This window comes from Actinophytocola sp. (assembly GCF_009379765.1).
Taxonomy (GTDB): domain Bacteria; phylum Actinomycetota; class Actinomycetes; order Mycobacteriales; family Pseudonocardiaceae; genus Actinophytocola.
Genome location: NZ_WHTD01000057.1, coordinates 1 through 43,736, shown reverse-complemented (window position 1 = coordinate 43,736; position 43,736 = coordinate 1). Strand labels below are relative to the sequence as shown.

Annotated in this window: 45 protein-coding genes and 2 pseudogenes; 36 read left to right on the top strand and 11 right to left on the bottom strand. The window is 71.3% G+C overall.

Annotated features, from left to right (window positions below):
• Nucleotides 1-350: 350 nt before the first annotated feature.
• Complete coding sequence (locus tag GEV28_RS18835; RefSeq protein WP_291413398.1) at nucleotides 351-1,748, bottom strand: hypothetical protein; 1,398 nt, start codon at nucleotides 1,746-1,748, stop codon at nucleotides 351-353.
• Between the two features lie 178 nt (nucleotides 1,749-1,926).
• Here GEV28_RS18835 and GEV28_RS18830 point away from each other — a divergent pair, with 178 nt between their 5' ends.
• Complete coding sequence (locus GEV28_RS18830) at nucleotides 1,927-2,781, top strand: radical SAM protein (protein WP_291413397.1); 855 nt, start codon at nucleotides 1,927-1,929, stop codon at nucleotides 2,779-2,781.
• Nucleotides 2,782-3,523: 742 nt separating this feature from the next.
• Here the strand turns inward: GEV28_RS18830 and GEV28_RS18825 are convergent.
• The gene (locus GEV28_RS18825) at nucleotides 3,524-4,456 is read right to left on the bottom strand and encodes a hypothetical protein (RefSeq protein WP_291413396.1); all 933 of its coding nucleotides are present in this window, start codon (nucleotides 4,454-4,456) and stop codon (nucleotides 3,524-3,526) included.
• A 289-nt stretch (nucleotides 4,457-4,745) separates the two neighbouring features.
• Between GEV28_RS18825 and aspS the strand changes: the two genes are divergently transcribed.
• The 3 genes from aspS (at nucleotide 4,746) to GEV28_RS18810 (ending at nucleotide 8,810) form a co-directional block, all read left to right on the top strand.
• Nucleotides 4,746-6,527 (top strand): aspartate--tRNA ligase, encoded by a 1,782-nt coding sequence (gene aspS / locus GEV28_RS18820; protein ID WP_291413395.1) that lies wholly within the window; start codon nucleotides 4,746-4,748, stop codon nucleotides 6,525-6,527.
• A 4-nt stretch (nucleotides 6,528-6,531) separates the two neighbouring features.
• On the top strand, nucleotides 6,532-7,473 hold the full coding sequence (locus GEV28_RS18815; protein ID WP_291413394.1) for a DUF389 domain-containing protein: 942 nt from the start codon (nucleotides 6,532-6,534) through the stop codon (nucleotides 7,471-7,473).
• Nucleotides 7,474-7,610: 137 nt separating this feature from the next.
• Nucleotides 7,611-8,810 (top strand): hypothetical protein, encoded by a 1,200-nt coding sequence (locus tag GEV28_RS18810; protein WP_291413393.1) that lies wholly within the window; start codon nucleotides 7,611-7,613, stop codon nucleotides 8,808-8,810.
• Between the two features lie 26 nt (nucleotides 8,811-8,836).
• On the opposite strand, the gene GEV28_RS18805 is transcribed toward GEV28_RS18810, so the two are convergent.
• Nucleotides 8,837-9,595, bottom strand: a complete 759-nt coding sequence (locus GEV28_RS18805) for a metallophosphoesterase (protein ID WP_291413392.1) — start codon at nucleotides 9,593-9,595, stop codon at nucleotides 8,837-8,839.
• A 108-nt stretch (nucleotides 9,596-9,703) separates the two neighbouring features.
• Here GEV28_RS18805 and GEV28_RS18800 point away from each other — a divergent pair, with 108 nt between their 5' ends.
• Nucleotides 9,704-10,693 carry a methyltransferase gene (locus GEV28_RS18800; protein ID WP_291413391.1) on the top strand — a complete coding sequence of 330 codons (990 nt, stop codon included), beginning with the start codon at nucleotides 9,704-9,706 and terminating at the stop codon, nucleotides 10,691-10,693.
• Nucleotides 10,694-10,701: 8 nt separating this feature from the next.
• On the opposite strand, the gene GEV28_RS18795 is transcribed toward GEV28_RS18800, so the two are convergent.
• Entirely contained in the window at nucleotides 10,702-11,283 is a 582-nt protein-coding gene (locus tag GEV28_RS18795; protein ID WP_291413390.1) for a hypothetical protein, read from the bottom strand.
• 73 nt (nucleotides 11,284-11,356) lie between these two features.
• Here GEV28_RS18795 and GEV28_RS18790 point away from each other — a divergent pair, with 73 nt between their 5' ends.
• Entirely contained in the window at nucleotides 11,357-12,133 is a 777-nt protein-coding gene (locus tag GEV28_RS18790) for an SGNH/GDSL hydrolase family protein (RefSeq protein WP_291413389.1), read from the top strand.
• On the opposite strand, the gene GEV28_RS18785 is transcribed toward GEV28_RS18790, so the two are convergent.
• A complete protein-coding gene (locus tag GEV28_RS18785) occupies nucleotides 12,130-13,461 on the bottom strand; it encodes an ankyrin repeat domain-containing protein (RefSeq protein WP_367115127.1) in 1,332 nt (443 codons plus the stop codon). The genes GEV28_RS18790 and GEV28_RS18785 overlap by 4 nt on opposite strands.
• Nucleotides 13,462-13,712: 251 nt before the next feature.
• Between GEV28_RS18785 and GEV28_RS18780 the strand changes: the two genes are divergently transcribed.
• The 12 genes from GEV28_RS18780 to GEV28_RS18725 all read left to right on the top strand — a co-directional run bounded on the left by GEV28_RS18780 (nucleotide 13,713) and on the right by GEV28_RS18725 (nucleotide 25,289).
• A complete protein-coding gene (locus tag GEV28_RS18780) occupies nucleotides 13,713-15,002 on the top strand; it encodes a replication-associated recombination protein A (protein ID WP_291413399.1) in 1,290 nt (429 codons plus the stop codon).
• Nucleotides 14,999-15,823, top strand: coding sequence for a TIGR03619 family F420-dependent LLM class oxidoreductase (locus tag GEV28_RS18775; protein WP_291413387.1), 825 nt, complete (start codon nucleotides 14,999-15,001; stop codon nucleotides 15,821-15,823). The genes GEV28_RS18780 and GEV28_RS18775 overlap by 4 nt, the downstream gene beginning before the upstream one ends.
• A gap of 74 nt (nucleotides 15,824-15,897) precedes the next feature.
• Nucleotides 15,898-16,308, top strand: a complete 411-nt coding sequence (locus tag GEV28_RS18770) for a DUF948 domain-containing protein (protein ID WP_291413386.1) — start codon at nucleotides 15,898-15,900, stop codon at nucleotides 16,306-16,308.
• The gene (locus GEV28_RS18765) at nucleotides 16,305-16,643 is read left to right on the top strand and encodes a hypothetical protein (RefSeq protein WP_291413385.1); all 339 of its coding nucleotides are present in this window, start codon (nucleotides 16,305-16,307) and stop codon (nucleotides 16,641-16,643) included. Before GEV28_RS18770 ends, GEV28_RS18765 begins: the two co-directional genes overlap by 4 nt.
• A 74-nt stretch (nucleotides 16,644-16,717) precedes the next feature.
• Entirely contained in the window at nucleotides 16,718-19,387 is a 2,670-nt protein-coding gene (gene alaS / locus GEV28_RS18760) for an alanine--tRNA ligase (RefSeq protein WP_291413384.1), read from the top strand.
• Entirely contained in the window at nucleotides 19,384-19,872 is a 489-nt protein-coding gene (gene ruvX, locus GEV28_RS18755) for a Holliday junction resolvase RuvX (RefSeq protein WP_291413383.1), read from the top strand. The genes alaS and ruvX overlap by 4 nt, the downstream gene beginning before the upstream one ends.
• Nucleotides 19,869-21,065 carry an endolytic transglycosylase MltG gene (mltG, locus tag GEV28_RS18750; protein WP_291413382.1) on the top strand — a complete coding sequence of 399 codons (1,197 nt, stop codon included), beginning with the start codon at nucleotides 19,869-19,871 and terminating at the stop codon, nucleotides 21,063-21,065. The genes ruvX and mltG overlap by 4 nt, the downstream gene beginning before the upstream one ends.
• Nucleotides 21,055-21,912, top strand: a complete 858-nt coding sequence (locus GEV28_RS18745) for a shikimate dehydrogenase (protein WP_291413381.1) — start codon at nucleotides 21,055-21,057, stop codon at nucleotides 21,910-21,912. The genes mltG and GEV28_RS18745 overlap by 11 nt, the downstream gene beginning before the upstream one ends.
• Before the next feature lie 10 nt (nucleotides 21,913-21,922).
• Nucleotides 21,923-22,492, top strand: a complete 570-nt coding sequence (locus tag GEV28_RS18740) for a GrpB family protein (RefSeq protein ID WP_291413380.1) — start codon at nucleotides 21,923-21,925, stop codon at nucleotides 22,490-22,492.
• 79 nt (nucleotides 22,493-22,571) lie between these two features.
• Nucleotides 22,572-23,207: an A24 family peptidase gene (locus GEV28_RS18735; protein ID WP_291413379.1), complete on the top strand. Its 636-nt coding sequence runs from the start codon at nucleotides 22,572-22,574 to the stop codon at nucleotides 23,205-23,207.
• Between the two features lie 355 nt (nucleotides 23,208-23,562).
• The gene (gene aroC / locus GEV28_RS18730) at nucleotides 23,563-24,750 is read left to right on the top strand and encodes a chorismate synthase (protein WP_291413378.1); all 1,188 of its coding nucleotides are present in this window, start codon (nucleotides 23,563-23,565) and stop codon (nucleotides 24,748-24,750) included.
• On the top strand, nucleotides 24,747-25,289 hold the full coding sequence (locus GEV28_RS18725; protein WP_291413377.1) for a shikimate kinase: 543 nt from the start codon (nucleotides 24,747-24,749) through the stop codon (nucleotides 25,287-25,289). The genes aroC and GEV28_RS18725 overlap by 4 nt, the downstream gene beginning before the upstream one ends.
• Here the strand turns inward: GEV28_RS18725 and GEV28_RS18720 are convergent.
• Together GEV28_RS18720 and GEV28_RS18715 are read right to left on the bottom strand one after the other, a co-directional pair.
• Entirely contained in the window at nucleotides 25,286-26,197 is a 912-nt protein-coding gene (locus tag GEV28_RS18720) for an SPFH domain-containing protein (protein ID WP_291413376.1), read from the bottom strand. The two genes, GEV28_RS18725 and GEV28_RS18720, sit on opposite strands and share 4 nt — an antisense overlap.
• Before the next feature lie 258 nt (nucleotides 26,198-26,455).
• Entirely contained in the window at nucleotides 26,456-26,584 is a 129-nt protein-coding gene (locus GEV28_RS18715; RefSeq protein ID WP_291413375.1) for a hypothetical protein, read from the bottom strand.
• A 211-nt stretch (nucleotides 26,585-26,795) separates the two neighbouring features.
• On the opposite strand from GEV28_RS18715, the gene GEV28_RS18710 reads away from it, so the two are divergent.
• Together GEV28_RS18710 and aroB are read left to right on the top strand one after the other, a co-directional pair.
• Nucleotides 26,796-27,449, top strand: a complete 654-nt coding sequence (locus GEV28_RS18710) for a crosslink repair DNA glycosylase YcaQ family protein (protein WP_291413374.1) — start codon at nucleotides 26,796-26,798, stop codon at nucleotides 27,447-27,449.
• Nucleotides 27,450-27,520: 71 nt separating this feature from the next.
• Nucleotides 27,521-28,597: a 3-dehydroquinate synthase gene (aroB, locus tag GEV28_RS18705; protein ID WP_291413373.1), complete on the top strand. Its 1,077-nt coding sequence runs from the start codon at nucleotides 27,521-27,523 to the stop codon at nucleotides 28,595-28,597.
• 2 nt (nucleotides 28,598-28,599) lie between these two features.
• Here the strand turns inward: aroB and GEV28_RS18700 are convergent, their stop codons facing one another.
• A complete protein-coding gene (locus GEV28_RS18700; protein WP_291413372.1) occupies nucleotides 28,600-28,941 on the bottom strand; it encodes a rhodanese-like domain-containing protein in 342 nt (113 codons plus the stop codon).
• 47 nt (nucleotides 28,942-28,988) lie between these two features.
• Here GEV28_RS18700 and GEV28_RS18695 point away from each other — a divergent pair, with 47 nt between their 5' ends.
• Genes GEV28_RS18695 through GEV28_RS18685 form a run of 3 tightly spaced genes read left to right on the top strand, consistent with a single transcriptional unit; the run spans nucleotide 28,989 to nucleotide 30,963 of the window.
• Nucleotides 28,989-29,633 (top strand): TetR/AcrR family transcriptional regulator, encoded by a 645-nt coding sequence (locus GEV28_RS18695; RefSeq protein ID WP_291413371.1) that lies wholly within the window; start codon nucleotides 28,989-28,991, stop codon nucleotides 29,631-29,633.
• Nucleotides 29,630-30,070, top strand: coding sequence for a type II 3-dehydroquinate dehydratase (gene aroQ, locus GEV28_RS18690; RefSeq protein ID WP_291413370.1), 441 nt, complete (start codon nucleotides 29,630-29,632; stop codon nucleotides 30,068-30,070). The genes GEV28_RS18695 and aroQ overlap by 4 nt, the downstream gene beginning before the upstream one ends.
• Nucleotides 30,067-30,963 (top strand): GNAT family N-acetyltransferase, encoded by an 897-nt coding sequence (locus GEV28_RS18685; protein ID WP_291413369.1) that lies wholly within the window; start codon nucleotides 30,067-30,069, stop codon nucleotides 30,961-30,963. The genes aroQ and GEV28_RS18685 overlap by 4 nt, the downstream gene beginning before the upstream one ends.
• A 337-nt stretch (nucleotides 30,964-31,300) precedes the next feature.
• On the opposite strand, the gene GEV28_RS42405 is transcribed toward GEV28_RS18685, so the two are convergent.
• On the bottom strand, nucleotides 31,301-31,507 hold the full coding sequence (locus tag GEV28_RS42405) for a hypothetical protein (protein ID WP_367115126.1): 207 nt from the start codon (nucleotides 31,505-31,507) through the stop codon (nucleotides 31,301-31,303).
• 72 nt (nucleotides 31,508-31,579) lie between these two features.
• Here GEV28_RS42405 and GEV28_RS42400 point away from each other — a divergent pair, with 72 nt between their 5' ends.
• Complete coding sequence (locus GEV28_RS42400) at nucleotides 31,580-32,248, top strand: hypothetical protein (RefSeq protein ID WP_367115125.1); 669 nt, start codon at nucleotides 31,580-31,582, stop codon at nucleotides 32,246-32,248.
• Nucleotides 32,215-32,544 (top strand): hypothetical protein, encoded by a 330-nt coding sequence (locus tag GEV28_RS42395; protein ID WP_367115124.1) that lies wholly within the window; start codon nucleotides 32,215-32,217, stop codon nucleotides 32,542-32,544. The genes GEV28_RS42400 and GEV28_RS42395 overlap by 34 nt, the downstream gene beginning before the upstream one ends.
• Here the strand turns inward: GEV28_RS42395 and GEV28_RS18675 are convergent.
• On the bottom strand, nucleotides 32,541-32,963 hold the full coding sequence (locus tag GEV28_RS18675) for a B-4DMT family transporter (RefSeq protein WP_291413368.1): 423 nt from the start codon (nucleotides 32,961-32,963) through the stop codon (nucleotides 32,541-32,543). The two genes, GEV28_RS42395 and GEV28_RS18675, sit on opposite strands and share 4 nt — an antisense overlap.
• A gap of 60 nt (nucleotides 32,964-33,023) precedes the next feature.
• On the opposite strand from GEV28_RS18675, the gene GEV28_RS18670 reads away from it, so the two are divergent.
• The 4 genes from GEV28_RS18670 (at nucleotide 33,024) to GEV28_RS18655 (ending at nucleotide 36,752) form a co-directional block, all read left to right on the top strand.
• Nucleotides 33,024-34,130 (top strand): Xaa-Pro peptidase family protein, encoded by a 1,107-nt coding sequence (locus GEV28_RS18670; RefSeq protein ID WP_291413367.1) that lies wholly within the window; start codon nucleotides 33,024-33,026, stop codon nucleotides 34,128-34,130.
• Nucleotides 34,131-34,183: 53 nt separating this feature from the next.
• Nucleotides 34,184-34,747: an elongation factor P gene (gene efp / locus GEV28_RS18665; RefSeq protein WP_291413366.1), complete on the top strand. Its 564-nt coding sequence runs from the start codon at nucleotides 34,184-34,186 to the stop codon at nucleotides 34,745-34,747.
• A gap of 328 nt (nucleotides 34,748-35,075) precedes the next feature.
• Entirely contained in the window at nucleotides 35,076-35,495 is a 420-nt protein-coding gene (gene nusB / locus GEV28_RS18660) for a transcription antitermination factor NusB (protein ID WP_291413365.1), read from the top strand.
• 336 nt (nucleotides 35,496-35,831) lie between these two features.
• Nucleotides 35,832-36,752 (top strand): DMT family transporter, encoded by a 921-nt coding sequence (locus tag GEV28_RS18655; protein WP_291413364.1) that lies wholly within the window; start codon nucleotides 35,832-35,834, stop codon nucleotides 36,750-36,752.
• Between the two features lie 148 nt (nucleotides 36,753-36,900).
• On the opposite strand, the gene GEV28_RS18650 is transcribed toward GEV28_RS18655, so the two are convergent.
• Nucleotides 36,901-37,389 (bottom strand): transcriptional regulator, encoded by a 489-nt coding sequence (locus GEV28_RS18650; RefSeq protein ID WP_075123575.1) that lies wholly within the window; start codon nucleotides 37,387-37,389, stop codon nucleotides 36,901-36,903.
• A 255-nt stretch (nucleotides 37,390-37,644) separates the two neighbouring features.
• On the opposite strand from GEV28_RS18650, the gene pyrR reads away from it, so the two are divergent.
• The 7 genes and pseudogenes from pyrR to carB form a co-directional block, all read left to right on the top strand.
• Entirely contained in the window at nucleotides 37,645-38,247 is a 603-nt protein-coding gene (pyrR, locus tag GEV28_RS18645) for a bifunctional pyr operon transcriptional regulator/uracil phosphoribosyltransferase PyrR (RefSeq protein ID WP_291413363.1), read from the top strand.
• Nucleotides 38,244-39,176, top strand: a complete 933-nt coding sequence (locus tag GEV28_RS18640) for an aspartate carbamoyltransferase catalytic subunit (protein ID WP_291413362.1) — start codon at nucleotides 38,244-38,246, stop codon at nucleotides 39,174-39,176. Before pyrR ends, GEV28_RS18640 begins: the two co-directional genes overlap by 4 nt.
• Entirely contained in the window at nucleotides 39,173-40,462 is a 1,290-nt protein-coding gene (locus tag GEV28_RS18635) for a dihydroorotase (protein ID WP_291413361.1), read from the top strand. The genes GEV28_RS18640 and GEV28_RS18635 overlap by 4 nt, the downstream gene beginning before the upstream one ends.
• Nucleotides 40,459-41,579 (top strand): annotated as a pseudogene (carA, locus tag GEV28_RS18630) (glutamine-hydrolyzing carbamoyl-phosphate synthase small subunit). The gene GEV28_RS18635 and the pseudogene carA overlap by 4 nt, the downstream one beginning before the upstream one ends.
• The gene (locus GEV28_RS18625) at nucleotides 41,579-42,781 is read left to right on the top strand and encodes an AAA family ATPase (protein WP_291413360.1); all 1,203 of its coding nucleotides are present in this window, start codon (nucleotides 41,579-41,581) and stop codon (nucleotides 42,779-42,781) included. The pseudogene carA and the gene GEV28_RS18625 overlap by 1 nt, the downstream one beginning before the upstream one ends.
• Nucleotides 42,778-43,413: a DUF4276 family protein gene (locus GEV28_RS18620; RefSeq protein WP_291413359.1), complete on the top strand. Its 636-nt coding sequence runs from the start codon at nucleotides 42,778-42,780 to the stop codon at nucleotides 43,411-43,413. Before GEV28_RS18625 ends, GEV28_RS18620 begins: the two co-directional genes overlap by 4 nt.
• Nucleotides 43,406-43,736: pseudogene (carB, locus tag GEV28_RS18615) on the top strand (carbamoyl phosphate synthase large subunit); the annotation flags it as partial. The gene GEV28_RS18620 and the pseudogene carB, both read left to right, overlap by 8 nt.

Sequence of the window (43,736 nt, the reverse complement as noted above, 5' to 3'; positions counted from 1 at the left end):
GGCTACCACCCGCCCGCGTGATGCACCCATTCCCCGACGCGCGCTTCGACGCCAGAACCCGAGGCAGGAGCCCAGTGCGTTAGCAGCGCACGCTGGGATCTGTGCGGGGGGCCGCCCGCAAGCGCGGTCCCTACCGCGATCGAGTTCCTCCGGATCTGTTGGGCACTGGAACTCGACCCGAAAGCGGTCGTCACCGAAGCACACGGGAGATAGATGCTCGACCACGTACACACGCAAGCACCTTCGCTCCTCAACGTCCACCACGAGCCCCTTCGGGCGACTGGCCGGCCTGATTGCATCGCACAGCCTTGCGTATCTCAAGCCACACCGAGCGCGCCAGAACGGGGGAGCTATGGGGCACGCTTGAGGTCGTTCAACAGCTCGCAGAAGTCTGCGCCCGTACCTGAGCCGTAGGTGTGCAACTCGTGCTCAAGTTCACCAGCGACCATCAAGAGTGACGGGCGGCTCTGTCGGCCGCCCTGCAACGCCCCCATGCCTAGCAAGGCTGCTTCGTCCACGTCACCCTGTCGAGCCGCGATGACCGCCAAGGTCAGCTGGGCTTCGGCCTTGCGCATAGGGGACACAACGACACCTTCCGGGTTAACGCTGCGTCGGATGACCTCTTCGGCGTTACGCTTCGCCAGTTGGTCATGACCGACAATTCGGTAGGCGTCCATCGCGTAGAAGTCCCATTTATCTGGATCAACCACAAAATGATTTTCAGGCCTTTCCGGGTAGGGTAGTTTATCCAGTAATGCGCGACCGTTTTCGAGCGCTTCGTGAACCTTCTCGGGCATCCCCATGCGTGAGTAGGCTTTCGCCTGCTGAGCGTAGAGTTGCACTGCGACCGAACGTGACGGTGCAGCTTGGATGCCTGCTTCTGCTGCCGGGATAACCGCGCGGTGGCTGCCTGCTGTCAGGTGGAACCACGCGAGCATTTCGTGAGCCCAGCCTACGATCCCAGGGTCGCCGGACTCTTTGCCCAGTTCCATTGCCATGCGCCGCGTTGCCTCAGCCGACCGCGCGTTACCGACATCATATTCGAGGCAACCCACGAGCAGCGCTAGCATTCCGGCGTTGTCGAGTATGTCCCGATGCTGGGCTAGCGTTAGGTGATTTCCGAGCAGTTCGGTAACCTTGCCCAACCAGCTCTTGCCAACAGCCATCAATTCTCGGGCATCCGTATATGAATAGTCGCAACACAGCTGCTCAACAGTAATATTGAGAGCGTCGACGGCCGACGAGTCAATTGCCGATGTTCGTACGCGCTGAAGCAATTCGAGAGTGTCCATGCCGGTGGCGGCAACCAAAATATCGTCGCGGGATGCGGGGACAATCAGGTTGTTGCCGTTTGCGCGTGAATACTGTGGTGGGCTCAGTCTGCTTTGCCCTGCGAGATCGAACCATAGCAGATGCTGTGGCAGGTGCAGAATTCTGGCGTAATTTCGGAGCGTTTTGAGGTTCTGCTCCGGCTGGCCGTGTTCGATCTTGCTTACCTGTGCCTGCGTGAGACCAAGCCATCGTCCCAGCAGTTCCTGATTGAGCGCCTTGCCGAACAGTTGAAGATGGCGGGGGTGGTTTCGGTATGCCCTGAAGATTTTGCCGATGTGCTGACTTTCGAAGGCTGCCCGAAATTCGCCCGTCTCGAAAAACTCATTCCTGAGCTGGGCTGGTGGCGTGCGAAGCTCGTCGCGTTTTTCCCGGTGGCACCTGCTGCACAGTCGTGCGGTGTTGTCAGCCGCAAGCATCGTCCCGCAGCCTGGACAGCGACGACCGCCACCGACCGCACCGCGCGAGGCACCGCGCTGCGGACCGCTAGGAGCGCTCATCGGATCCCCGCCAAGAGTTGGAGCCAAACTGCCTCTGACCAGCGTACATGGGGCGGACGTGCGCGCTGCGCAACCGCGCGCCCTGGTTTTGGTAAGTGTGTGCGCTTGTGCTCATGACAACTGTTTCGCGCGCAACTCGCACACCTACCTCGACCTCGACTCCGGGCACGACTTCGACACCCAGGTCGTGGTCAAGGTCAACGCGGTCGAGGTGCTCACCGCGCAGCTGCGATCGCCACGCTGGACCCACGAGCACGTCGCCATGGGCACCAACACCGACCCGTACCAGCGGGCCGAGGGCAGGTACGCGCTGATGCCCGGGATCATCCGGGCGCTGGCCGACAGTGGCACGCCGTTCAACATCCTCACCAAGGGCACGGTGCTGTCCAGGGATCTCCCGCTGCTGGCCGCCGTCGGCGCGGACGTGCCGGTGGGGCTCGGCGTGTCGGTCGCACTGGCGGACCGGACGCTGCAGCGCAGCCTCGAGCCGGGCACCGCGAGCCCGCAGGCGCGGCTGGAGCTGGTCCGCAAGATCACCGACGCGGGCCTGCCGTGCGGGGTGTTCGTCGCGCCGGTGCTGCCGGGCCTCACGGACTCGATCGAACGGCTGGACGAGCTGCTCGCGGCCATCGCAGAGGCCGGCGCCACCGGTGTCACGGTGCTGCCGCTGCACCTGCGCCCCGGTGCCCGCGAGTGGTTCGCCGCGTGGCTTTCCCGCGAGCACCCGGAGTTGGTGCCGAGCTACCGCCAGATCTACGCCCGCGGCTCCGACGCCGACATCCGCTACCGCCGCTGGCTGGGCCGCCGAGTGGGGCCGCTGTTACGCCGGCACGGCTTGGCTCCCAAGGACGCCAAGGAGCCCCGAACGGAGGCGACCTGGCCGGAAGGCAGCCTGGTGTCGATCCCCGAACAGGCGGCCCCGGTCCACCAGGAACAACTCGAGCTCCTCTGATCCCGACCGCCGCGGAGGGTCGGTCAGGTTCGGGGCGTGGCGCCAACTCGCGGGCCGAGGCCATTCGGCCCGGGTTGGCGGACCGGACCGGCTCCCCGACGCCGTTGCGGCGGCTCACCCTTGCCGACGTGGAGGTCCGTCTCGAGGACGAGCGTGCGGAGGCCGCGGTCGGGCCGACGATCGCCGACGAGGTCGTCGGCCGGCTCGGTGACGAGCCGGAGTGGGTCGTGGTCGGTGCCGAAACCGCCGCGGCGATCGGCCGGCACCTGCACCGGCACGGCAGGCGGACCCGGCTCGCGGTGGTGGATCCGGAGAGCTCCGCCTACTCCCGGCGTGGGCGCGTGGCGCGCCGACTACGGCTCCGCGACGGCATGCCGTCGCGGAGCCCGGGCATCGGCCGGCCGCGCGTCGAGCCCTGCTTCCGGCCCGGGTCGGTCGACCTGGTGATCCCGGTGCCGGACGCCGCGTCCGTCGCCGCGATGCGGTGGCTCCGCGACGAAGCGGGACCGAAGCAGGACCGGCCGCCGGCACCAACCTGTGGGGCGTCTGCCACCTGGCCGCCCGGATCCGGGAGGAGGGAGCGAAGGGCAGCATCGTCACGGTCGTCGGCGACAGCGCCGAGCCCTACCTGGCCACCCACCACGACCCGGGATGGGTCACGGCACGAGGGTTCGACTCGGCGCCGTACGAGGCCGTCATCGAGCGGTTCGTCCCGCATGGGGGAGTGGCGCAAGGGCCTGAGTCAGGTGCGGTCCCGGGGCCAGTCCCAGCGGACGCAGAACGTGCCGGGGCCGAAGTCGAGGGCCACCGCGTGTGCCTCGCCGGCGGCGTTGACCTCGACCTTGCGGCGCGTGGTGGTCTGCTCCTCCGGGTCCACGGTGTACAGCTCGCAGTACGCCGGCAGCGCGTGCGGGTCGAACCGCAGCTCCAGCACGAACTCACGAACAGGGGTGGTGAACTTGCGGCAGTAGCTGTCGTCGCCGCGGGAGAACGGCGGGCCGGGGTGGTTCAGCGCGTACTCGACGATCGACGTCTCGCCGCGGGCGAGCGGCGCCTCGAGCAGTATCTCGGCGGCGATGAGGCCGGCGGCCTCATCGCGGGCGATCCGGCCGATCCGGCACGACTGGTGCGCGGTGATCTCGGGGAACGGGCGGCCGATGCGTTCGAGGTCGTAGACCATCACGGTGCGATCGACGCCGTCGCGCTCGGCGCGGACCACCTGGCGCACGGCGATGCGCTGCTCGCCGCGGTCGACCGCCACATCCATCCGGTCGTGCTGGCTCAGCTTGGTCAGTGCGGTCTCGGTGGCGAAGTCGATGCGCTTGAGCAGCTTCGACACCGGCTCGCGCTCGTGCCACAGCGCCTCGATCGGCAGCCGGGACGACTCGCGCTGCACCCGGCCGCGCGGTCGCGGCGGACCGAGTAACGCGATCAGCGAACCCGGCGCCACACCGAGCACCGACTCGAGGTGCCCGAGCGCGGCGAGCGACTCGGCCCGCTCCGGGCGCCGCCGGCCGGACTGCCAGTAGCTCAGCGCGGTGACACTCACCGACACGCCGCGGGCCCGCAGCCGGTACTGGATCCGGTCGAGGGACAGCCCACTGGCCTGAATGGCCGTACGCAGCGCGGTGGGGAAGGCGTCCGCGGCAAGGTTGTCCGCAGGTTGGGGGGCCATCGCGCGCCGGACCTCGCCACCAGCTGCGCGGTGCAGTTCCCGAACTGGTTCGCGGGTCGCGCCGCCACCCATCGTGGTCTCCCTGCGTTCGCCCCCAGCGATTCCTACCACCTGGTAACCGCCACCCTACGGGTTGACGGGGTGGCGTGGTAGCCATCACGTCAAATCCGCGTGTGATCGACCTGCTGCGTACGGTGATGCCAGCCCCGGAAACCTGCTGGACGGAACCACGCCGCCGTTGGCTAGCCTCTTCCCGTTCGATTGATGTCTCGACAGGAGAGAGCACGCCGTGATCCGCACGCACGAGGCCGGGACGCTTCGCGCCGAACATGCCGGACAGACCGTCACGCTGAGCGGTTGGGTCGCTCGCCGGCGAGATCACGGTGGGGTCATCTTCGTCGATCTCCGTGACGCGTCCGGCGTCGCGCAGGTCGTGTTCCGCGAGGGTGAGATGGCCGAGCGCGCCCACCACCTGCGCGCGGAGTTCTGCGTTCGGGTCGTCGGTGAGGTGTCCGCGCGGCCCGAGGGCAACGAGAACCCGGAGATCGCCACCGGCGCGGTCGAGGTGCTGGTCACCGAGCTCGACGTGCTCAGCGAGGCCGCCCCGCTGCCGTTCCAGCTCGACGAGCACCTCACCGTCGGCGAGGACGTCCGCCTGCGCCACCGCTACCTCGACCTGCGCCGCGCCGGCCCGGCCCGCGCCATGCGGATGCGCAGCGAGGCCAACCGGATCGCCCGCACCGTCCTGCACGCGGAGAACTTCGTCGAGGTCGAGACCCCGACGCTCACCCGCTCCACCCCCGAAGGCGCGCGCGACTTCCTCGTCCCGGCCCGCCTGCAGCCCGGCTCCTGGTACGCGCTGCCGCAGTCCCCGCAGCTGTTCAAGCAACTGCTGATGGTCGGCGGCCTCGAGCGGTACTACCAGCTCGCCCGCTGCTACCGGGACGAGGACTTCCGGGCCGACCGGCAGCCCGAGTTCACCCAGCTCGACATCGAGATGAGCTTCGTCGGGCAGGACGACGTCATCGCGTTGGGCGAGCGGATCGTCGGCGCCCTGTGGCGCGACCTGGCCGGGCACGAGATCCAGGGCCCGATCCGGCGGATGACCTACGCGGAGGCCATGGCCCGCTACGGCACCGACAAGCCCGACCTGCGCTTCGACCTCGAACTAACCGAGCTCACCGAGTACTTCGCCGACACGCCGTTCCGGGTGTTCCAGGCACCCTACGTCGGCTCGGTGGTCATGCCGGGCGGCGCCGACCAACCGCGCCGCCAGCTCGACGCGTGGCAGGAATGGGCCAAGCAGCGCGGCGCCAAGGGGCTCGCGTACGTGCTCATCGGCGAGGACGGCACGCTCGGCGGCCCGGTGGCCAAGAACCTGTCCGAGGCCGAGCGCGACGGCCTCGCCAAGGCCACCGGCGCGCAGCCGGGCGACTGCGTGTTCTTCGCGGCCAACGTCGCGGCCGAGGCCCGTGCGCTGCTCGGCGCGGCCCGGCTGGAGATCGGCAGGCGGCTCGGCATGATCGACGAGTCGGCCTGGTCGTTCGTGTGGGTGGTCGACGCACCGCTGTTCGAGGAGGCCGACGCCGCCCGCAGCCACGGCGACGTCGCGGTGGGCGCCGGCCGCTGGACCGCCGTGCACCACGCGTTCACCTCGCCCAACCCCGACTGGATCGACCGCTTCGAGACCGATCCCGGCAACGCGTTGGCCTACGCCTACGACATCGTCTGCAACGGCAACGAGATCGGCGGCGGGTCCATTCGTATCCACCAGGCCGACGTGCAGAAGCGGGTGTTCGGGGTCATGGGTATCTCCGCCGAGGACGCCGAGGAGAAGTTCGGCTTCCTGCTGGACGCGTTCAAGTACGGCCCGCCGCCGCACGGCGGCATCGCCTTCGGCTGGGACCGGGTCGTGATGCTCCTCGCCGGCGAGCCGTCGATCCGCGACGTGATCGCGTTCCCGAAGAGCGGCGGCGGGTTCGACCCGCTCACCAGCGCGCCCGCGCCGATCACCGCGGCGCAGCGCAAGGAGGCCGGCGTGGACGCGAAACCGGCTTCCGCCAAGGCGTGAGCCCGTGCTGCACCTTCGGGTGATCTGCCCCGCGGAGGTCACCGGCGATGTCGTCGCGCTGCTCACCGAGCACCCGGGTGCCGCGCACCTCGTGCGGCTGCCGGGCGCGGCCGTGGCACCACCCGGCGACGTCATCGAGGCCGACATCGCCAGGGAGGCGGCCGACGGGCTGATCGCGGCGCTGTGCGAGCTCGGCGTCGACCACTCCGGCGGCATCACGCTGGAGCAGATCGACACGGCGCTGTCGGACGCGGCGGACAAGGCCGAGGAGGACGCGCCGGGCGACGCCGCGGACGCCGTGGTGTGGGAGGAGCTGCTCGCCCGCACGGGTGAGGAGTCCCGGCTCAACGGCACGTTTCTCGCGTTTCTCGCGATCGCGTGCTTGCTCGCCGCGGTCGGCGTGATCACCGACTCGCCGGTGACGATCGTGGGTGCGATGGTCGTCGGTCCGGAGTTCGGGCCGCTGGCCGCGCTCGCGGTCGGCCTGGTGCGCCGCAGGCGGGACCTGGTGCGCCGGGCCGCGATCGTGCTCGCGGTGGGCTTTCCGGTCGCGATGGCGGTCACCGCGCTCGGCACGTTCGTGGGCAACGCGGCCGGCCTGTTCGACGCGCGGGCGCTGGTCGGCGACCACGAGGTGGACTTCGTCTACACGGTCGGGCCGTGGTCGTTCATCGTCGCGCTGCTCGCCGGGGCGGCCGGGATGCTGTCGATGACCTCGGCCAAGTCGGCCGCGCTGGTCGGCGTGTTCATCTCGGTCACCACCGTGCCGGCCGCCGGCTACGCGAGCGTCGCGGCGATCCTCGGCGAGTGGGCGCGGTTCGGTGACTCGGTGTTGCAGCTGGCCGTCAACCTCGCCGGGATCGTGCTGGCCGCGGTGGTGGTGCTGGTGCTGCGTCGCGCGACGTGGACGACCGCCGACGCCGGGCGGCCACTGTCCGAGGGGTGACATTGCCGAGATTTCTCCGCGCGGCCGCAGCGTGCTCGACATGAACCTGTTTTCGTTATTTGTCCCCGAAATCCTGGCTACTTGATCGATGGACACGACTACGGTCAGTGCCAGGAGCGGGAGTAGGGTCTGAGGAGATGAGTGTGGAAACCGCCGCCGACCCGCCGACACTTGGCGGCGAAGCGGATCCCGAGGTGTTGGCGACCGTGGTCGCGGCGGAGTCTGTGCTCAGCCGCCGGTTCGGCGCCACGATCAAGCTGTCCGAGCCGCAGGATCTCGGTGGCAGCGAGCGATCCGTGGTGTTGCGGGTCAGGGTGGCGACGAGCCCGTTCTCCCTGCCGCGCACGCTCGTGCTGAAGCGCTATCTGGAGCCGCTCGACCGGCACTGCGACAGCTTCGTCCGCGAGGCGGCGAGTTACCAACTGTTCACCGCGCTCGCGTCCGAGGACCGGATGTGCCCCGAGCTCTTCGCGCACGGCGCGGACAGCCGGCTGGTGGTGCTCGAGGACCTCGGCGGCGCGCCCACGCTCGCCGACAAGCTGCTCGGCAACGACGCCAGGGCCGCCGAACGCGCGTTGCTGTCCTACTCGCGTTCGCTGGGCCGGCTGCACGCCACCACGGCGGGCCGCGAGGCCGACTTCGACGCGCTGGAGCGCCGCCTCACGGTGCCCGACTTCAAGGACCCGCTGGCCGTCGACGGCGCCACCGCGCTCGCCGCGCTGCCCGCGCTGCTCGACGCCGAGCTCGGCCTGTCGACCCCGGAGGAGGCCAACGAGCACGCGGGGAGCAGTCGTCAACTGCTGGAGACCGGCCGGCACCGCGCGTTCAGCCCCTCCGACTCGTGCCCGGACAACAACCTGATCACCAGCAGAGGAGTGCGGTTCCTCGACTTCGAGGGCGGCTGCGTGCGCAACGCGATCTTGGACGCGGCGTACCTGCGGGTGCCGTTCCCGTCGTGCTGGTGCCCGTTCGCGCTCCCGGCCGGGATGACCGACGCGATGTTCGCCGGCTGGCGTGCCGAGGTGAAGGTCGTCTGGCCGGACCTCGACGACGACGCGGTGCTGCTGCCGCGGCTGCTCGACGCGCAGCTGTTCTGGGTGTGGTTCACCACGTGGCAGTTCTTCACCCGGCCCGAGGCCGCGCAGTCCCATTCGACGAGCCTGGCCGACACGCCGCCCGACACGCTGGTGCTCACCGACCGGTGGCGCAGGCTGGCCGAGGCGGCGGAAGCGTCCGGGGTGGCCGCGGTCGCCGAGCACTCCGCGAAGGTGAGTGACGCCCTGCGGGTCCGGTTCGGCCACGACGATGCACTGCCGCTCTACCCCGCGTTCCGCTGACCGCCGAAACCGTCGGTGGCCCGTGATCAGCTCTTGGTCGCGAGCTGTTCCTTGAAGCTGGTCAACGCTTCGACGTCGGACGGGGGGTTGCGCACGTAGAAGTCGAGGAACTCGGCGAGCCCGGGAAAGTCGCAGTCGGACTCGATCGCGGCGGCCGCGGCCGCGCGGTCGAACTCCGTCCGGCGCAGCTGGACCGTGCCGCCGGCCAGCAAGGCCCACTGCGCACCCGTTGTGCCGTAAGGCATGCCGACGCTCCCGGCATTGACGATCGTGCGCCGGTCGGCGAGCCGGGCGAACGGCATGTGGGTGTGGCCGCACACGATGGTGCGCACCGTGTCGGGCACGTCGGCCAACACCTCGGCCCAGCGGGACAGCTCGCTGTCGACGAAAACGAACTCCTCGTCGTCGCGCGGGGTGGCGTGGCAGAAGAGCACCTCGCCCAGCCCACGCACGTCGAGGGTGAGCGTGCCAGGGAGCCGGTCGATCAGCTCGAGCTGGTCCGCGCGGAGCCGTCCCGCGGACCACGGTCCGATGGGAAACGACGTCTCCACCTCGGGTTGGTGGGCGAAGCCGACCATCTCGCGCTCGCAGTTCCCCTTGACCCAGTGGACCCGGTCGCCGAGCTCGCGCAGGCGGTCGAGGGTCCGCACGGGTTGCGGGCCGAGCGCGATGTCGCCGGTCAGCACGACGGCGTCCGCGTCGCGCACGTCGGGCTCGGCTAGCACCGCCTCCAGGGCCGGCAGGACGCCGTGGATGTCGGACAGGACCGCGACTGTGTCAACCATGCGGCCAGCCTGGTTGCCCTCGTCCCCGCGCACCAGAGGTTTCGCGGCGGGCGGACGGCGTCGCGGTCCGCGCGATCTGCGACCCCTGGCGGCGGGACGTAACGTGAGATGGTGGTCGACGACGAGGTCGGGAGGCTCTCCGCGCTGGCGGATCTGGTGACGCCGATGGCGATCCGGGTCGCGGCGACCCTACGCATCGCGGACCGGCTGGACGGTGGGCGGACGGCCGCGGAGGTCGCAGAGGAGGCCGGTGCGGATCCGGACGCGCTGGACCGGCTGCTGCGGCACCTGGTCGGGGTCGGCCTGCTGCGCCACGACGGAACCGGCCGCTACGGGCTGACCGCCCGGGCGGCGTCCTGCGCTACGACCATCCGGCCGGGCTGCGTGCCGAGTGGGACATCGAGGGACCGGCCGGTCGCGGCGACCTGTCGCTTGTGCGGCTGCTGCACAGCGTGCGTACCGGCGAGCCCGCGTTTCCGGCCCAGTACAGGCGGCTGTACTGGACGGACCTGGCCGCCGACCCGGCGCGCGCCGCGGCGTTCGACGACGCCCGCGGCGCGGCGGTGGGGGTGGAGGCACCGGACATCGTGGCCGCCTACGACTGGGGCTCGCTCGGCGACGTGGTCGACGTGGGCCGGCGGCAACGGTGCGCTGCTGATCGCGCTGCTGAACGAGTTCCCGGCGCTGTGCGGCAGGGTGCTCGACCTGCCCGGCACGGCGGAGACGGCCCGCAAGCTCATCGACGCGGCGGGCCTGTCCGACCGCGCCGACGCGGTGTCCGGCGACTTCTTCGAGCCACTGCCGGCAGGCGCCGAGGGCTACCTGCTCTCCGCGGTGATCCACAACTGGGGCGATGCGGACGCCCGGCGAATCCTGCGCCGCTGCGCGGACGCCGCGGGCGCGGACGGTGCGGTGTTCGTGATCGAGCGGGTCGCCATGGGCGCGTCGACGAGCTCGGACCTGCGCAACCTGGCGTGGCTGGGCGGCCGCATCCGCGACGTCATCGAGCTCACCGCGCTCGCCGAGAGCGTGGGGCTGGTGGTCGCGGCGGTCCACACGTCGGGCGAGATCGCGGTGCTGGAGCTGACGAGCCCGTAGCGGGAGCGTCAGGCGCTGGTGAAGCGGACCCCGTCCGGGGCCAGGGCGCCCAGGCCACGGACCGTGTCGTCCAGGGTCTCCGCCTTGTGCTTCGCCGAGATCGCCAGCGGGGAGCCGAACGTCGTCGCGAGGCGGCGCATGCGGCGGTCGAGCACCCCCGCCAGCTCGCCGTCGAGGGTCGCCTTGGCCTCGTCGGTCACCAGGATCGTCAGGTAGCGCGCGGTCGCGTTGCGCCTGCCCTGCCAGGTGCGCAGTCCGACGGTGGTGATCTCCGCCCAGTCCAGGCGCATCGACGCCGGCCGCAGGAACCCGCCGACCCGCACCCACACGTGCTCGGCGTCCGCGGCGAGCGCCGGGCCCAGCGCGATCTCCGAGCGCAGGACCAGCAGCTCCAGCACCACCCCGAACGCGCACAGCACCCCGATGACCAGCCACCCGCCGAACGCCCCGGTGGCGGCCACGCCGAAGCCGGCGGCCACCGTCGTCAGCGCGAACACCACGGTCGAGGGCAGCTGCTCCCGCACCGCCGAACCCCGGTTCGGGTGCACGACCAGCTTGGTGTCGTCGGGAAGGCGGGTTGCTCGCTGCACGTCCGCAGCGTATCTCCGCGGATACTCTGCGAGTGATCGTCGGATGAACCGCCGGAGCAGGGGAGGCACCAGGGTGTACTCGCGTTACGTCGCGCTCGGCGACAGTCAGACCGAAGGTATCGGCGACGGCGACGAGGTCGGCGGCTACCGCGGCTGGGCCGACCGGCTCGCGGCCGCGCTCGCCGGGACCAACCCGGAGCTGCTGTACGCCAACCTCGCGGTCCGCGGAAAGCTCGCCGGGGAGGTGCGTGCCGAGCAGCTCGGGTCCGCACTCGCCCTGGAGCCCGACCTCGCCACCGTCGTCGCCGGCCTCAACGACCTGCTCCGGCCGAAGTTCGACGTCCCCGAGGTGGTCGGCCACCTGGAGGCGATGTTCGCGGCGCTGACCGGGGCCGGCGCGACGGTCGCCACCGTCACCTTCCCGAACATCGGCAAGATCACCCCGCTGGCCCGGCCGCTCGTGCCGAGGGTGCTCGCCCTCAACGCCGCCGTCCGCGCCGCCGCCACCCGCCACCGCGTCCGCGTCGTGGAGGCCTTCTCGGTCGAGGTCACCACCGACTCGCGCATCTGGTCGGCGGACCGGTTGCACGCGAGCCCGGTCGGACACGCGCTGATCGCCGCGGCCATGGCGCACGTGCTGGAGCTGCCCGGCAGCGACGACTCGTGGACCCAGCCGCTGCCGGTCCTGCCCCGCCCGGGCCTCGTCCGCGCGACCGGCACCGAGCTGCGCTGGATCGCGAACTTCTTCGGCCCCTGGATCGGTCGCCGCATCCGGGGTGTCTCGTCGGGCACCGGCCGCACCGCCAAACGCCCCGACCTCGGCCCGGTCCTCCTCGACGAGGTGTCTTAGGTCCGCTCCGTCCCGCCGCGGCTCAGCAGCAGCTCGCGGGCGTCCTCGTGGCCGCCGTGGCCGGCCCAGTTCGCCGGGGTGCCGCCGTACAGGTCGTCGACGACGGTCGGGTCCGCGCCGGCGTCCAGCAGCACCTCGATCACCTCCAGGTGACCGCCCTCCGCGGCATGGTGCAGCGCGGTCGTGCCGACCCCGTGGTGCGGGCCGCCGAACGTGCCGACCGCGGACGGTGCCGCACCCAGCGCGAGCAACCGCCGCACCGCGGCCACCCGGCCCTGCGCCGCGGCCCAGGTCAGTGGCGTGCCCTGGTAGACGTTCGCGTCCGGTGACGCGCCGAGCCGGCGCAGCGCGGAGATCGCGTCCACCGCGTCGGCGCGCGCGGCCCAGCTCATGGCCTCGTCGCGGATCTCGGTCATCGCGTCGGACGGCCGCCATGCGGGGAAACCGCCGTGCGGCCGGTAGAAGCCACGGTGCGCCCCGGCATCCGGCGAGTCCCACAGCTCCTCGACCAGCGCGACGTCGTTCAGCCCGGCGGCCGTCCGCAGGTTCCGCGGCACCACCCCGTGTGCGGCCAGCACGGCGGCGACCTCGCGGTTGCCCCAGAACAACGCGGCCGCGAGCGGCGTGCCACCGTCGCCGCGGGCGGAGACGTCGACCGGCGCGCCGGCGGCGATCAGCACCCGCGCCATGTGCGGCAGGTTCGCGTAGCCGGCCTGGTGCAGTGCCGTCCACCCGTGCGCGTTCCCGTGCGCCACGTCCGCGCCACGCTCGAGCAAGGCCGACACCAGCCGCTCGTCGCACGTCGCCGACGCCAGGCCAAGCAGGTCGTTGCCGTTGGTGCCGACCGCGGTCACCAGCTCGGGGAAGGTGTCCAGCAGCTCGGTCAGCCCGTCGACGTCCTGGGCCCGCAAGGCCCGGAACGCCCGCGCGAACGGCTCGGCGTCCAGGTCACCGACGTGCCGGCGCAGCACGGGCCACGACGTGAACCCGTGGTTGCGCGCCACGACCAGCCGCGCGCCGGCCGCGGTCAGCGGCGCCGACCACCTGGCGAACGCGGCCACCGCGGCCGGGGTCCCGTCCTGGGCCGAGGACAGCAGCCCGCCGGCCCGGCCGGCGTAGTAGTCCGGGTCGGCCTCGAACGCGTGCTGCAGCGACCGGCCGGCGGTCGCCACCCGGTCGACATAGGCACGCAGCTTCGGCCAGCTCGGGAACCCGTATCGACGGGCGATCAGCAGCTGGGCCTCGGCAAGCTTGAGCGAGCGCGCCCGGCGCAGGTCCTTGGCCTGCTTGCGCAGCTGCTCGAGACTTACGGCAGCGGGTAGCGTCACGACAACCTCCATACCCGAAACGCCCGAGGTTCGCTGGCACCGGGCGGGGCAGAAGGCACGTGCACCCGACAAACGAGACCGGGGTGGGCTCGGCCCTGTCCGCGAACCAGGACGCGGCCCCGGGCCGCGCGAGCCGATGGTAATCGCTGTCGGTGGGCGCGGGTAGCGTCCAGCACGTGGACGATGGGCTCGACCTGCAACTGTTCGACGGCCCGCCGAAGGAGCAAGCGCATCCCGGCGGCAGCGCGCGGATCGCCGCGAACGCGCCGCTCGCCGTGCGCATGCGGCCCGCGCACCTCGGCGAGGTACTCGGCCAGGACCATCTGCTCGGCCCCGGTGCCCCGCTGCGCCGCCTCGTCGAGGGCGCCGCTCCCGCCTCGCTGCTGCTCCACGGCCCGCCCGGCACCGGCAAGACCACGCTCGCCATGTTGGTGTCGAACGCGATCGGCCGCAGGTTCGTCGCGCTGTCCGCGCTGTCCGCCGGGGTGAAGGAGGTCCGCGGGGTCATCGAGGAGGCCCGCCGCAGGCTCACCCACTCCGGCGAGTCCACGGTCCTGTTCATCGACGAGGTCCACCGCTTCTCCCGCACCCAGCAGGACGCCCTGCTCGGCGCCGTCGAGGACCGCATCGTGCTGCTCGTGGCCGCCACCACCGAGAACCCGTTCTTCTCGGTCGTCTCCCCGCTGCTGTCCCGCTCGCTCGTCCTGCAGCTCCGCTCGCTCACCGACGACGACGTCCGGGCGCTGGTCCGCCGCGCGCTCGACGACGAGCGCGGTCTGGGCGGCGCGGCCACCCTCGAGCAGGACGCCGAGGACCACGTCGTCCGGCTCGCCGGCGGCGACGCCCGGCGCGCGCTCACCGCGCTGGAGGCCGCCGCCGACTCCGCGCTCGCCACGAACGACGGCACCATCGACCTCGCCACCGTCGAGTCCACAGTGGACAAGGCCGCGGTCCGCTACGACCGCCAGGGCGACCAGCACTACGACGTCATCAGCGCGTTCATCAAGTCCATCCGCGGCTCCGACGTCGACGCCGCGCTGCACTACCTCGCGCGCATGATCGAAGCGGGGGAGGACCCGCGGTTCATCGCCCGCCGCCTGGTCATCCACGCCAGCGAGGACATCGGCATGGCCGACCCCACCGCGCTGCAGACCGCCGCCGCCGCGGCCCAGGCGGTCCAGTTGATCGGCCTGCCCGAGTGCGCGCTCAACCTCGCGCAGGCCACGGTCCATCTGGCCACCGCACCCAAGTCCAACGCCGTCACCACGGCCATCTCCAAGGCCATGCAGGATGTCCGGGAGGGCGCCGCCGGCACCGTCCCGGCCCACCTGCGCGACGGCCACTACGCCGGCGCCAAGAAGCTCGGCAACGCCACCGGCTACCGCTACCCGCACGACGTCCCGGAGGGCGTGCTCGACCAGCAGTACCCGCCGGACGAGCTCGTCGGCGTCGACTACTACCAACCGACCCAGCGCGGAGCCGAACGCGCGCTCGCCGAGCGCGTGCCCAAGCTCCGCCGGGCCATCAGGGGGGACTCATGAGGATCGGCTACTGGTACGTGCTCGTCGATGACGGCATCCCTCCCGCCCAGCTCGGCCGGGAGCTGGAGGAGCGCGGCGTGGAGGGGTTGTTCCTCGGCGAGCACACCAACCTGCCGGTCGCCTCGGCCAAGCCCGGCGACGAGCAGGACCGCATCCACCCCCGCATCGCCGACCCGCTCACCACGCTCGCCGTCATCGCCGGCGCCACCGAGCGGCTCACCCTCGGCACCGCGGTCCTGCTCGCGGCGCAGCACGAGCCGATCGCCACCGCCAAGGCCGTCGCCACCCTCGACGCGTTCTCCGGCGGCCGCGTCGTCCTCGGCGTCGGCCCCGGATGGCACGCCGGCGAGCTGGCCTCGCACGGCGTCGACCCGAAGAAGAAGGTCGCCGTGCTGCGCGAGCACATGCTGGCCATGCGCGAGATCTGGACCAAGGACGAGGCCGAGTTCCACGGCGAGCACGTCGACTTCGCCCCGCTGTACTCGTGGCCCAAGCCGGTCGGCGGACCCACCGTCCTCGCGGGCGGCGGCCTCGACCCGGCCTGGCGCAAGATCACCCAGTACGCCGACGGCTGGCTGCCCATCTACCCGGGTGACACCGAGCCGCTCGCGGCCGACATCGCCGAGATGCGCCGCCGCGCCGCCGAGCTCGGCCGCGAGCTCCCGGTCACCGTCATGAACGCGCCGGCCGACGTGGCCGCCCTCGCCGTGCTCGCGGAGGCCGGCGTCGACCGGGTCCTGCTGGAGCTCCCGCGGGCCGGTCGGGACGCCACCGTGCGCACCCTCGACGGGCACGCCGACCTGCTGGCACGCACCTGGTGATCCGGACAGGCCGCCGTCGTGGTCGCGCGGTAGCCTGACGCGCAATTCCGAGACGTTCACCCCGAGGAGGGCTCGTGTCAGCAGGGCAGCTCGCCGCGCTGATCGCGGCCGGCGCGTTCGTACTGCTCGTTCTGCTGCTGGCGGTCGTTCTGTTCAAGCTCGGGCGCACGCTCGACGAGGCCACGATCGCGATCCGCAAGGCGCATACGAACACCGACCCGCTGTTCAGCGAGGCGAACACCACCCTCACGCACGTCAACACCCAGCTCGAGCGGGTGGACGGCATGACCGCCAACGCGCAGGCCGTCACCGGCAACGTCTCCGCGCTGACCTCGGTGTTCACCGCCACCCTCGGCGGCCCGCTGGTCAAGGCGGCCGCGTTCTCCTACGGCGTCAGCAAGGCGCTCAAGGCCCGCCGCAAAGCCAAGGAGGCCGGCGACGGGAAACACGCGCGACGGGGGAAGCGCAAGGGAGCCAAGCGGTGAAACGTCTTTTTTGGCTTGGGGTGGGTGTCGCCGCCGGCGTAGCCTTGTCCAAGAAGGCGAAGGAAACCGCACGTCAGGCCACGCCCGCCGGTATCGCCGGCAACCTGGGGGAGGCCATGCGCGAGCTGGCCGGCGCCATCGGCTCGTTCGGCGCCGACGTCCGCGCGGGCATGGTCGAACGCGAAGAGGAGTTGTCCGAAGTGGTGGAGCAGCGATCGGGCGTCAGTCCCGTGGCTCGCCACGCGCTGGGTGTTCGTGGCGACAAGCGGGACGACCGGCCGGCGCGGCCGCGTCCCGCGTCCCGCGACGCGCGAGCTCGCCGGGCGGGCAGCTGACCCGCGCCCGCGCGGCGCGTGGCTGTTCGCCGTAGTCGGACTCCCGTCGGTTCCACACCTTCCTAGGACACACCGTGCAGACACACGAGATCAGCAAGCGATTCCTCGATCACTTCACGTCCGCCGGGCACACCCTCGTGCCCAGCGCGTCGCTCATCCTCGACGACCCGAACCTGCTGTTCGTCAACGCGGGGATGGTGCAGTTCAAGCCCTACTTCCTCGGTGCGGAGCCGCCGCCGTACCCGCGCGCCACCAGCGTGCAGAAGTGCGTGCGCACCGGCGACATCGACGAGGTCGGCAAGACCACCCGGCACCTCACGTTCTTCCAGATGGCCGGGAACTTCTCCTTCGGCGACTACTTCAAGGCTGGCGCGATCGAGCAGGCCTGGCAGCTGGTCACCGGCAGCCAGTCCGACGGCGGCTACGGCTTCGACCCCGAGCGCATCTGGGTCACCGTCTACCAGACCGACGACGAGGCCATCGAGCTGTGGCGCAAGATCGCCGGCCTGCCCGACGAGCGCATCCAGCGCCGCGGCGGCAAGGACAACTACTGGGACATGGGCGTGCCCGGCCCCGGCGGCCCCTGCTCGGAGATCTACTACGACCGCGGCGAGGCGTTCGGCAGGCCCGGCGGCCCGGTCGCCGACGAGGACCGCTACCTCGAGATCTGGAACCTCGTCTTCATGCAGGACGAGCGCGGCGAGCTGTCCCCGAAGGAGGACCACCCGCCGATCGGCGAGCTGCCGGCGAAGAACATCGACACCGGGCTGGGGATAGAGCGTGTCGCGTTCCTGCTGCAGGGCGTGCACAACATCTACGAGACCGACCTGGTCCGCTCGGTGATCACCAGGGCGGAGGAGATCTCCGGCCGCCGCTACGGCGCCGACCCGGTCGACGACGTGCGGTTCCGGGTCATCGCCGATCACGCGCGCAGCGGCGTCATGCTGATCGGCGACGGCGTCACCCCGGCCAACGAGGCGCGTGGCTACGTGCTGCGCCGGCTGCTGCGCCGGATCGTCCGCTCGGTGCGCCTGCTCGGCGTGAACGAGCCGGTGCTCGGCGAGTTCGCCGCGGTCGTGCGGGACACCATGGGCCCGGCCTACCCCGAGCTGGTCACGCAGTTCGACCGGATCAACTCCGTGGTGCGCAACGAGGAGGACGCCTTCCTCACCACGCTCACCAGCGGCTCGAAGATCTTCGACCTGGCGGCCGGCGAGACCAAGCAGTCGGGCGGCACGGTCCTGGCCGGCGACAAGGCGTTCCAGCTGCACGACACGTACGGCTTCCCCATCGACCTGACCCTGGAGATGGCCTCCGAGCAGGGTCTGTCCGTCGACGAGGACGGCTTCCGCCGGCTGATGGCCGAGCAGCGGCAGCGGTCCAAGGAGGACGCGGCCCAGCGCAAGGTCGGGCACGGTGACGGCGGCGCGTACCGGTCGATCCTGGACAAGCACGGCGGCACGGACTTCCTCGGCTACCGCGACCTCACCTCCGAGGCCACGGTCGTCGGGCTCATCGCGAACGGCGAGCCCGCCGTCGCGGCGGGCGCGGGCGCCGAGGTCGAGGTCGTGCTCAACCGCACCCCGTTCTACGCCGAGGGCGGCGGCCAGCTCGCCGACACCGGCCGCCTCGTGGGCGACGGGTTCGAGGTCCAGGTGCACGACGTGCAGTCGCCCGTCGCCGGCCTCAACGTGCACCGCGGCAAGGTGGTCTCCGGCGAGGTCACCCTCGACGCGGGAGTCAACGCGGAGGTAGACCCGAGCCGGCGGCGCGCGGTGTCCCGCTCGCACTCGGCCACCCATCTGGTGCACGCGGGGGTGCGGCGGGCGCTGGGCACCCAGGCCGCGCAGGCGGGTTCGCTCAACGCGCCGGGCCGGCTGCGGTTCGACTTCACCTCACCCGCGGGCGCGGTGCCGGCCAGCGTGCTCGCGGACGTCGAGGACGAGGTCAACGACGTGCTGCTCAACGACTACGACGTGCGTGCCGAGGTCACCACGCTCGACGAGGCACGCAAGTCCGGCGCCATCGCGTTCTTCGGCGAGAAGTACGGCGAGAAGGTCCGCGTCATCACCATCGGCGACTACTCCAAGGAGCTGTGCGGCGGCACGCACGTGCACCGCTCCGGCGAGATCGGCGTGGTCAAGCTGCTGTCCGAGGCGTCGATCGGCGCCGGTGTGCGCCGGGTCGAGGCGCTGGTCGGGCTCGACGCGTTCCGGTTCCTCGCGCGCGAGCACGTGCTGGTCGGCCAGCTCGCCGAGCAGTTCAAGGTGCCGGTCGAGGAGCTGCCGGAGCGCATCGGGCAGACCGTCGAGCGGCTGCGCGCGGCGGAGAAGGAGCTCGAGAAGCTCCGCGGCGCCCAGCTGCTGTCGTCCGCGGGCACGCTCGCGGACCAGGCGGAGGACGTGCACGGCACCGCGCTGGTCGCGGTCGCCACACCGGACGGCATCGGCGGCAACGACCTGCGCTCGCTGGCGTCGGAGGTGCGCAACCGGCTCGGCGCCCGGCAGGGTGTCGTGGCGCTGTTCTCCGCCGACGGCCCGAAGGTCAGCTTCGTCGTCGCCACCACGTCCGCGGCCCGCGACAACGGCCTCGCCGCCGGCAAGCTCGTTCCGGCGTTCGCCCAGGCCATCGGCGGTCGCGGAGGCGGCAAGCCCGACCTCGCGCAGGGCGGTGGCGGCAACCCGGCAGGCGTGCCGGAGGCGGTGGCCGTGCTCCGCCGAACGCTCGCGGAGGGCTCTGCGTGACCGAGCCGGACCGGCCGGGTCTCGATGATCCGGGACCCGGCCGCCGGCTGGGCGTCGACGTCGGATCCGTGCGGGTCGGGGTCGCGCTGAGCGATCCGGGTCCCGTCCTCGCGACGCCACTCGTTACGCTGTCCCGCGACGAGCGCTCGGGCACGGATCTCGATCGGCTGGCCGAGCTCGTTGTCGAGCACGAGGTGGTCGAAGTGGTGATCGGTTTACCGAGGACGCTCGCGGCCCGCCACGGCAAGGCGGCGGCCGGCGCGGTCGTATACGCCAGGCGGCTGGCGACGCGGGTGCGTCCGGTGCCGATCCGGCTGGCCGACGAGCGGCTCACCACGGTGAGCGCCACCAAGATGCTCAGCGACCGAGGGGTACGCGGCAAGAAGCAGCGTGCGGTGGTCGACCAGGCGGCGGCCGTCGAGATCCTGCAGGCCTGGTTGGACGAACGGGCCCGGAACCTGCCTCCGGAGGCACGGCAACCATGACCCACGACGAGCTCGACCTGTTCTCCGACGCCCGCACCGAACGCAGACGCCCGTTGCGCAAGCCACCCCGCAAGCGCAAACGCCGGACGGTGCTGTGGGTCAGCATGGTGGTCGTGCTCGGGATCATCGCGGCGGGCGGCTACTACGGTCTGCGGCAGATCATGGACATCGGCAGCTACGACGACTACTCGGGCGCGGGCGAGACCCAGGTCGTCATCGAGGTCAAGGACGGCGAGTCCACCGGCGACATCGCCGCCACGCTCGCCGAGTCGGACGTCGTCGCGAGCTCGCGGGCGTTCGTCACCGCCGCGGAGTCCGACGAGCGGGTGCGCGCGGTGCAGCCCGGCTACTACGTGATGAAGACGAAGTCCTCCGGCGCGGCCGCGGTGACCCAGATCGTGGCCGAGGACGCCAAGGTCGGGAACCTGCAGATCAAGGCGGGACTGCAGCTCGACGACATCAAGAACGGCGACAAGACGACGGCGGGGATCGTGTCGCTGCTGGCCAAGGCGTCGTGCGCCGAGCTGAACGGCAAGAGCACCTGTGTGAAGCCCGAGCAGCTGCGAGAGGCCATGAAGAAGGCCGACCTGGCCAAGCTCGGCGTGCCGGACTGGGCGCTGCCGTACGCGACCAAGGCGCAGCCGGAGCGCAGGCTCGAGGGCCTGGTCATGCCGGGCGTGTACGACGTCAAGCCCGGCGCGACCGCCGACGAGCTGTGGAAGCAGCTGGTGGGCGAGTCGGCCACGCAGCTGCAGGCCGTCGGCATGCCGAACATCGCGCAGCCCACCGGCTTCACGCCGTACCAGGTGCTGGTCATGGCGTCGCTGATCGAGCGCGAGGCCATTGAGAAGGACTTCGGCAAGGTGTCGCGGGTGACGTACAACCGGCTCGCACAGCGGACAAAGCTGCAGTACGACTCCACGGTCAACTACGTGCTGGACCGGCCCGCGATCCGCACCAACGACGAGGACCGCGACAAGGCGGGCGCGTACAACACCTACCAGAACAGCGGCCTCCCGCCGACGCCGATCTCGGCGCCGAGCCCGGAGGCGTTCAAAGCGGCCGCCGAGCCGGTGGCGGGGCCGTGGCTGTACTTCGTGCGCTGCCAGACGGACGGGACGTCGTGCTTCGCGAAGACGGACGACGAGCACCAGGCGAACGTGGACGCGGCGCAGGAGCGCGGTGCTTACTGACGTTCGGCGCGCCGCGGTGCTCGGCTCGCCCGTGGCGCACTCGCTGTCGCCGGTCCTGCACGGGGCCGCGTACCGCGCGCTCGGGTTGACCGCCTGGACGTACGACCGGGTGGAGGTCTCCGCCGCCGGGCTGCCCGCCTTCGTGTCCTCTTTGGACTCGTCGTGGGTGGGACTGTCGGTGACGATGCCGGGCAAGCACGCCGCACTGGCTGCCGCCTCGTCGGCCACCCCGCGAGCCGTGGCCGTCGGCGCCGCGAACACGTTGGTACGGCGGGACTCCGGCTGGCACGCGGACTGTACGGATGTGGACGGTGTGGTCGGCGCGCTGCGCGCGGCCGGGTTCGCCGGCTCCGGTTACGGCGTCGTGCTCGGTGCCGGCGGGACGGCCTGTGCCGCGCTCGCCGGCCTGTTCGACCTCGGCATCTCGCGGGCCCACGTGGTGGCCCGCGACCCCGCCAGGGCCGAGTCCGCCGTGGCGTGCGGCGCGAAGCTGGGTCTGCCGGTGGAGGTGGTGGGCTGGTCGTCCGCGTCGTCCGCGTCGTCCGCGTCGTTCGGCGCGTTGGCCGCCGGCGCCGCCGTGCTGGTCAACACCGCTCCGGCCGGCGCCGTCCCGCCGTCGGAGCTGGCCTTGGCCCCGTGCGTGCTGGACGTGGTCTACCACCCGTGGCCGACCCCGCTGGCTTCGGCGGTCGCCGAGCGTGGCGGGGTGCTGGCGACGGGCCTGGACATGCTGCTGCACCAGGCGTTCGGCCAGGTCGAGCAGTTCACCGGCGAGCCGGCCCCCCGCGCGGCGATGCGCGACGCGCTGCACGAGGCGACCGGCGGGATCCTGCCGCTGCGGATCTAAGGTGTCCGTCATGGATGACGAGCAGCTGCGCGCCGTGACGATCGGAGAGCTGGCGCCGTACGCGACCAAGGTCGTGATCGAGGACTACGACCCGAGGTGGCCGGCGTGGTTCGCGGAGGACCGCGCGCGGATCCTCGACGCGTTGGGGGAGCGGGCGCTGTCCGTCGAGCACACCGGTTCGACGTCGGTGCCCGGCCTGCCGGCGAAGCCGATCATCGACGTCATGCTGCTGGTCGACGACACGGCCGACGAGCCATCGTACGTGCCCGCCCTGGTGGCGGCGGGGTACAGGCTGCGCATCCGCGAGCCCGAGTGGCTGGAGCACCGTTGCCTCAGGCGCCGGGTCGAGGACGGCGATCCGCACGGCGTGAACCTGCACGTGTGGTCCCCGCGCCATGCCGCCGAGGAGATCGACCGCGTGCTGTCGTTCCGGGACTGGCTCCGCACCCACGACGACGACCGCGACCGGTACGCGGCGACGAAGCGCGAGCTGGCCGCGCAGGCGTGGCGGTACGTGCAGAACTACGCGGACGCGAAGACGTCGTTCATCGAGGAGATCATCGCCAAGGCGCGCGGCTGATTTCCGCCAACCCGGGCGAAAGGACCATTCGCACGGGTTCGTCCTTGCCGCCGGCCGCGGGTCCGGGCACCGTGGAGACATGCCCCTCGCGACACTCTCCTTTGCCGTGGCAGGCGCCGGTTCCGGCCTGGCCGGCCGGTGGCTGCTGGCCCGCCTCCGCCGCGGCGCGATCGTCCACAGTGGTTCGGTGGCCGGTGCCGTGGCCCTCCTGTGGGCCGTACTGGGCTGGAGAGTCTCGAGTGGACAGTTACCGCCCTGGTGGCTCCCGATCCCACTCGTGTTGACGTGGTTCGCGGTCCTGCTCACGGCCACCGACCTTCGCCACCGGCGCTTGCCCGACGCGCTCACCCTGCCCGCCTACCCGGCTCTGGCGGCCACCACGGCTCTGGCCGCCGCCCTGGGCGGTGGCTGGTCGCTGCCCATCGGCGCGGCGGTGGGTGCCGTGGTGTTCGGCACGGTGCACGCGCTGGTCCGTCTGGCGAGCCCGGCATCGCTGGGCGCGGGCGACGTGAAGCTCTCCGGCAGCCTGGGTGCGGTCCTGGGCGCGATCGGCTGGCCGGCCATTGTCCTGGCGGCGGGCCTGGCCGCGCTGCTGACCCTCACCCTGGGCCTGCTGACCCGGCACCGCGGGTCCGGCATCCCCCACGGCCCGGGCCTCCTGGCCGCCACCTGTGTACTGGCCGTCTTCCCCGGCAGCTCGGTGGCCCCGCCGTGACCGTCCAATGCCGACACCCCACCCGAGGTCGCCACCACGGACCGACCCGCCACCGCGCCGACCCACCTGCCGTGTCGACCTGCCACGTGGTTGTGTCGTCCCGTCACGTCGCCGTGTCGCCCCGCCACGTGGTTGTGTCGTCCCGTCACGTCGCTGTGTCGCCCTGCCGCGTGGTTGTGTCGTCCGGTGGCGTGGTTGTGTCGTCCGGTGGCGTCGCTGTGCCGACCCGCCACGTCGCGGCGTCGCTGTGCCGACGCCCTCCGGGCCGACGCTCGGCCGACCCGGCGTCGCGACCGCCGCTCACTCGAAGGACGCCTGGTCGGTGGCGGTCAGCCGGGCATGACAGGATCAGCGGGTGTTGCGTTGGATCACCGCTGGGGAGTCACATGGCCCGGCGCTCGTCGCCGTGCTGGAAGGCATGGTCGCCGGCGTCGAGGTCACCACGATGGAGCTCGGTGAGCAGCTCGCCCGCCGGCGGTTGGGGCTCGGGCGCAGTCCGCGCATGGGCTTCGAGACCGACCGCGTCGAGTTTCTCGGCGGGGTCCGCCACGGGCTCACCCAGGGCGGCCCCGTCGCGGTGCGGATCGACAACGCCGAGTGGCCCAAGTGGGAGAAGGTCATGGCGGCCGACCCCGTCGACCCCGACGAGCTGGCCGGCCTCGCCCGCAACGAACCGCTCACCCGCCCGCGCCCCGGTCACGCCGACCTGCCCGGCATGCAGAAGTACGGCTTCGACGAGGCCCGCCCGGTCCTCGAACGCGCCAGCGCCCGCGAGACCGCCGCCCGCACGGCCCTCGGCACCGTCGCGCGGGCCTTCCTGCGCCAGCTCCTCGGCGTGGAGGTCATCAGCCACATCGTCTCCATCGGCACGGCCGAGGCGCCCGACGGTCCGGCGCCGCAGCCGGAGGACCTCGCGAGGATCGACGAGAGCCCGGTCCGCGCGTTCGACCCCGCGGCCACCGAGGCGATGGTCGCCGAGGTCGAGGCCGTCAAGGAGGCCGGCGACACGGTCGGTGGCGTCATCGAAGTCATCGCCTACGGGTTGCCGCCGGGCCTCGGCTCGCACGTGCACTGGGACCGCCGCCTCGACGCCCGACTGGCCGGGGCGCTCATGGGCGTCCAGGCCATGAAGGGCGTCGAGATCGGCGACGGGTTCACCACCGCGCGCCGCTGGGGCAGCCAGGCCCACGACGAGATCGACCGCGCGGGCGGCGTCAGCGGTGTCAGCAGGCGCTCCAACCGGGCCGGCGGCCTGGAAGGCGGCATCACCAACGGCGAGCCGCTGCGCACCCGGGTCGCGATGAAGCCGATCTCGACCGTCCCACGTGCACTGTCCACAGTGGACGTCAAGACGGGTGAGCCCGCGGTCGCGATCCACCAGCGGTCCGACGTGTGCGCGGTGCCCCGGGCCGGCGTGGTGCTGGAGTCGGTCATGGGCCTGGTTCTCGCCGAGGCGGCGCTCGAGAAGTTCGGCGGCGACTCGCTCCCCGAGACCCGGCGCAACGCCGAGGCCTACCTCAAGGCACTGCAGGAACGGTGGTGACCACAGTGACCACGCGTGGTCCCGTACTGATCCTCGTCGGCCCGCCCGGTTCGGGTAAGAGCACGGTGGGCCGGTTGGCCGCCGCGCGCCTCGGCGTCGAGTTCCGCGACTTCGACGACGACATGCAACGTGCGCACGGTCTGCCCGCCGGCGAGCTCGTGGTTCAGCTCGGCCGGGAGCGGTTCCAAGCGTCCGAGCGCGAGCTGCTCACCGCGCTGCTGCCCGAGTTCACCGGTGTCCTCGCCCTCGGTGGCGGCACCCCGACCGCACCCGGCGTCGCGGAGCTGCTCGAGCCGCATCACGTGGTATTCCTCGACGTCGACCTCGAGCACCTCCTGCGCCGCGAAGGGCTCGTGACGCTGCACCCGTGGCTCATGCCCAACCCGCGCGCGCACCTCAAGGAGCTGCTCAACACGCGCCGGCCGGTCTACACCCAGGTCGCCGCCGTCACCGTGCCGACGAGCGGCCGGACCCCCGAGGACGTCCTGGCCGACGTCCTCGCGAGCCTGCCCGTCGCGACCGACCGAGCCACCGACTAACGACCCGACGGCGGCGACACGATCACCGGCGAGCCCTGCGGCACCGGGATCACCTGCACCTTGCCCGACTTGATCGCCTCGTTCACCGCCAGCGCGTTCTGGTAGGCGAGGTAGGCGGTCAGCCCGCCCGGGAAGGTCTCCGCCGCCTGCTGGTCGGTCCGCGCCGTCTGCGCGCGCAACGTCGCCGCCTGGTTGTTGGTCAGCTCGTCGCGCAGCGCGTCCGGCACCTCCGGCTTCTGCAGCAGCACGTTGTCGATCAGCACGAGGTCGTCGCCGAGCTGCGCCTTCACCAGGTCCGGGATCGACTTCTTGACCGCGGTCTCCCACTCCTCCCGGATGTCGTTGTTCGCGTACAGGTCCGGCCACGAGTAGCTCAGCCCGTTCGTGTCCAGCGCCCGGTCCACGACATCCTTGATGTAGGTGTTCACGAACCGCGGCCAGCCGTCGCCGCCGTTGTCGGAGTCCTCGTCCTCGGAGTACGCGTTCAGCTTCGACCCGATCTGCTCGTGGAACTTCTGCAGCCGCCCGCCCGGCCAGTGCTTGCCCGACCCGTCGGTGTAGGGCTCGCAGCTGGTGTTCAGGTGGAACGTCACCGTTCCGCGGGCGACCAGCTCGATGCTGTCGCTGGTGGCCACGGACAGCGGCCCGGAGTCGGCGCTCTTGTCGGAGGAGAACGCGAACGTGCGCTGTCCGGCCGGATAGAAGTAGTGGTCGTCGAGCACGTCGTCGATGCTGCGCTGACCGGTGGGGGAGCAGTCGACGAACGAGCGGCTGTCGAACCAGCCGTTCGCGTAGTGCACGGCGATGTTCTGTGGCGAGGTGTTGGCGATCGAGCAGCCCGCGAGGGTGAGCACGGCGACGACGAGCGCGGCCACCGCGGCCGGCCGGCGAACCTGGGTCCGAGTCATGCCACCAGTGGAACCCGGCGCGGGTGGGAGCCCTCCCGTCACCGATCGGAAACCGTCGGTGGCTCCTGGTAGGCATGGCGCATGGCAGTCGAACTGGATCGAAGGGCCGTCCTCTCCTACCGCGTCTGGGCGCAGGGCTTACTCGGTGACGCCACGGTCGCTGCCACGGTCGATGCCACTGCCGACGCCGCGGTCGGCGACCTCGACGTGCTCACCGTCGGCCTGCAGGACACGCCGGCCGGCTCCGCCGCGCTGGGCCTACGCCAGCGGGCGGGTCACGCGGAGCTGGACCGGCCGGACCTCGCGCTCGCACTTACCGTCCGCGGCTCGCCGCACCTGCACCGGCGCGCCGACCTGCCGCTGGTTCGCGCGGCGCTGTGGCCGCACGACAACGACATGCTCCGCGCCTACCTCGGCGGCTACGGCGACGAGCTCATCGCGTCCGGCGCCGACGGGCCCGCGCTGCTCCAGCGGGTCGCCGCCGAGATCCGGGCCGCCTTCCCCGGCGACACGGCCGGCAAGGGCGAACTGTCCGGCGCGGTCAGCCCCCGATTACCCGAGGTCGCCCGGCCCTGGTGCGAGGGCTGCGGCTGCGCGCATGTCGCCGACGGGCTGTTCCGGCTCGGCACGCTCTACGCCGGCGTCGAGCTGGTGCCGCACGGCGGCCGCCGGCTGCTGTTCCGGTTGGGTGCGGAGCCCGAGGTGGACCGCGACAACCGCGCGGCGGTCACCGAGCTGCTCCGCACCTGCATGCGGCTCGCCCGGTCCGGCCACGCTCGGCGATCTCGTGATGTGGCTGGACACCCGGTCGGTCACCGCGCCGCCGGACTGGCTGCGGCCGAGCTTCGACGAGCTCGCCGGCGAGCTGGAGGAGGTGCGGATCGACGGCGTCGAGAAGCCGCTGCACGCGCATGCCGAGGCACTCGCCGCCATGAAGGGCGCGCCGGAGCCGCCGCCGGTCCTGCTGCTGCCGCCGCGCGACGCCGTCGCTCTCGGCAGTCGGGCGTTCCTCGTGCCCGACCGCGCGGTCGCCAAGACGGTGTGGCGGCCGGTCGGCAGCCCCGGTGTGGTGCTGGTCGACGGCGACATCGTCGGCACGTGGCGGGCCCGGCAGTCCGGTCGCACACTGCGGCTCACGCTCACGGTGCACACGAAGCTCACGGCGAAGCAGCGCGCCGAGGTCGAGAGACAAGGCGAGGTCGTGGCCGCGGCACGCGGGCACGACGGGAAGACGGAGGTGGAGCTGGACTGATCCCCAACTGAATACCGGCGACGGGCCGGTGCGATGCTCACCTCACCAACCGACGGTGAGGAGCTGAGGCAGTGGAGCCGGTGCGCATCAGGGTGGCCACCGAGCGGCCGTACGAGGTCGTGGTCGGGCGCGACCTCACCGACGAGCTCGTCGACAAGGTTGCCGGCGCGCCCAAGGTCGCGGTCATCCACCCGCCGACGCTCGCCGGTGGCGCCGAGACCGTGCGGCAGCGGCTGCGGGCCGCGGGCGTCGACGCGCACCCGATCGCGATCCCGGACGCCGAGGCCGGCAAGACGCTCCAGGTCGCCGGGCAGTGCTGGGACGCGCTCGCCGCGCTCGGCATGGACCGCGGCGGCACGGTCGTGGCCTTCGGCGGCGGTGCGGTCACCGACCTCGGCGGGTTCGTCGCGGCCGGCTGGATGCGTGGCGTGCGTCTGGTGAACGTGCCGACCACCCTGCTCGGCATGGTGGACGCGGCGGTCGGCGGCAAGACCGGCATCAACATCGACGCCGGCAAGAACCTCGTCGGCGCGTTCCACGAGCCGTCGGCGGTGCTCGCCGACCTGGCCACGCTGCGCACCCTGCCGGCCGACGACCTCGCCGCCGGCATGGCGGAGGTGGTCAAGGGTGGCTTCATCGCCGACCCGCGGATCCTCGCGCTCGTCGAGGCGGACCCGAAGGCCGCGCTCGACCCGGACGGCGACGTGCTGGCGGAGCTGGTGCGCCGCAAGATCCAGGTCAAGGCCGATGTCGTGGCCGCGGACCTCCGCGAGTCCGGCCTGCGCGAGATCCTCAACTACGGCCACACCCTCGGCCACGCGATCGAGCGCCGCGAGGGCTTCCGGTGGCGGCACGGCGCCGCGGTGAGCGTCGGCCTGGTGTTCGCGGCCGAGCTGGCCCGCCGGGCCGGCCGGCTCGACGACGCCACGGCCGACCGGCACCGCGCGGTCCTCGAGTCGATCGGCCTGCCCACCGGCTACGCCGCCGACGCGCTACCGGACCTGCTCCAGGGAATGCTCGGCGACAAGAAGACCCGCGCCGGCGTGCTCCGGTTCGTGGTACTCGACGGGCTCGCGAAGCCCGGCCGGCTGGAGGCGCCCGAGCCGGCGTTGCTGACCGCCGCCTACACGGCGATCAGCAACGCGTGAGCTCAGCCCAGCGCGTGCTCGGCGGACTCGGTCGGCAGGCCCGCCGACACCCAGTCCTCGATGCCCTCCCGGTACTTGCGCACGTTGGCGTAGCCGAGCCGCTCGAGCCCGTCCGCCACGGCCTGGCTGTTGGGGCACGCGGGGTTCGAGCAGTAGGTCACGATCGCGGCGGCCGTGTCCGGCAGCAGGTCGGCGGCCCGCTTCGGCACGTCGTCGGCCACCAGCGGCACGGCGCCCGGCAGGTGCTGGCGCGCCCAGTAGTCGCCGCCGAGCGCGTCGACGACGGTCACGGCGCCGGCCTCGATCGCGACCCGCAGGTCGTCGCGGCTGATCAGTGCGGTCATGGTTCGTCCTTCATGCGAGCTGGAAGCGGACTAGAGTCCGCTATGACATGAGTGGCAACACCGGACCACGGTCCGCTTATTCCACCGAAGCCGAGCTCGTCCGGTTCGGGAAGCCCGAGCGCGCGGAACGGGCCGACGCCGCCCGCAACCGCGCCCGGGTCCTCGACGCCGCACGCGCGTTGTTCCGCGCGCACGGCGTCGACTCGGTGACGATGGACCAGGTCGCGGCCGCCGCCGGGGTCGGCAAGGGCACGCTGTTCCGCCGCTTCGGCGACAAGGCCGGCCTCGCCGTCGCCCTGCTCGACGCGCGCGAGCGTGATCTCCAGACGGCCATCCTGAGCGGCCCGCCGCCGCTGGGCCCCGGCGCCGCCCCGGCGGACCGGCTGGTCGCGTTCCTCGCGGCGTACGTCGACTTCCTCGACGAGAACCTGGACCTCGTGCACCTGTCGGAGACCGCCCGGCCCGGCGCGCGCTACGACATCGGCGCCTACCGGCTGTGGCACCGGCACGTCGCCGTACTGATCGACCAGGCCGACCCGGACCTCGACGCCGACTACCTCGCGCACGCCCTGCTCGCGCCGCTGGCGGCCGACCAGCGAATGGCGCTGCACGAGGACATCGGGCCGGCGCGGGTCCGCGCGGGGCTGGCTACCCTGGCTCGATCGATCCTCACGAACGGGAGTGCGACATGAAGGTGCTGGTGCTCAACGGACCCAACCTGGGCAGGCTGGGCATGCGCGAGCCCGAGATCTACGGTCGCACCACCTACGCCGACCTCGTCGGGCTGTGCGAGAAGACCGGCGGGGAGCTGGACATCGAGGTGACCGTCCGGCAGACCGACCACGAGGGCGAGATGCTCGGCTGGCTGCACGAGGCCGCCGAGCACAAGATCCCGGTCGTGCTCAACGCCGGCGCGTGGACGCACTACTCGATCGCCGTCCGGGACGCGTGCGCACAGCTGACCGCGCCGCTCGTCGAGGTGCACATCACCAACGTGCACAAGCGCGAGGAGTTCCGCCACCACAGCTACGTCTCCGCGGTGGCCAGCGGCGTGATCGTCGGCCTCGGCGTCGACGGTTACCGGCTCGCGCTGCACTGGCTGGCCGAGAACGCGACCACCACCGCATGACGACGCTCCACACCCCGCGGCTCACCCTGCGGCCGATCACGGCCGATGACACCGCCGCGCTCGTCGCGATGTTCAGCGACCCCGAGCTCGGCCGGCACCACGCGGGCGACCTCACCGACCCGGACGAGATCGTCGCGCTCGTCCGGCGCCGGCTCGACTACCGCGGCCCCGACGGCACCGGCGACTGGATCTTCGAGCGCGACGGCGAAATGGTCGGCATCGGCCACCTGCGCACCTCCACCGAACTGCCGGGCGGGGTCCTGGAATGCGGCTGGCACCTGGCCCGCGCGCACTGGGGGAGCGGGTTCGCGGAGGAGGCCGCCCGCGCGATCGTCGGCCATGCGCACCACACGCTCGGCGCGCCTGCGGTGTTCGCGCTCGTGCACGAGCAGAACCCGCGCGGCCGGCGGTTCGTCGAGCGGCTCGGCTTCGTCGCCGTCGGCTCCGGCGACCACTACGGCGCCGTTCACGACGTGCTGGTCAGCCTGCCCGAGCCGGGCGGCGTGCACCACGTCGAGCTGTGGGTGTCCGATCTCGCGAGCGCCGAGAAGTCGCTCGGCTGGCTCCTCACCGAGCTCGGCTGGCGCGAGTACCAGCGCTGGCCGCGCGGCGTGAGCTGGCGCTACGGCGCCTCCTACGTCGTCGTCGAGGACTCGCCGGACCGGCGCGGCGACCGGCACGAGCGGACCCGACCCGGGCTCAACCACCTCGCCCTGCACGTGCCAACGGGGGAAGACCTGGACCGGATCGTCGCCGCCGCGCCCGAGCACGGCTGGCGGCTGATGTTCGCCGACAAGCACCCGCACGCCGGTGGTCCGAAGCATCTCGCCGGGTACCTCGAGAACGACGACGGCTTCGAGCTGGAGCTGGTCGTCGCCCAACTCACCCTGTAGTCCCTACACTGTTCGAGGGTTTCGAGGGCAACCGTTCGGAGGGCGCTTCCACGATGCGCGTCACGCACCGTCGAAGACCAGCGGCGTTGTTCACCGCGCTCGTGAGCCTCGCCCTGGTTGCCGCGTGCACCACCAGCGAGGCCTCGCCGAAACCCGAGGAACACCCGACGACCGGGGCCCGGCCCGGCGGGGAACCTTCCGCCACGCCGCCGTCGCCGGACCCGGAACCGGCAGCCCTCCTCACCGGCAACGGCCGGCAGAGCCGTGGCGTGATCGCGGCGGGCGGCGGCGACGCGCCCTACAACTACGCGCCGTCGGTGCTGTACGACCGCGGGCGCTACCGGATGTGGTGGTGCAGCCAGCTCGGCGTCGCCAACCCGCCCGGCGACGACATCCTGCTCGGCGAGTCCCGCTCGCTGGCCGGCCCGTTCCGCGGTCCCGACGGCTCGAAGGCCACGCCGATCTTCTCCGGCCGGGCCGGCGGCTTCGACGGCATGCACACCTGCGACCCGTCGGTGCTCCGCGTCGGAAACAGATACCTCATGTACTACACCGGAGCGGCCGGCGACACGCGCACGGCAACGCGATCGGCCTCGCCACCAGCCCGGACGGCCGGGTGTGGACCCGCGCCAACGACGGGAAGCCGATCGTCCGGTCGGCCCGCCAGGTGTCCAACGGCAACACCTACGGCGCCGGCCAGCCGTCGGCGGTCTACCTCGGCGGCAAGTTCTATCTGATGTTCACCGACACCACCGGCCGCGGCACCGGGCACAACGGCGCCGGCCAGTTCGTGCTGCGCTCGCCCGACCCGAAGTTCGCCGAGGACGTCGAAGCACTCGGCCCGGACGGCTTCGAGCCGGTGCCGGACACCGGCGCGCGGCTGCGCACGGTGGTCGACGCGTTCAGCGCCGACTGGATGTGGGTTGACTCGCTCGCCGCGTTCGCCATCGCCCACGAGACCCGCGACGGCACCACGATCACCTTCTGGGACCTGGACTTCCGCTACAACCCCTACGACCCGGTGCTCGTTGCCGGCACCTGGCGCGAGGGACCGGGCCTGGTCCGCCGGCCGGACGGGCACGCGGTCGGGTCGGCGGCCGACCCGTGCGGCACGGTGTCGATCGACCTCGTGCGGGCCACCAAGGAGGCCGGTTCGGGCCGTCGAACCTGCGCCACTTCGGGCTGGACGTCAACGGGTTCGACGCCTGCCGCGACATGGACCGGGCGCTGCTCGCGCTCGACGGGTTCGCGATGCCATCGCCGCAGCGCACGGTCGACCTGGTGATCAACGGCTCGCTGGTGCGGTTCGACCGGCGGGCGGTGGCCGAGAAGCTCGCGGTGCGCATCCTCGACGAGCCCGTGCCCGCGCTGGCGGGCGCGCGCGTCGCCGTGAACGTGCGGCCCGGCGCCGACGCGCGGGAGGCGCCGGGCCGTGGCGTCGCGTTCCTGATCGACGACAAGCTCTGGCCGATCAGCTCGCCGGACGTCGCCGCGCTGAACTCCTCGATCGTGGGCGGCGTGACCGACGAGGAGTGGGACGCCTACGCGCGCGGGGCGGACCTCGCCGGTCCGCCGCGTTAGCGCTGGTCGGCCTCGGTGCGCGACCGGGACGGCACCCGGACCCACCGCCCGGCAAGGAAACCGACGCATGCCGGCACCAGCACCAGCAGCGCGGTGAACGCTGCGCCGCCGGTGAGCGCGCCACTCAGGTCGGCGACGCCGGTCTGGTCCACGAAGATCGACTTGCCGATGACGGCGAGCACCGCGGCGCCCCAGCCGGCGATCAACGCGGCGATGAGCCAGACCTTGCCGCGCTCGGGCACGTCCTTCCAGGAGTCGACCGCGCCCCACACCGCGGCCACGCCGACGAGCGCGCCGAGCATGATCGCCTCGAACACGGTGCGGGAGGTCGGGTGGTGCACCCCGAAGTCGGCCCGCACCGTCTCTGCGGCGGCGTGCACCACGGCCAGGACGATGCCGCGTAGCAGCCAGGTTCGCATCGCCACAGCGTAAGCCCTTGCCGCCACTGGAACCGGCAGGTGTGCCCTAGGCTCGGCCGCATGCACGAGACGCACGGTCGCCGCCGGGCGGCCCTGCGCTCCCAGCTGCGGGAGCGCGACCTGGATGCCCTGCTGGTGGTCGACCTGCGCAACGTCCGCTACCTCACCGGGTTCACCGGCTCCAACGCGGCGCTGCTCGTGCATGCCGGCGACGAGCCGGGCGCCGAGGACCGGACCGTGTTCTGCACCGACGGCCGCTACCTCACCCAGTCCGCGCAGCAGCTGCCCGACCTCGAGCGGATGATCGACCGGCCCTGCCCGCCCGCGCTCGTCGAGCATGCCGCGACCGGCACGGGTTACGGCCGCACCGGCTACGAGAGCCACCGGGTCACCGTCGAGGAGCTCGACACGCTCACCGGCGCGGCGGGCGGGATCGACCTGGTCCGCGCGCCGGGCCTGGTCGAAGAGCTCCGGATGGTCAAGGACGACGACGAGATCGAGGCGCTGCGGATGGCGTGCGCGGCGGCGGACCGGGCACTCGCCGACCTCATCGAGCACGGTGGCCTGCGGGCCGGGCGCACCGAGCGGGAGGTCGCGCGCGACCTGGAGAACCGGATGCTCGACCACGGCGCCGCGGGCCCGTCGTTCGAGACGATCGTGGCCACCGGCGCGCACTCCGCGGTCCCGCACCACCGGCCCACCGACGCCGTGCTGCATGCGGGCGACCTCGTGAAGCTCGACTTCGGCGCGCTCGTCGACGGCTACCACTCGGACATGACCCGCACGTTCGTGCTCGGCGCGCCTGCGGACTGGCAGCGCGAGCTTTATGACCTGGTGGCCGCGGCGCAGGCGGCCGGCCGGGCGGCGCTGGCGATCGGCGCCGAGGTCAAGGACGTCGACGCGGCGGCCCGGGCCGTCGTCGAGGCGGCGGGCCGGGGCGAGGAGTTCCTCCACGGCCTCGGCCACGGCGTCGGGCTGGAGATCCACGAGGCCCCGGACCTGGCCAAGACCGGTAAAGGTAGACTGTCTGCCGGCATGGCCGTCACGGTGGAACCGGGCGTTTACCTGTCCGGCAAGGGTGGGGTCCGCATCGAGGACACACTCGTCGTGCGGGACGGCGAGCCCGAGCTTCTCACGCTGACGACCAAGCAACTCGTCGTCGTGTGACGCAGTCGTGTGACGACCCACCAAGCGTTGCGAGTACAGGAGAGACCTACCCCGTGGCTTCCACCAACGACCTGAAGAACGGCCTGGTGCTCAACCTCGAGGGCCAGCTCTGGTCCGTCGTCGAGTTCCAGCACGTGAAGCCGGGCAAGGGACCGGCGTTCGTGCGCACCAAGCTCAAGCACGTGCTCACCGGCAAGGTCGTCGACAAGACGTTCAACGCGGGCATCAAGGTGGACACCGCCACCGTCGACCGGCGCGAGATGACCTACCTGTACCAGGACGGTCCCCAGTTCGTCTTCATGGACCGCGAGACCTACGAGCAGATCCACATCGACGGCGACGTCGTGTCGGACAACTCGCGGTTCCTGCTGGAGAACCAGACCGCGGTGGTCGCCACGCACGAGGGTGTGCCGCTGTTCATCGAGCTGCCGACCTCCGTCGAGCTCGTCATCAAGCAGACCGACCCGGGCCTGCAGGGCGACCGGTCCACCGGCGGCACCAAGCCGGCCACGCTCGAGACCGGCGCCGAGATCCAGGTGCCGCTGTTCCTGTCGACCGGCGAGAAGGTCAAGGTCGACACCCGCGACGGCCGCTACCTCGGCCGCATCAGCTCCTAGTGTCCCCCGCCGGAAGTTCGTCACACAATTCGCCGGCCCAGCGTCCTGCTGGCGGCGTTGCCGGTCCGCCCGAGTACATCCCGGTACGAGGACGAACCGGCGCCTTGCCAGCAGAAACCTGGACTCACCGACTGAGAGGTCGCGCAGATAGGCCTGGCGGCGCCCACCGCGCCGAGGCGGCGCCTCGCGGCACCGCGCACGCATCGAAGTACGGTCCAGTACGCCGACGCGTGCGCGGCACCGCGATGCATCCACCTCGATCACGGCGGGCATCCACCAACCCACCTGCGCGACCTCTTAAGCAACAGACTCCCGGCGGGGGACACTAGTGGGCGCGCGCAGCAAGGCACGCAAGCGCGCGGTCGACGTTCTCTACGCGGCGGCGGTGCGCGACGCCGATCCGCTGACGCTGCACGCCGAGCGCACCGAGGTCACCGAGCACCCGGCGCCGAACGACTACGCCACCACGCTCATCGAGGGCGTGGTGGCGCACCGCGAGCGCATCGACGAGCTGCTCGCCGAGCACGCCGAGGGCTGGACGCTCGACCGGATGCCGTTCGTGGACGTCGCGATCCTGCGACTCGGGGTGTACGAGCTGCTGTGGGCTTCCGATGTGCCCGACCCGGTGGCGGTCGACGAGGCAGTGCAACTGGCGAAGATGCTGTCGACCGACGACTCACCCCGCTTCGTGAACGGCGTGCTCGGTCGCCTGGCCACGCTCGCCGAGCAGCTCCGCGCCACCCTGTAGCGATCCACCACACACCGCCACCTCTTCCGCCACTGTGGGCGGGCGCGCGCCACGACGGCGCGCCCGCCCGGGTTCAGGGGCTTGCTCACTGCCGGGGCGGTAGGGCCGCTGTCGTGGTCGGTGCGGGTGGGGTGGTGGTGGTCGGGATCGCTTCCTGCCCGTCGGTGTTGCAGGCCGCCAGCAGCGGACAGGGCGAGCAGCGTCGCGACCGCTCGACGACTTCGTAGCGTGATCCTTCGCTCCCCCTCCGTTGATACCCCGGGGGAGCGTATCGGCACGGCGTCCACCGGCTGAAACTCGCGAGAAATTGTCGGTGGCCCGCCATATCTTGGCGGCATGACCGACTCCATCGACCGGCGCAGCCTGGTGGCCGCCGGCGTCACGGTGCTGCTGTGGGCCTCGGCCTTCGTGGCGATTCGCAGTGCGGGGGAGCACTACTCGCCGGGCGCGCTGGCGTTCGGGCGGCTCTTCGCGGGCTCGGTCGTGCTCGTGGTCGTGCTGCTCGTGCGTCGCGAGGGGTGGCCGCCGCGCGCGGCGTGGCCCGGCATCGTCGCGTCCGGTGTGCTCTGGTTCGGCGTCTACATGGTGGCGCTCAACTGGGGCGAGCGGGAGGTCGACGCGGGCACGGCGGCCATGGTGGTCAACGTCGGGCCCGTCCTGATCGCGTTGCTCAGCGGGTGGTTACTCAGGGAGGGCTTCCCGCGCCGGGTCCTGGCCGGCATCGCGGTGTCGTTCGCCGGCGCGGTGGTCGTGGGCTTCTCGACGTCCGGGGGCGGCGACGCGTCGGTGCTCGGCGTGCTGCTGTGCGTGGTCGCGGCGGCGACCTACGCGATCGGCGTGACGTTCCAGAAGCCGGCGCTGCGGCACGCGTCCGCGGTACAGGTGACGACGTTCGGGTGCCTGGTCGGGATGGTGGCGTGCGCGCCGTTCGCGGGGCAACTCGTGTCCGAGATGGACGGTGCGCCGCTGTCGTCGACGATCGACGTGGTGTATCTGGGCGTGTTCCCGACCGCGCTCGCGTTCATCACGTGGGCCTACGCACTGGCCCGAACGACCGCCGCCAAGATGGGTGCGACCACGTACGCGGTGCCGGCGATCGTGATCGTGATGTCGTGGCTGCTGCTGTCGGAGGTCCCGGGGTGGTTCACCCTCGTGGGCGGCGTGCTGTGCTTGGCCGGCGTGGCGATCACCCGGGCCCGCTCGCGCAAGACGGCGGCGGTCCCGCCCGCGGAACCGGCGGAGTCAGTGACTGGTTGACGTGTTGTAGCGCCCACGAAACGGCCGGTTGCCATACATCGTTAACCCGAACGCGTCAGGCTGTTAGCCCATTCAGCGGTGCGCTGACTGGTCCGTCCGCGAGGTCTTTCATCGGGGCGGCCGGTGCCCCAGTCACCGGCCGCCATCATCAGTCCTCTTTGGATGGACGGGCTTCAGGGGGCAGCACGCCCCAGTCGATGAGTTGCTCGGTCAGCTCGCCCGGTGTCATGTCGTAGATGATCGCGAGAGATCGCAGGTCCTCGGTCCGGATGGACAGCACCTTTCCGTTGTAGTCACCACGCTGGCTCTGGATCGTCGCCGCGTATCTGGCCAGCGGACCGACCTTCTCCGCTGGCAGCTGCTGCAGGCGCTCGAGGTTGATCACGATCTTGGTCGCCGGCTCGGCACCGGAGGGCACGCGCCCCTCGGGCAGCAGCTCGACCACCGGCACCCCGTAGAAGTCGGCGAGCTCCGCCAACTTCTGCACGGTCACGGCCCGGTCGCCCCGCTCGTACGAGCCCACCACGACGGCCTTCCATCGGCCGCCGGACTTCTGCTCAACGCCGTGCAGGGACAACCCCTGCTGCTGGCGGATGCCGCGGAGCTTGCTCCCCAGCGCCTTGGCGTAGTCGCCCATATGGCGATTCTCCATTCGTTCGCCCCGCTGGCCGATCTGTGTACGCCGCGGGTAGCCGCATATCAACACGCAGAGTAATGGTTACCCAGTGTTGTCACCAGGTCAAGCTGATCTGCGTACAAGTGCGGTTGATTTGCATCATTACCACCCGGTTGGTGGATCCATTGCGCCTGGTACGGTGCTAGCGGCGCCATGTAGGCGCAGATCAGACGTCCTTTAAGGACCCGTCCAGCGAGGCGGGGAAGGAGGTCAGCCGTGGCACCGCGCAACCGCGGTGCGGCGGAACCGGCCGGGCAGCGAGAGCTGCTGTCGGCCGGCGATGTCGCACGCACCGTCGCTCGAATGGCCCATCAGGTCATCGAGCGAACATCACTCGGCGCAGCCGACGCACCACCCGTTGTGCTCCTCGGCATCCCCACCAGGGGCGCCCCGCTGGCCAGCAGGCTGGCCGCGCGCATCGTCGAGTTCTCCGGCACCGACCTCGGCACCAAGCTGGCCACCGGTGTGCTCGATGTCACCCTGTACCGCGACGACCTCCGGCGCCGCCCCACCCGACCGCTCGGCACCACCGAGCTGCCGCCCGGCGGGGTCGACGACCAGCTGGTCATCCTGGTCGACGACGTGCTCTTCTCCGGCCGCACCATCCGCGCCGCGCTCGACGCGCTGCGCGACGCCGGCCGCCCGCGTGCGGTCCAGCTCGCGGTCCTCGTCGACCGCGGCCACCGCGAGCTGCCGATCCGCGCGGACTATGTCGGCAAGAACGTGCCCACCTCCCGCACCGAGGAGGTCCACGTGCAGCTCGAGGAGACCGACGGCCGCGACGCGGTCCTGCTGCGGCGCGGCGAGGGTGCGTCATGAGACACCTGCTGGCGACGGAGGGGTTGGCCGCGGCCACCGCCACCGCCGTCCTCGACACCGCCGACAGCCTCAAGCACACGCTGCTCGGCCGGGAGGTCCGCAAGCTGCCGACGCTGCGCGGCCGGACCGTGATCACGATGTTCTACGAGGCGTCCACCCGCACCCGGGTCTCCTTCGAGATCGCCGGCAAGTGGATGAGCGCCGACGTCGTCAACGTGTCCGCGAGCGGATCGAGCGTCGGCAAAGGCGAGTCGCTGCGGGACACCGCGCGGACGCTGGCCGCGGCCGGCGCCGACTGCGTGATCGTCCGGCACCCGGCCTCCGGCGCCGCGCACCGGCTGGCCGGCTGGCTCGCCGAGTCCGGCACGTCGGTGGTCAACGCCGGCGACGGCACGCACGAGCACCCCACCCAGGCCCTGCTCGACGCCGCCACGCTGCGCGAACGCCTCGGTGACATCGCCGGCACGCGGGTCGCGATCGTCGGCGACGTCCTGCACAGCCGGGTCGCGCGGTCCAATGTGCACCTGCTCACCACGCTCGGCGCCGAGGTCGTCCTCGTCGCCCCGCCCACCCTGCTGCCCGCACACGTGAACCGCTGGCCGGTCACCGTGTCGCACACCCTCGACGCCGAGCTGCCCGGCGTCGACGCGGTCATGATGCTGCGGGTGCAGGCCGAACGGATGCACGGCGGCTTCTTCCCGTCCGCCCGCGAGTACTCGATCGCCTACGGGATGAGCGAGGCCCGCCTCGCCGCGCTGCCCGAGCACGCGGTCGTCCTGCACCCGGGCCCGATGCTGCGCGGCATGGAGATCGCCTCCGCGGTCGCCGACTCGCCGCGGGCCGCGATCACCCAGCAGGTGGCCAACGGCGTGCACGTCCGGATGGCGGTGCTCTACCACCTGCTGGCGCACGAGGAGGAGATGGCGTGACGTCCCTGGTACTGCGCGGGGTCCGGCCCTACGGCGAGGACCCGACGGACCTGGAGATCACCGACGGCGTCATCGCCGCCATCGGGTCCGATGTGGACACCGGGGGCGCCGAGGTCCGGGACGCCGGTGGGCTCGTGGCCCTGCCCGGGTTCGTCGACCTGCACACCCACCTGCGCGAACCGGGCCGCGAGGACACCGAGACCATCGACACCGGCTCGGCGGCGGCCGCCCTCGGCGGGTACACGGCGGTGTTCGCCATGGCCAACACCGACCCGGTAGCCGACAACGCGGTGATCGTCGAGCACGTCTGGCGCCGCGGCCGCGAGGTCGGGCTGGTCGACGTGCACCCGGTCGGCGCGGTCACCGTGGGACTGAACGGCGAGCAGCTCGCCGAGCTCGGCACGATGGCCCGCTCGCAGGCCCGGGTCCGGATGTTCTCCGACGACGGCAGGTGCGTAGCCGACCCGCTGCTGATGCGCCGCGCGCTCGAGTACTCGACCGCGCTGGACGTGGTGGTCGCCCAGCACGCCGAGGAGCCGCGGCTCACCGTCGGCGCCCAGGCCCACGAGGGCGAGCAGGCCGCCAGGCTCGGCCTCGCCGGCTGGCCCGCGGTCGCGGAGGAGTCGATCGTCGCCCGCGACTGCCTGCTGGCCCGGCACACCGGCGCCCGGCTGCACATCTGCCACGTGTCGACCGCGGGCACCGCCGAGATCCTGCGCTGGGCGAAGGCCCAGGGCATCCAGGTCTCCGCCGAGGTCACCCCGCACCACCTGCTGCTCGACGACGAACGGCTGTCGACCTACGACCCGGTGAACAAGGTCAACCCGCCGCTGCGCACCGCGGCCGACACCAAGGTGCTGCGCGAGGCGCTGGCCGAGGGCGTGCTCGACTGCGTGGCCACCGACCACGCACCGCACGCCCCGCAGGACAAGGACTGCGAGTGGTCCGGGGCGCGGCCGGGAATGCTCGGCCTGCAGACGGCGCTGGCCGTGGTGGTGCGCACGATGGTCGAGCCGGGTCTGCTGGACTGGCGCGGTGTCGCGCGGGTGCTCAGCGAGCGTCCGGCCGAGATCGCCGGCCTGCCCGACCAGGGCCGGCCGATCGACGTCGGCGAGCCGGCGACGCTCACCCTGGTCGACCCGGACGCACGCTGGACGGTGCGTGGCGCGGAGCTCGCCAGCATCGCCGCCAACACCCCGTACGAGGGCATGGAGCTGCCCGGTCGGGTGGTCACGACGCTGCTGCGCGGGCGGGTCACCGCCCATGATGGTGAGGTGCACGCATGACCGAGGCCGTTCTGGTGCTCGAGGACGGCAAGGTGTTCCGGGGGGAGGCGTTCGGCGCCACCGGCACCACGCTCGGCGAGGTGGTGTTCTGCACCGGGATGACCGGCTACCAGGAGACCCTGACCGACCCGTCCTACCACCGCCAGATCGTGGTGGCCACCGCCCCGCAGATCGGCAACACCGGCTGGAACGACGAGGACGACGAGTCGCGCCGGATCTGGGTCGCCGGCTACGTGGTGCGCGACCCGGCCCGGACGCCGTCCAACTGGCGCTCCCGCCGCCCGCTCGACGCCGCGCTCGCCGAGCAGGGTGTGGTCGGCATCAGCGGGGTCGACACCCGCACGCTCACCCGGCACATCCGCGAGCGCGGTGCCATGCGCGGCGGCGTGTTCTCCGGCGACGCGCTGGCGGGCCCCGACGCGATGGTCGACCGGGTGCTGGAAAGCCCGCGGATGACCGGCGCGGACCTCGCGGGCCAGGTCACCACCGAGGCCGCCTACGTCGTCCCGGCCGCCGGCGAGCGCCGCTGGAAGGTCGCCGCGCTGGACCTCGGCATCAAGACCAACACGCCGCGGATGATGGCCGCCCGCGGCATCGAGACCCACGTGCTGCCGGTCGGCGCCACCATCGACAGCATGATCGACGCTGTGCTGGCGGTCGAGCCGGACGGCGTGTTCCTCGCCAACGGCCCCGGCGACCCGGCCACCGCCGACGGCCCGGTCGAGCTCACCCGAGCCGTGCTGGACCGGCGGATCCCGCTGTTCGGCATCTGCTTCGGCCACCAGATCCTGGGCCGCCGCTCGGCCGCGGGACGTACAAGCTGCGCTACGGCCACCGCGGCATCAACATCCCGGTGATCGACGTGGCCACCGGACGGGTGGCGATCACCGCGCAGAACCACGGCTTCGCGCTCGACGGCGAGCCGGGGGAGCGGTTCGACACCCCGTTCGGCGGCGCGGTGATCAGCCACTACTGCCCCAACGACGGCTGTGTGGAGGGTGTGCGGGCGCTCGACGTACCCGCGTTCTCCGTCCAGTACCACCCCGAGGCGGCGGCCGGTCCGCACGACGCCGCCCCGCTGTTCGACGAGTTCGTCGGCCTGATGGAGGGACATTAATGGTTGCCGGTCAGTCTGCGCGACCGATCATCGAACGTTTGACGGTTCGTAACTATAGATTGCTGAAGGACGTCACTTTTGACCAGTTGACTCCGCTTACAGTTCTGTTTGGGCCAAATGGAAGCGGCAAATCGACTGTTTTCGACGTTTTTGCTTTCCTGCACGAGGCGTTCACCACAAACCTTCGTCGGGCGTGGGATCGGCGCAATCGAATTAATGAGATCCGCACCAGAGGGGCGAGCGGTCCGATCGAGTTTGAGCTAAAATATCGCGAGGATCGCAAGAGTAGGCTGGTCACCTATAAGCTCGCCATCGATGAGGAACGTGGTCTCCCGGTGGTCGTGCAGGAGGTGCTCCAGTGGACGACGGCTCCGGGCCAAGGGCGGCCGCGTGACATCCTGAGCTTCTCGCGCGGCTCTGGCTCGGTATATGACGAAACGTCGGGAACCCGTGCGGAAGAGTCGCTGGACAGCCCGGACCTGCTCGCGGTCAGCACGCTGGGGCAACTGAGCAGGCATCCACGCGTGGCGGCCCTACGGCGGTTCATCTCGGGTTGGTATCTGTCGTACATCAGTGCAGACAGCACGCGCTCCTTGCCGGAGGCAGGACCGCAGGAGCGGCTTTCCGCAACAGGGGACAACCTGCCGAACGTCGTCCAGTATTTGCAGGAGCAGCATCCTGATCGACTCGTTGAGATATTTAAGACCCTGGGTGAGCGCGTGCCCAGTCTCGAACGGGTGGAGTCGGAACCCCTTCCAGACGGACGGCTGCTCTTGCGTTTGAAAGATCAGCCGTTCGAAGAGCCGATCCTCGCCAAATTTGTTTCGGACGGAACTCTTAAACTACTCGCATATCTGACCGTGCTATACGACCCAGACCCTGCAGCGATTGTTGGGATTGAGGAGCCGGAGAACCAACTACATCCCAGACTGTTGTATGCCCTTGCCGAGGAAGCGCGATCCGCCGCCACCCGGAGTCAACTTTTGGTGACGACACACTCTCCCTTCTTCGCCGACGCTCTTCGTCCAAAGGAGTTGTGGGCTCTCTATCGGGACGAGAATGGGTTCACCAGGAACGTCCGAGCTTCGGACCTACCGAAGGTCGTCTCCATGGTTGAGGCGGGTGCGCTGCTGGGCAGTCTCTGGATGGAGGGGTACTTCGATCTTGCAGATCCTCTGGTGCGAGCAGGTCTACCCCGGTGAACCAGGTACTGAACCTCGAGTTCTTGGTCGAGGAGCCCTCGACCGAACGGGCGCTCCGTCTCCTCCTTCCGAAGATCATTCCGGGTGTCCCGTTCGAGATTCGCGACTTTCGAGGCAAGGGCCGACTGCTGAGCCAACTACCCAACAGGTTGCTTGGCTACCGGTCATGGATCGACTCAACATCGACATGTGTCGTCGTTGTGGTCGACAGAGACGATGATGACTGCGTTGAGTTGAATGCTCGTCTACGACGCATTGCCGAGCAGGCTGGCATGCGTACTCAACCGGGACCGTTCGGGCCGGTACAGGTGCTGATCCGGATCGCGATCGAGGAGCTGGAGGCCTGGTTCTTTGGAGATGTTGCCGCCATCCAACGGGCCTATCCCAAGGTGTCAGTGCATCTTGGCAAGCAGGCACGCTATCGAGATCCGGACGCGATCACGGGCGGAACATGGGAGGCACTGGAGCGGGTGCTTCAAGAGCGTGGTTATCACGCCACCGGACTGAGGAAGCTGCAGGCAGCCACGGACATCGCTGCATACATGGATGTCGAAGCGAACCGGTCAGGGAGCTTTCAGGCCTTCCGTGAAGGTCTACGTCGGCTGGTGAAAGAAGGAGATCGTGATGCCTAGACGCGATGATCTCTCCCACGTGATGGTGATCGGGTCCGGCCCGATCGTCATCGGCCAGGCGTGCGAGTTCGACTACTCCGGGACGCAGGCCTGCCGGGTGCTGCGCGAGGAGGGCTTACGGGTCAGCCTGGTCAACTCCAACCCGGCCACGATCATGACCGACCCGGAGTTCGCCGACGCCACCTACATCGAGCCGATCAACGCGGACTTCGTCGAGAAGGTGATCGCGATCGAGCGCCCGGACGCGCTGCTCGCCACGCTCGGCGGGCAGACCGCGCTCAACGCCGCCGTCGCCCTCGATGGGCGTGGCGTGCTGGAGAAGT

Excerpts from the sequence above, each read along its gene's own strand:
- GEV28_RS18800 (WP_291413391.1), top strand. The coding sequence starts at position 9,704 with ATGGTGGTCGACGACGAGGTCGGGAGGCTCTCCGCGCTGGCGGATCTG.
- GEV28_RS18710 (WP_291413374.1), top strand. The coding sequence starts at position 26,796 with ATGTCGCCGACGGGCTGTTCCGGCTCGGCACGCTCTACGCCGGCGTCG.
- GEV28_RS18625 (WP_291413360.1), top strand. The coding sequence starts at position 41,579 with ATGGTTGCCGGTCAGTCTGCGCGACCGATCATCGAACGTTTGACGGTT.
- GEV28_RS18810 (WP_291413393.1), top strand. The coding sequence starts at position 7,611 with ATGAGTGTGGAAACCGCCGCCGACCCGCCGACACTTGGCGGCGAAGCG.
- GEV28_RS18720 (WP_291413376.1), bottom strand. The coding sequence starts at position 26,197 with ATGACTCGGACCCAGGTTCGCCGGCCGGCCGCGGTGGCCGCGCTCGTC.
- GEV28_RS18700 (WP_291413372.1), bottom strand. The coding sequence starts at position 28,941 with ATGACCGCACTGATCAGCCGCGACGACCTGCGGGTCGCGATCGAGGCC.
- GEV28_RS18655 (WP_291413364.1), top strand. The coding sequence starts at position 35,832 with ATGACCGACTCCATCGACCGGCGCAGCCTGGTGGCCGCCGGCGTCACG.
- GEV28_RS18775 (WP_291413387.1), top strand. The coding sequence starts at position 14,999 with ATGAGGATCGGCTACTGGTACGTGCTCGTCGATGACGGCATCCCTCCC.
- GEV28_RS18740 (WP_291413380.1), top strand. The coding sequence starts at position 21,923 with ATGGATGACGAGCAGCTGCGCGCCGTGACGATCGGAGAGCTGGCGCCG.
- mltG (WP_291413382.1), top strand. The coding sequence starts at position 19,869 with ATGACCCACGACGAGCTCGACCTGTTCTCCGACGCCCGCACCGAACGC.
- GEV28_RS18735 (WP_291413379.1), top strand. The coding sequence starts at position 22,572 with ATGCCCCTCGCGACACTCTCCTTTGCCGTGGCAGGCGCCGGTTCCGGC.
- GEV28_RS18675 (WP_291413368.1), bottom strand. The coding sequence starts at position 32,963 with ATGCGAACCTGGCTGCTACGCGGCATCGTCCTGGCCGTGGTGCACGCC.
- GEV28_RS18805 (WP_291413392.1), bottom strand. The coding sequence starts at position 9,595 with ATGGTTGACACAGTCGCGGTCCTGTCCGACATCCACGGCGTCCTGCCG.
- GEV28_RS18640 (WP_291413362.1), top strand. The coding sequence starts at position 38,244 with ATGAGACACCTGCTGGCGACGGAGGGGTTGGCCGCGGCCACCGCCACC.
- GEV28_RS42395 (WP_367115124.1), top strand. The coding sequence starts at position 32,215 with ATGCCATCGCCGCAGCGCACGGTCGACCTGGTGATCAACGGCTCGCTG.
- GEV28_RS18670 (WP_291413367.1), top strand. The coding sequence starts at position 33,024 with ATGCACGAGACGCACGGTCGCCGCCGGGCGGCCCTGCGCTCCCAGCTG.
- GEV28_RS18695 (WP_291413371.1), top strand. The coding sequence starts at position 28,989 with ATGAGTGGCAACACCGGACCACGGTCCGCTTATTCCACCGAAGCCGAG.
- aroQ (WP_291413370.1), top strand. The coding sequence starts at position 29,630 with ATGAAGGTGCTGGTGCTCAACGGACCCAACCTGGGCAGGCTGGGCATG.
- GEV28_RS18835 (WP_291413398.1), bottom strand. The coding sequence starts at position 1,748 with ATGCTTGCGGCTGACAACACCGCACGACTGTGCAGCAGGTGCCACCGG.
- GEV28_RS42405 (WP_367115126.1), bottom strand. The coding sequence starts at position 31,507 with ATGAGGTATCTGTTTCCGACGCGGAGCACCGACGGGTCGCAGGTGTGC.
- GEV28_RS18825 (WP_291413396.1), bottom strand. The coding sequence starts at position 4,456 with ATGGCCCCCCAACCTGCGGACAACCTTGCCGCGGACGCCTTCCCCACC.
- GEV28_RS18650 (WP_075123575.1), bottom strand. The coding sequence starts at position 37,389 with ATGGGCGACTACGCCAAGGCGCTGGGGAGCAAGCTCCGCGGCATCCGC.
- GEV28_RS18685 (WP_291413369.1), top strand. The coding sequence starts at position 30,067 with ATGACGACGCTCCACACCCCGCGGCTCACCCTGCGGCCGATCACGGCC.